The organism is Chryseobacterium viscerum (genome assembly GCF_025949665.1).
Lineage (GTDB): Bacteria > Bacteroidota > Bacteroidia > Flavobacteriales > Weeksellaceae > Chryseobacterium > Chryseobacterium viscerum_A.
The window spans coordinates 288,357-346,027 of sequence record NZ_JAPDFT010000003.1 but is presented as its reverse complement, the minus strand read 5'-3'; the positions used below and the strand labels follow the sequence as shown (position 1 = coordinate 346,027).

The 57,671-nt window shown below is 36.2% G+C and carries 58 protein-coding genes and 1 tRNA gene (2 of these 59 cut by a window edge); 21 read left to right on the top strand and 38 right to left on the bottom strand.

Features of this window, described 5'->3' with window-relative positions; genetic code table 11:
- From OL225_RS18485 to murI, 4 genes are all read left to right on the top strand, one after another.
- Positions 1–458: the final stretch of an RluA family pseudouridine synthase gene (locus OL225_RS18485; protein ID WP_047377724.1), read on the top strand. 616 nt of this gene lie to the left of the window's left edge; the window shows 458 of its 1,074 coding nt (coding positions 617–1,074); the start codon falls outside the window, past its left edge; its stop codon occupies positions 456–458.
- A 51-nt stretch (positions 459–509) separates the two neighbouring features.
- The gene (locus tag OL225_RS18480) at positions 510–1,460 is read left to right on the top strand and encodes a PorP/SprF family type IX secretion system membrane protein (protein ID WP_047377725.1); all 951 of its coding nucleotides are present in this window, start codon (positions 510–512) and stop codon (positions 1,458–1,460) included.
- Between the two features lie 51 nt (positions 1,461–1,511).
- A complete protein-coding gene (gene hemW, locus OL225_RS18475; protein ID WP_264519181.1) occupies positions 1,512–2,636 on the top strand; it encodes a radical SAM family heme chaperone HemW in 1,125 nt (374 codons plus the stop codon).
- A 61-nt stretch (positions 2,637–2,697) separates the two neighbouring features.
- Positions 2,698–3,528, top strand: coding sequence for a glutamate racemase (gene murI, locus OL225_RS18470; RefSeq protein ID WP_047377727.1), 831 nt, complete (start codon positions 2,698–2,700; stop codon positions 3,526–3,528).
- 266 nt (positions 3,529–3,794) lie between these two features.
- Here the strand turns inward: murI and OL225_RS18465 are convergent, their stop codons facing one another.
- Positions 3,795–4,394: a nitroreductase family protein gene (locus tag OL225_RS18465; protein WP_264519180.1), complete on the bottom strand. Its 600-nt coding sequence runs from the start codon at positions 4,392–4,394 to the stop codon at positions 3,795–3,797.
- Between the two features lie 84 nt (positions 4,395–4,478).
- Between OL225_RS18465 and OL225_RS18460 the strand changes: the two genes are divergently transcribed.
- Positions 4,479–4,826, top strand: coding sequence for a winged helix-turn-helix transcriptional regulator (locus OL225_RS18460; protein WP_264519179.1), 348 nt, complete (start codon positions 4,479–4,481; stop codon positions 4,824–4,826).
- Here OL225_RS18460 and rsmD read toward each other — a convergent pair.
- The 6 genes from rsmD to OL225_RS18430 form a co-directional block, all read right to left on the bottom strand.
- Entirely contained in the window at positions 4,823–5,395 is a 573-nt protein-coding gene (rsmD, locus tag OL225_RS18455) for a 16S rRNA (guanine(966)-N(2))-methyltransferase RsmD (protein ID WP_047377730.1), read from the bottom strand. The two genes, OL225_RS18460 and rsmD, sit on opposite strands and share 4 nt — an antisense overlap.
- Positions 5,396–5,480: 85 nt before the next feature.
- Positions 5,481–6,197 carry a DUF3822 family protein gene (locus tag OL225_RS18450; RefSeq protein WP_047377732.1) on the bottom strand — a complete coding sequence of 239 codons (717 nt, stop codon included), beginning with the start codon at positions 6,195–6,197 and terminating at the stop codon, positions 5,481–5,483.
- Positions 6,198–6,215: 18 nt separating this feature from the next.
- Positions 6,216–6,710, bottom strand: a complete 495-nt coding sequence (locus tag OL225_RS18445) for a Smr/MutS family protein (protein ID WP_047377733.1) — start codon at positions 6,708–6,710, stop codon at positions 6,216–6,218.
- A 120-nt stretch (positions 6,711–6,830) separates the two neighbouring features.
- Complete coding sequence (locus OL225_RS18440; RefSeq protein ID WP_264519178.1) at positions 6,831–7,328, bottom strand: metallophosphoesterase family protein; 498 nt, start codon at positions 7,326–7,328, stop codon at positions 6,831–6,833.
- Positions 7,328–7,777: a hypothetical protein gene (locus tag OL225_RS18435; RefSeq protein WP_047377735.1), complete on the bottom strand. Its 450-nt coding sequence runs from the start codon at positions 7,775–7,777 to the stop codon at positions 7,328–7,330. Before OL225_RS18435 ends, OL225_RS18440 begins: the two co-directional genes overlap by 1 nt.
- A gap of 83 nt (positions 7,778–7,860) precedes the next feature.
- The gene (locus OL225_RS18430) at positions 7,861–8,325 is read right to left on the bottom strand and encodes a hypothetical protein (protein ID WP_264519177.1); all 465 of its coding nucleotides are present in this window, start codon (positions 8,323–8,325) and stop codon (positions 7,861–7,863) included.
- 88 nt (positions 8,326–8,413) lie between these two features.
- On the opposite strand from OL225_RS18430, the gene OL225_RS18425 reads away from it, so the two are divergent.
- On the top strand, positions 8,414–9,958 hold the full coding sequence (locus tag OL225_RS18425) for a serine hydrolase (protein WP_264519176.1): 1,545 nt from the start codon (positions 8,414–8,416) through the stop codon (positions 9,956–9,958).
- A 260-nt stretch (positions 9,959–10,218) separates the two neighbouring features.
- Here OL225_RS18425 and OL225_RS18420 read toward each other — a convergent pair whose 3' ends face one another.
- Positions 10,219–10,695, bottom strand: a complete 477-nt coding sequence (locus OL225_RS18420) for a SixA phosphatase family protein (RefSeq protein ID WP_047377738.1) — start codon at positions 10,693–10,695, stop codon at positions 10,219–10,221.
- Positions 10,696–10,810: 115 nt separating this feature from the next.
- On the opposite strand from OL225_RS18420, the gene ruvX reads away from it, so the two are divergent.
- From ruvX to OL225_RS18395, 5 genes are all read left to right on the top strand, one after another.
- Positions 10,811–11,227 carry a Holliday junction resolvase RuvX gene (gene ruvX, locus OL225_RS18415; RefSeq protein WP_047377739.1) on the top strand — a complete coding sequence of 139 codons (417 nt, stop codon included), beginning with the start codon at positions 10,811–10,813 and terminating at the stop codon, positions 11,225–11,227.
- A complete protein-coding gene (gene def, locus OL225_RS18410; protein ID WP_149835105.1) occupies positions 11,224–11,796 on the top strand; it encodes a peptide deformylase in 573 nt (190 codons plus the stop codon). Before ruvX ends, def begins: the two co-directional genes overlap by 4 nt.
- 75 nt (positions 11,797–11,871) lie before the next feature.
- Entirely contained in the window at positions 11,872–12,426 is a 555-nt protein-coding gene (locus OL225_RS18405) for a DUF5606 domain-containing protein (protein ID WP_047377741.1), read from the top strand.
- Positions 12,427–12,689: 263 nt separating this feature from the next.
- The gene (gene mazG / locus OL225_RS18400; RefSeq protein ID WP_264519175.1) at positions 12,690–13,457 is read left to right on the top strand and encodes a nucleoside triphosphate pyrophosphohydrolase; all 768 of its coding nucleotides are present in this window, start codon (positions 12,690–12,692) and stop codon (positions 13,455–13,457) included.
- A 57-nt stretch (positions 13,458–13,514) separates the two neighbouring features.
- Positions 13,515–14,390, top strand: a complete 876-nt coding sequence (locus OL225_RS18395) for an SdiA-regulated domain-containing protein (protein ID WP_264519174.1) — start codon at positions 13,515–13,517, stop codon at positions 14,388–14,390.
- Positions 14,391–14,493: 103 nt separating this feature from the next.
- On the opposite strand, the gene OL225_RS18390 is transcribed toward OL225_RS18395, so the two are convergent.
- Together OL225_RS18390 and OL225_RS18385 are read right to left on the bottom strand one after the other, a co-directional pair.
- Entirely contained in the window at positions 14,494–15,216 is a 723-nt protein-coding gene (locus tag OL225_RS18390) for a hypothetical protein (RefSeq protein WP_264519173.1), read from the bottom strand.
- 275 nt (positions 15,217–15,491) lie between these two features.
- Positions 15,492–19,208, bottom strand: coding sequence for a metallophosphoesterase (locus OL225_RS18385; protein WP_264519172.1), 3,717 nt, complete (start codon positions 19,206–19,208; stop codon positions 15,492–15,494).
- Between the two features lie 26 nt (positions 19,209–19,234).
- Between OL225_RS18385 and OL225_RS18380 the strand changes: the two genes are divergently transcribed.
- Complete coding sequence (locus OL225_RS18380; protein ID WP_264519171.1) at positions 19,235–20,410, top strand: Pycsar system effector family protein; 1,176 nt, start codon at positions 19,235–19,237, stop codon at positions 20,408–20,410.
- A gap of 16 nt (positions 20,411–20,426) precedes the next feature.
- Positions 20,427–21,350, top strand: coding sequence for a bestrophin family protein (locus tag OL225_RS18375; RefSeq protein WP_264519170.1), 924 nt, complete (start codon positions 20,427–20,429; stop codon positions 21,348–21,350).
- 14 nt (positions 21,351–21,364) lie between these two features.
- On the opposite strand, the gene OL225_RS18370 is transcribed toward OL225_RS18375, so the two are convergent.
- From OL225_RS18370 to OL225_RS18285, 18 genes are all read right to left on the bottom strand, one after another.
- The gene (locus OL225_RS18370; RefSeq protein ID WP_264519169.1) at positions 21,365–23,677 is read right to left on the bottom strand and encodes a GAF domain-containing protein; all 2,313 of its coding nucleotides are present in this window, start codon (positions 23,675–23,677) and stop codon (positions 21,365–21,367) included.
- Positions 23,678–23,966: 289 nt separating this feature from the next.
- Positions 23,967–25,346 (bottom strand): NADH-quinone oxidoreductase subunit N, encoded by a 1,380-nt coding sequence (locus OL225_RS18365; protein ID WP_264519168.1) that lies wholly within the window; start codon positions 25,344–25,346, stop codon positions 23,967–23,969.
- 16 nt (positions 25,347–25,362) lie between these two features.
- Positions 25,363–26,856 (bottom strand): complex I subunit 4 family protein, encoded by a 1,494-nt coding sequence (locus tag OL225_RS18360; protein ID WP_047377751.1) that lies wholly within the window; start codon positions 26,854–26,856, stop codon positions 25,363–25,365.
- A 2-nt stretch (positions 26,857–26,858) separates the two neighbouring features.
- Complete coding sequence (gene nuoL, locus OL225_RS18355; protein ID WP_047377752.1) at positions 26,859–28,772, bottom strand: NADH-quinone oxidoreductase subunit L; 1,914 nt, start codon at positions 28,770–28,772, stop codon at positions 26,859–26,861.
- Between the two features lie 2 nt (positions 28,773–28,774).
- Positions 28,775–29,104: an NADH-quinone oxidoreductase subunit NuoK gene (gene nuoK, locus OL225_RS18350; RefSeq protein ID WP_002983557.1), complete on the bottom strand. Its 330-nt coding sequence runs from the start codon at positions 29,102–29,104 to the stop codon at positions 28,775–28,777.
- Between the two features lie 4 nt (positions 29,105–29,108).
- Positions 29,109–29,606 (bottom strand): NADH-quinone oxidoreductase subunit J, encoded by a 498-nt coding sequence (locus OL225_RS18345; RefSeq protein WP_264519167.1) that lies wholly within the window; start codon positions 29,604–29,606, stop codon positions 29,109–29,111.
- The gene (locus tag OL225_RS18340) at positions 29,606–30,163 is read right to left on the bottom strand and encodes a NuoI/complex I 23 kDa subunit family protein (protein WP_040996950.1); all 558 of its coding nucleotides are present in this window, start codon (positions 30,161–30,163) and stop codon (positions 29,606–29,608) included. The genes OL225_RS18345 and OL225_RS18340 overlap by 1 nt, the downstream gene beginning before the upstream one ends.
- A gap of 124 nt (positions 30,164–30,287) precedes the next feature.
- Positions 30,288–31,352 (bottom strand): NADH-quinone oxidoreductase subunit NuoH, encoded by a 1,065-nt coding sequence (gene nuoH, locus OL225_RS18335; protein ID WP_047377754.1) that lies wholly within the window; start codon positions 31,350–31,352, stop codon positions 30,288–30,290.
- Between the two features lie 74 nt (positions 31,353–31,426).
- Positions 31,427–32,431, bottom strand: coding sequence for a 2Fe-2S iron-sulfur cluster-binding protein (locus OL225_RS18330; RefSeq protein ID WP_047377755.1), 1,005 nt, complete (start codon positions 32,429–32,431; stop codon positions 31,427–31,429).
- 41 nt (positions 32,432–32,472) lie between these two features.
- On the bottom strand, positions 32,473–33,384 hold the full coding sequence (locus OL225_RS18325) for a hypothetical protein (protein ID WP_047377756.1): 912 nt from the start codon (positions 33,382–33,384) through the stop codon (positions 32,473–32,475).
- A 5-nt stretch (positions 33,385–33,389) separates the two neighbouring features.
- Positions 33,390–34,748: an NADH-quinone oxidoreductase subunit NuoF gene (gene nuoF / locus OL225_RS18320; protein ID WP_047377757.1), complete on the bottom strand. Its 1,359-nt coding sequence runs from the start codon at positions 34,746–34,748 to the stop codon at positions 33,390–33,392.
- A gap of 96 nt (positions 34,749–34,844) precedes the next feature.
- A complete protein-coding gene (gene nuoE / locus OL225_RS18315) occupies positions 34,845–35,354 on the bottom strand; it encodes a complex I 24 kDa subunit family protein (RefSeq protein WP_047377758.1) in 510 nt (169 codons plus the stop codon).
- Positions 35,355–35,457: 103 nt separating this feature from the next.
- Positions 35,458–36,681: an NADH dehydrogenase (quinone) subunit D gene (gene nuoD, locus OL225_RS18310; RefSeq protein WP_047377759.1), complete on the bottom strand. Its 1,224-nt coding sequence runs from the start codon at positions 36,679–36,681 to the stop codon at positions 35,458–35,460.
- 65 nt (positions 36,682–36,746) lie between these two features.
- Entirely contained in the window at positions 36,747–37,241 is a 495-nt protein-coding gene (locus OL225_RS18305; protein WP_047377760.1) for an NADH-quinone oxidoreductase subunit C, read from the bottom strand.
- Between the two features lie 6 nt (positions 37,242–37,247).
- A complete protein-coding gene (locus OL225_RS18300; RefSeq protein ID WP_047377761.1) occupies positions 37,248–37,808 on the bottom strand; it encodes an NADH-quinone oxidoreductase subunit B in 561 nt (186 codons plus the stop codon).
- A gap of 99 nt (positions 37,809–37,907) precedes the next feature.
- Complete coding sequence (locus tag OL225_RS18295) at positions 37,908–38,279, bottom strand: NADH-quinone oxidoreductase subunit A (RefSeq protein WP_047377762.1); 372 nt, start codon at positions 38,277–38,279, stop codon at positions 37,908–37,910.
- Between the two features lie 252 nt (positions 38,280–38,531).
- Positions 38,532–38,708 (bottom strand): hypothetical protein, encoded by a 177-nt coding sequence (locus tag OL225_RS18290; RefSeq protein ID WP_167510753.1) that lies wholly within the window; start codon positions 38,706–38,708, stop codon positions 38,532–38,534.
- A 220-nt stretch (positions 38,709–38,928) separates the two neighbouring features.
- Positions 38,929–40,059: a GNAT family N-acetyltransferase gene (locus OL225_RS18285; protein ID WP_047377763.1), complete on the bottom strand. Its 1,131-nt coding sequence runs from the start codon at positions 40,057–40,059 to the stop codon at positions 38,929–38,931.
- A gap of 104 nt (positions 40,060–40,163) precedes the next feature.
- Between OL225_RS18285 and OL225_RS18280 the strand changes: the two genes are divergently transcribed.
- The gene (locus tag OL225_RS18280) at positions 40,164–40,874 is read left to right on the top strand and encodes a zinc metallopeptidase (RefSeq protein ID WP_185097845.1); all 711 of its coding nucleotides are present in this window, start codon (positions 40,164–40,166) and stop codon (positions 40,872–40,874) included.
- Here OL225_RS18280 and OL225_RS18275 read toward each other — a convergent pair.
- From OL225_RS18275 to rbfA, 9 genes are all read right to left on the bottom strand, one after another.
- The gene (locus OL225_RS18275; RefSeq protein WP_413541860.1) at positions 40,871–41,476 is read right to left on the bottom strand and encodes an IMPACT family protein; all 606 of its coding nucleotides are present in this window, start codon (positions 41,474–41,476) and stop codon (positions 40,871–40,873) included. The genes OL225_RS18280 and OL225_RS18275 overlap by 4 nt on opposite strands.
- A gap of 121 nt (positions 41,477–41,597) precedes the next feature.
- A complete protein-coding gene (locus OL225_RS18270; protein WP_156118444.1) occupies positions 41,598–41,780 on the bottom strand; it encodes a bacteriocin-like protein in 183 nt (60 codons plus the stop codon).
- A 28-nt stretch (positions 41,781–41,808) separates the two neighbouring features.
- Positions 41,809–41,973, bottom strand: coding sequence for a bacteriocin-like protein (locus OL225_RS18265; RefSeq protein ID WP_185097846.1), 165 nt, complete (start codon positions 41,971–41,973; stop codon positions 41,809–41,811).
- Between the two features lie 62 nt (positions 41,974–42,035).
- On the bottom strand, positions 42,036–43,061 hold the full coding sequence (ribD, locus tag OL225_RS18260) for a bifunctional diaminohydroxyphosphoribosylaminopyrimidine deaminase/5-amino-6-(5-phosphoribosylamino)uracil reductase RibD (RefSeq protein WP_264519166.1): 1,026 nt from the start codon (positions 43,059–43,061) through the stop codon (positions 42,036–42,038).
- Positions 43,062–43,124: 63 nt separating this feature from the next.
- The gene (locus OL225_RS18255) at positions 43,125–44,927 is read right to left on the bottom strand and encodes a DUF349 domain-containing protein (RefSeq protein ID WP_047377765.1); all 1,803 of its coding nucleotides are present in this window, start codon (positions 44,925–44,927) and stop codon (positions 43,125–43,127) included.
- 74 nt (positions 44,928–45,001) lie between these two features.
- Positions 45,002–45,739, bottom strand: coding sequence for a shikimate dehydrogenase family protein (locus tag OL225_RS18250; RefSeq protein WP_264519165.1), 738 nt, complete (start codon positions 45,737–45,739; stop codon positions 45,002–45,004).
- Positions 45,740–45,800: 61 nt separating this feature from the next.
- The gene (locus OL225_RS18245) at positions 45,801–47,591 is read right to left on the bottom strand and encodes an endonuclease (protein ID WP_264519164.1); all 1,791 of its coding nucleotides are present in this window, start codon (positions 47,589–47,591) and stop codon (positions 45,801–45,803) included.
- 80 nt (positions 47,592–47,671) lie between these two features.
- Positions 47,672–48,877 (bottom strand): ABC transporter permease, encoded by a 1,206-nt coding sequence (locus tag OL225_RS18240; RefSeq protein ID WP_264519163.1) that lies wholly within the window; start codon positions 48,875–48,877, stop codon positions 47,672–47,674.
- Positions 48,878–48,880: 3 nt separating this feature from the next.
- Entirely contained in the window at positions 48,881–49,240 is a 360-nt protein-coding gene (gene rbfA, locus OL225_RS18235) for a 30S ribosome-binding factor RbfA (protein ID WP_047377769.1), read from the bottom strand.
- A gap of 93 nt (positions 49,241–49,333) precedes the next feature.
- Between rbfA and mce the strand changes: the two genes are divergently transcribed.
- The 3 genes from mce to OL225_RS18220 all read left to right on the top strand — a co-directional run bounded on the left by mce (position 49,334) and on the right by OL225_RS18220 (position 51,669).
- Positions 49,334–49,732 (top strand): methylmalonyl-CoA epimerase, encoded by a 399-nt coding sequence (mce, locus tag OL225_RS18230; protein ID WP_047377770.1) that lies wholly within the window; start codon positions 49,334–49,336, stop codon positions 49,730–49,732.
- Positions 49,733–49,794: 62 nt separating this feature from the next.
- Positions 49,795–49,868 (top strand) — tRNA-Ile (locus OL225_RS18225).
- An 88-nt stretch (positions 49,869–49,956) separates the two neighbouring features.
- Positions 49,957–51,669: a helix-turn-helix domain-containing protein gene (locus OL225_RS18220; RefSeq protein ID WP_264519162.1), complete on the top strand. Its 1,713-nt coding sequence runs from the start codon at positions 49,957–49,959 to the stop codon at positions 51,667–51,669.
- A gap of 72 nt (positions 51,670–51,741) precedes the next feature.
- Here OL225_RS18220 and OL225_RS18215 read toward each other — a convergent pair whose 3' ends face one another.
- On the bottom strand, positions 51,742–52,185 hold the full coding sequence (locus OL225_RS18215) for a hypothetical protein (RefSeq protein WP_264519161.1): 444 nt from the start codon (positions 52,183–52,185) through the stop codon (positions 51,742–51,744).
- 285 nt (positions 52,186–52,470) lie between these two features.
- Here OL225_RS18215 and OL225_RS18210 point away from each other — a divergent pair, with 285 nt between their 5' ends.
- From OL225_RS18210 to OL225_RS18195, 4 genes are all read left to right on the top strand, one after another.
- Positions 52,471–54,222 carry an alkaline phosphatase D family protein gene (locus OL225_RS18210; RefSeq protein WP_264519160.1) on the top strand — a complete coding sequence of 584 codons (1,752 nt, stop codon included), beginning with the start codon at positions 52,471–52,473 and terminating at the stop codon, positions 54,220–54,222.
- A 99-nt stretch (positions 54,223–54,321) separates the two neighbouring features.
- Positions 54,322–55,038: a hypothetical protein gene (locus tag OL225_RS18205; RefSeq protein WP_264519159.1), complete on the top strand. Its 717-nt coding sequence runs from the start codon at positions 54,322–54,324 to the stop codon at positions 55,036–55,038.
- 134 nt (positions 55,039–55,172) lie between these two features.
- Positions 55,173–56,753: a Na+/H+ antiporter gene (locus tag OL225_RS18200; protein WP_264519158.1), complete on the top strand. Its 1,581-nt coding sequence runs from the start codon at positions 55,173–55,175 to the stop codon at positions 56,751–56,753.
- Positions 56,754–56,765: 12 nt separating this feature from the next.
- Positions 56,766–57,671 carry the 5' portion of an MBL fold metallo-hydrolase gene (locus tag OL225_RS18195; protein ID WP_264519157.1) on the top strand. 144 nt of this gene lie beyond the right edge of the window, so only the first 906 of its 1,050 coding nucleotides appear in the window; it begins with the start codon at positions 56,766–56,768; the stop codon falls past the right edge of the window.

The window sequence follows — 57,671 nt, the reverse complement described above, 5'->3', positions numbered from 1 at the left end:
TATGGGGAAACCCTCAGGATGAAGAAGGTACAATCAGAGGCCATATCGGAAGACATCCTAAAAACAGAATGCAGATGTCTGTTTATGAAGATGGCAGCCAGGGGAAACACGCTGTAACCCATTATAAAGTCCTTGAAAGATTCAAATACATGACATGGGTAGAATGTAAACTTGAAACGGGAAGAACCCATCAGATCAGGGCGCATTTCAGACATATTGGTCATACTTTGTTTAATGATGAAAGATATGAAGGACACACTCCTTTAAGAGGGGTAAATCTTCCTAAATACAAACAATTTATTAAAAATGTTTTTGAAATTTTACCAAGACATGCCCTTCATGCCCATACCCTCGGATTTATACACCCAACGACTAAAAAGGAATTATATTTTGAGAGCCCAATGCCCAAAGATATGGCGGATGCTGTAAAAAAATGGAGAAATTATTTGGAAAACTAAAAATATATTGAGAATTTTTTTATATTTGTTGAATTGAAATCAAGATTTGTTATGAGAAAACTATATGCTATCGTATGTTTAGCTCTTTTGTCAAATGCATACAAAGCACAAGAATCACTACCATACTATCAGCAATATCTTTTGGATGGTGAGTTCCTGTTCAACCCAGCTCAATACGGAAAAACAGATTACGTACAGCTCAACGCCAATTATCAACAACAATTTTCAAAGTTCAACAATTCTCCGAATGTACAGTCAATCGGGATTAATGCGAATATCTTTGATAGAGTAGGTGCTGGTATTTCCGTATTCAGAGATAGTAATGGACCTATTTCTGCAGGGGGAATCACAGCTGGTGCTTCATATTTTATTCCTCTAAGTAGTGAAGGAGATAGAAAAGACCAGTTCTCTTTCGGTACAAGTGTTAACTTCTATAACATGAACTTTGATTATTCTAAAATTAATACTGAAGAAGGCGGCGACCCATTGTTGAGAGGTGAAGAAAGTAATATCTTCATGGTGTATGCAAACTTCGGTTTGGCTGCTACCTACAGAGGATTATTCGGGGGTGTTTCCGTAAATGATATCGCATTAAGTAATGATGCTTCTATCGTAAACAACTACGAGCCTTCTCCAATTAAATTCTTCTTAAACTTAGGATACAACTGGAACATTGCTGATAATATTACAATTGCACCTTCAGCATTGATCAACCTTAATACAAACTCAACGAGAATGATAGACTGGAACCTTATGGCTACATTCTCTAACGATATCAATGCATTCTCTTTCGGGGTAAGCTACAGAACGGTTCAGAACAGATTTGATAATCAGAACCTGAGTATCTCTCCAATTGTAAAAGTGAGATTCAACAAATTTATGATCGGAGCAACTTATAACCTTGGAATATCTGATATCCAGAGCTATGGTGGAAACAGCTTCATGATTGGTCTTGGTTATAACTTTGACAACTTTATTAATGCTAGAGGATTTAGATACTAATTAATTTAATTTAAATAAATTTGAGCTCTGAAAAATTTCAGAGCTTTTTTTATGATATATATTCACATTCCGTTCTGTAAACAAAAGTGCAGTTATTGCAATTTCCACTTTTCAACATCCCTGAATTTCAAGGATGATATGCTTAGTGCAATGAAAACCGAACTGATGCTTAGAAAAGATGAATTACAGAACAGAACTCTGAAATCCTTGTATTTTGGAGGGGGAACACCTTCTATTCTTTCCGTTGATGAAATCAATTCCTTAATTGATGAGGCGTTACGGTATTTCAGTTTTGAAAAAGATATTGAAATTACGCTGGAAGCCAATCCGGATGATTTAGATAAAAGTTTTTTAAAGCAGCTAGCTGGAACACCTGTGAACAGATTGTCTATTGGTACCCAAAGTTTTTTTGAAGAGGATCTAAAATTAATGAACAGAGCACACACTGCTTCCGAGGCAGAAGGCTCTATCAAACGGGCACAGGATTTTGGCTTTGAAAACCTGAGTATTGATTTGATCTACGGTTCACCAACCTCCAATCTTGAGATCTGGAAAGAAAATCTGAATAAAACAATTGCGTTGGAAGTTCCTCATATTTCGTCTTATGCTTTGACAGTTGAGCCTAAAACAGCTTTGGAAAACTGGATTTCAAAAGGAAAAGTGAAAAGTCCAAAAGAAGAAGAACAGAACAGAGAATTCTATTATTTATCTGACTTTTTAAAAGATAACGGCTTTGAGCACTATGAAGTTTCCAATTTCGCAAAACCGGGATTCTATTCCCGTCATAATTCTTCCTATTGGAAATACCAGGAATATCTGGGAATAGGACCTTCAGCACATTCTTATAACGGCTTCGATGTCAGAAGCTGGAATGTTGCCAATAACAAGCAATACATTAAAAAGCTTAATGATAAATTGTTAGCCAAAGAAGAAGAAATTCTCTCTAAGGAAGATCAGTTCAATGAAATGATCATGATTGGCCTACGTACTATCTGGGGGGTGGATCTTACGAGCTTAAAAAATAAATTTTCAGATCGATTGCTGGAACATTTTCAGAGAGAAATCAAAACAAAACTAGAAGAAGGTATTTTAATCGTTGAAAATGATCATTTGAAAATTCCTGAAAAACATTGGTTTATGGCAGATGGAATTGCCTCAGATTTGTTTATTGTATAATGTTTGTATGTATACAGATATGCCATAAAATTCACTATTTTTGTATAAAATTTCAGTTCATTTGAAAACTAAAAAACAAGATTATTCACATCTTTCACCAAGCCAGCCTATCGGAATTTTCGATAGCGGGGTGGGAGGCCTTACCGTTGCCAAAGAAATTAAAAGACTTCTGCCTAACGAAGATCTGATTTACTTTGGAGATACAAAGCACCTTCCTTACGGAGAAAAATCCAAGGAAGCCATTATTGAATATTCTACAAAGATTACCAATTTTCTGCTGGAGCAGAACTGTAAAGCCATTGTGATTGCCTGTAATACGGCAACAGCTAATGCTTTAAACGAAGTAATGCAGTCTGTTGCAGGGAAAGTTCCGGTCATAGACGTTATTAATCCTGTTGCCGAAAAAGTATCTTATGAAATCCATACTAATGTAGGAGTGATTGCTACCAAAGCAACTGTGAATTCAGGGCTTTATAAAAAAAGTATCCGAAAGCATAATAAGTGGATCAAAGTAGATGAATTGGCAACACCATTATTGGTTCCTGCTATTGAAGAAGGATTTAAAAACCATCCTATCACCCATGCTATTATTTATAATTATTTAAGCAACAGTAAATTAAAAAATATTGAAACACTCATCTTGGGTTGTACCCATTATCCTCTTCTCATTGATGAAATCAAGCAGTATTACGGAAACAGAGTTCGTGTTATTGACTCCCCGAATATTGTAGCCAATCATCTGAAGATTATTCTGGATAAATACAATCTTTTAAATGATAACAATCCCAAACCGAATTATCACTTCTACCTTTCCGATCTTACCAAGAATTTTGAAAAGATCTCTAAGAAATTCTTTGGGAAAACAATAGATTTAGAATTGAAAGTATTATAAACAGAAAGTCTGCCTCATAGCGAAGCAGACTTTTTTATTTGTTACATGCTGTCGTTACAAAATCATGTTTTTAAGGCACAAAGATTTATTTTCGATAAAGCTTTATGCTTCATTTAATTCCCACGGATTTCACAAATCCCACAGATGATAACGCTTTTAGAATTAAAGGGTACCTAGAAATCTGTGTCCTTTATGAAATTCGTAGGAAATAATATTCACTTTTATTTGTATTCTTTGTGAAATAATTGGTGAAATTCGTGTTTAAATTACGCTTCCACAATTACTTTTTCAGCTTTCAGTCTCGTCTTTGGGTTAAACTTTGGCTGATTCGTATCTGTCTCATCTTTCTGTCCGATAGCAACTGCAAATAAGGTCTCATATTTTTCATTATTCAGAACAGCATCATATCCTTCAGGTTCAATTCCTTCCATCGGTGTGGAGTCTATTCCCATAGCAGCACAGGCAGAAAGCAGTACTCCTAATGATAAATAAACCTGATGTCCAAGCCATGATTTTATCTCAGTTTCTCCTTTAGGTTTTACCATAGTCCGGTAATAGTTCACAGATCCTTCCGGAAGGTTTTCTTCAATTTGCTTCTCAAAGTTTTCTATGTTTTTGATCACCTGAAAGACAATGATATGGCTGCTGTCCAGAACTTTTGCTTTATTAAAATAAGACTTGTCACCCAATTGCTTTTTAAGTTCCGGATCATTAACGAAGATAAAGTTCCATGGCTGGCTGTTGATGGATGATGGGCTCAGATTCAGGATCTCTTTAAGTTCTTCAATCTGTTCTTCACTGATTTTTCCCTGTGGGTTATACTTTTTTACAGTATACCTGTTTTTCATTTTGTCTAAAAAGTTCATAATTTTATACTATCATTTTTATAGTTACAAAATTAATTTAAGTTTATTAATTTTGCAATAACGGTAAAAAAGGATAGTATAAAAATGTATACAATAGATGATAAAGCATACCCATGCTGTACCAGTGTTACCATGAGGTTTATAGGAGGAAAATGGAAGGCAGTTATTTTATATCATCTGATAGATGGTGCCAAAAGATATAATGAGCTAAGAAAAGTAATTCCTACCATTACGGAAAGAACGTTGAGCCTTCAGCTGAAGCAGCTTGAAGAAGATGATATTATTGACAGAAAAGTATTTACAGAAAAACCTCCGTTAATGGTAGAATATACCTTAACGGACTTTGGAAAAACTCTTCTTCCCGTATTGGAAGCGATTACAGATTGGGGAAAAACAGCTCCGGAAAAATCAAAAAAAATAATCAGGAATTAAAGCTCCTGATTATCTTCTTTATTCGGTTCAAAAAAACTGAAACTTACGTTCCCGTATTTTCGGGTATCTATTAGATTGGGATGCTCCAGTTTCATACGGCTTTGGTGTTCTACAATAAGAACTCCGTTTTCTTTCAGGTATTTATTGTTTAAAACCAGAGAAATCAGTTCATAATATTTTTTCTCTTCCATTTCAAAGGGAGCATCTGAGAAAACAATCTCAAATGACTTTTTATTTCTGAATTTTTTAAGCCAGTCAAATACATCACCTCTCTGCACATTGATCTGAAGTGCCATATCAAGCTCAGAAGCGGTAGTGTTGATAAATGCCGTATGCTTTGGATTCATTTCTACAGAAGTAACACTCTTGCATCCTCTGGAAGCAAATTCAAAGGTAATAGAGCCAATTCCTGCAAAAAGATCAAGAACGGAGATCGACTGCATATCGTATTTGTTTTCCAGAATGCTGAATAAAGCCTCCTTCGCAAAATCGGTGGTAGGCCTTACATCAAAATTTTTAGGAGCGGCAATTTTCTTGGCTTTCCATTTGCCTGATATTATTCTGAACATATTTTTTGTTAGGGTTTAGGTGATAGATTATAGACGGCAGGTGATTATTGGGGGATTCTAATCCCTGTTACCTACAGCCTGCAACCTAATTAAGTATAAAATTCTTGTTTGGAATATTGTCAAAAACAATTTTCAGATTTTTAACAAATTTCTGAAGCTCGGAGATGAATGTTTCATTTTCCGTAGTTTCTCCATAAGCATAAAAGTTTGTCTCGTTGATTCCAAAATTTATCTTGCTCAATGTAAACATAATGAAGTAAAGGAAATCTACTTCTGAGTTGACATCCAGGTTATTATAAAGAATAATTTTTTTATTGTCAATCGCAAAAAACTCACACTGATTATGGTAAAGATTAATGTGAATTTCTTTATTGGTTTTGTTATTGATTGAGCTTAGGAACTTTTCTCCTGAGAAATTAAAATGAACAGGTATGGCCAGCTCTTTTATTTTCTTATAGTAATTCTTCGGGAAAGTATAATAAAACTGAATGTTGAATTTTTTGTTGATAGAAAGCATTAGCTCTTCCTTTTCTCTGTCGGTAGGAGCGTTGAAGGCAATCAGATCAAATCCTGTCTCATGCTCAGAAAAACCTTCCGGCATCAGGGTAAAATGATTAAAAGCCGAAATCACCTGGATCTCGTCATAGCGCTGCTTAATAAGAACTTCATCCAGCTTTTGCTCAATAAGATTGGCTGGTGTCTCTTCAGTAACGAAATAAGACTTTTCCTCCAGAATGCTTTTGTTTTTAACAATCTGGCAGATCAATCCGTCTTTGGTAAAAAGTAAATTAAGTACGTTCATATTTCAATTGCTGCAAATTTAGTGAAATTCTACCATTACCGCACCCGATTGATGGTGAAGTATTTCCTTATTATAAAAATCAATATTAACCTGGCTTTCCAATACATCCCGAACCATCCTCTGCAGCGTTCCGTCACCAATGCCGTGAACAATCTCCAGTCTTTTCAGGTTGTTCTTTCTGCAAAATTCAATCACTTCAATCAGTTTTTCCTTTTGAATAAACAATCTTTCAAAACTGTCATAGTCATTGGGATTCTTCACCAAATTATGAAAATGCAGGTCTAAAACCAAATGATTTTTCTGGTGTTTCTTAGAAATGATCTTTTTAGGTTCTGCTTTTCTTACTACTCTGATATTTTCATAAAGATCCGAATCCTTGGGAACCAGTTTTTCTTTTGCATACTGGTGAGTGAAACCATATTCATCCTTAAAAACGACAATACTTCCCTTCACGGAAGTAATTACTCCGCTTAAATCTTCATCTACTACCGAAACCTTATCGCCGATCTTCATAATTTTTTAAGACTTGTCTGAACCCAATATTAGTGCAAAGGTAGAAAGTAAAATGTATTGAAGGCAAGCTCCTCTATCCTCAAACTCTAAAACCCTCCAACACTCGTATGCTTTCACTCATCAAACTCTTGGTCCTAATTCAATAATTTCCAGATCTTTGATTTCCTCACCGTCTACCACAAAGCGCATCATTGTTCTTACTTTATGCCAGCCCTGTTTTCCACAGGCACCGGGATTGAGGTGCAGCAGATTATTTTTCTCATCATACATGGCTTTCAAAATATGAGAGTGCCCTGAGATAAATAATTTCGGAGCTTTTTCTGCTATTTCTTTTTTAGTGAGTGGAGTATATTTTCCGGGATAACCTCCGATATGTATCATCAAAACTTCCAGCTTTTCACAAAAGAAACGGTTGACTTCCGGAAACTCAGCCTGAATTTTAGCATCATCAATGTTCCCGTACACTCCCTTCAGTGGTTTTATCTTTTCCAGCTGTTCAATGACATCCAGATTTCCAAAATCTCCGCAGTGCCATATTTCGTCGGCCTGAGAAGCATATTCCAGGATCCGGTCATCAATATAGGAATGGGAATCGGAAAGGAGAAGGATCTTTGTCATTATCTTAGGGTTCTTTCTGTAATATTTTCGTGGTATTTATCTTTGAATATCGCTAAACGGTCAGGATTCAGCTCTCCGTCATGATTGATCACTCTTTCTTTTAATAACCATTTTATCAGCTTTTCCATTCCTTTTTTGGAATTCATAAAATTGGCAATTTTAGCTATATCTGTAGATTCTACTTTTGTTTTTTCAGGCAGAAAATTCAGGATAAAATAATCATCACTTACATAGCTTGGAGTTTCATTATCCATATATCGGTAAAGAAGAATCTCTTCATCATCCTTCATAGAAAAAAATGAATACTGGGCAACGTTGATTTTTTCAGCCTTCAGAATCTGCTTTCCATCCAATAAAACTTTGTCATCTTTGATAGTGATGTCCTGAGAAAAATATAAATTACATCCTGCTATCAGTAAGAAGAAAGCCAATAATCTGTTGAATACCATTTTTACTATTTTTTAAGACTGCAAATATAAGAAGCTTTAATAAACTTCTCTGGTCTGATTGTTTTCAGAAGTAATTACTATTATCAGTCAGTAATATTTTTCGTTCTTCGGATAGAATCCAGTTTCTTTTCTATAGCTGCACTGAAAACCTTTTTTAGCTTCAGTTGATTCTCCGTAAGCTTTGAAATAACAAAAGTACCGGTCATATTCGTATTGGAAGGAAATACCAAAGTCACTGTAGAATCTGAGGCTTTTTTCCAGCTCCCGATATAACGGTCTGGTTTTTCATTTTTAGTAACAGGGGCTTCCAGAGTATCATATCTTAAGGTAGATTTAATCAGATTCCCTGTGATCTTTCCACTTTTCTGAAACCTGATTCCTTCTCTTCTTGCTTCAAAACCATCCTGCTTTTCGTAGGTATAAATATAAGTATCCATTTTACTGAGATTCCAGGTTTGTAAAAGTAAAGGATTGGAAGTTCTGTCCTGGGCTTTGATACCACTGATAGCGAAAAGAGAGAAAATACAGATACAAATAGGCTTTTTCATGAATACAACTGATTTATTGTAAAGTTTTAACACTGCTAAAATTAGCATCACTTAATATTTAGTAAATTTGGGAAAATTAAAATAAACAATGAAACAGAAACTTTCTTTTTTCATTTTTCTTTTGACCGTAGGATTGGCCAATGCACAGGTTGAAGAAAAAAAGCTGGATGAACTGATCCAAAATACACTGAAAACCTTTGATGTACCGGGAATGTCCGTAGGAATTGTAAAAGATGGAAAAATGATTTATTCCAAAGGCTTTGGAGTACGTTCTCTTACGACCAAACAGCCTATGGATGATAATACATTGGTGGGAATTGCTTCCAATTCCAAAGGTTTTACATGTACAGCATTAGCCATCTTAGCAGATGAAGGAAAACTGAACTGGGATGATAAAGTTTCAAAATATATTCCTGAATTTCAAATGTACGATCCATACGTTTCTCAAAATGTAACGATCAAAGACCTTATTACGCATAGAGCCGGATTAGGGCTAGGGCAGGGAGATCTTATGTTCTTTCCTGAAGGAGGAAGCTTAACTGTTAATGATATTGTTCATAATGTAAGATACCTGAAACCTGAAAATCCTTTCAGAACAAAATTAGATTATAACAATATCATGTTTATTGTAGCCGGAGAGGTAATTCACAGAGTTTCCGGATTAAGCTGGGCAGAATTTATTGAGCAAAGAATTATGAAGCCTGTAGGCATGACTTCAAGTTTCGGAAGCTACAACAGAGCAAAAGCTATTGCAAACAAAATTGATGCACACGCTCCTGTAGACGGAAAAGCTATTGCTGTTCCTCATGACTGGAATGAAACAGGAAATGCTGCAGGGGGAATAATGAGTAACATCAAAGATATGACGACTTGGGCAGAATGTCTGCTAAACAATTTTACTACTAAAGATGGGAAAAAATTAGTTTCAGATAAAAATGTTCAGCAGCTTTGGAGCCTGCAGATTCCAGATAGAGTTGCAGCAAAAAATCCATACGATACAAGCTTCTACGGATATGGTTTAGGATGGTTCCTGAGCGATGTTAAAGGCCACAAACAGATACAGCATACCGGAGGATTGATCGGAACGGTTACACAGTTTACTTTAATTCCGGATATGAAACTGGGAATTGTAGTCTTGACGAACCAACAGTCCGGAGCCGCTTTCAACACCATTACCAATACAGTGAAAGATTCTTATCTTGGTGTAGCAGACAGAAACTGGCTGAAAACGTATGGCGACAGAATGTCTAAGATGGAAGCAGATTTTAATAAACAAAAGAAAGACGCCTTTGCGAAATCAGAAGCTTTTAAAAAAGAAAAATCCCTTCAGCCAAAAGCGGAACAGTTCACAGGAACTTATAATGATGTCTGGTTTGGTGATGTAGAAATTTCACAGCAAGGAAATACTTACAGAATTTCATGCAAAAACTCTCCAAGATTAAAAGGAGAACTGCTTCCTTATTCCAACAATTCTTTCATTATCAAATGGGATGACAGAAGCTATGATGCAGATGCTTATATTATTTTCAGTTATGACGAAAACGGAAAGGCAGAATCTGCAAGATTGAAGGCAATTTCTGATGTGACAGATTTCAGTTTTGATTTTGATGATCTGGACTTAAAGAGAAAATAATAATATCAAAAAAATATTCAATAGGAACGGGCTTTAGCCCGTTTTTTTATGTTTACAACGATAATGGCTTTAGCTAAAACCTGCCACCCCTCCAGAGGAGGGAAATATGCAGTCGGTAAAAGAAATGTTGGTTTATTGTACAAGATTCGGAACTTGCTGTGAAAAGGGAAAGTTCTGCTTAAGATCAAAATAAATTTCTTCTGTTTCTGACATGAGAAAAGAAGGATAAGTATTGTGACATAAAAAATAATGAAATGAAGTTATATTTTCCCTGGTTCATAAAAGAACAGAAGTTTCTTTTTGGCACCATCAAATTCGGACCAGGATTCACAGTCTACTTCAAAACCAGCGACTCCGCAGGTAGGGAAATGAAAAATATCTTCAGAAATAGAATTGGCAAAATTGGAAATTCCATTATTGTGAGAGAAAAAAGCAACTGAATTCAGGGTGTCATCCAGATCATAAATTACAGATTCAAAACTTCTTTCCGAAGGATTATACAATTTTTCATCAGTAGAACAGTTAAGCTGATAAGCCTGATTGAAAATTTTACATGTATTCAGTGCACGTACCGCGGGGCTGGACACAAAGTGATCAATGGAAATGTTATTGTTTTTAAGGAATCTGGACATATGCATAGCGTCTGTCAAACCTTTGTCTGCCAAAGGTCTGTCAAAGTCCTCCGTTTCCTCCGGCCAGTCGCTTTTTGCATGTCTTACGAGGATGAGTTTCTTCATATAATTGTTTTTTGGAAGATTAAAATTATAAAAAAAATAATGGAATAAAACATGATTTATATAAAAAAACTGCGTTATGAATAAAATCAGTAAATTTTACTAAATTTGCAGACTTATGGGACAAATCCTTGCAATAGACTACGGAAAGGCTCGTTGTGGTATCGCTGCAACAGATGATATGCAGATTATAGCCAGTGGGCTGGAGACTGTAGAGAACCGTTTTTTAATGGAATTTTTAAAAAAATATTTCAGTGAAAATAAGGTAGATGAAGTAGTGGTTGGGCTTCCCATAGATTTGAAAGGAAACGTTTCGGAAGTAGAAACCGATATTTTAAGATTCATTGAAGAATTTAAAAAAGAATTTTCGGATATTGCAGTTCATCGTTTTGATGAAAGATTTACTTCCAAAATGGCTTCATTTTTTATTTCCCAAAGTGGAAAAAACAAAAAAAAGAGGCAGGAAAAAGGATTAATAGATAAAGTAAGTGCAACCATCATATTGCAGAATTTTTTAGAACAAAGATTAAGATGATATTACCGATAAGAGCTTTTGGGGATCCTGTTTTGAGAAAAGTGGGAAAAGATATAGATAAAGATTATCCCGAATTACAGGAACTGATAGATAACATGTTCGAAACGATGTACAGCGCAAATGGCATAGGTCTTGCAGCGCCTCAGATCGGTTTGGATATCCGTGTATTTATAATAGATGTGACACCTCTTGCCGAAGATGAGGATTACGAAGATATTAAAGATGAATTGGCAGAGTTCAAGAAAGTATTCATCAATGCCAGAATTCTTGAAGAATCAGGTGAAGAATGGAAGTTCAATGAAGGATGTCTTTCTATTCCGGATGTAAGAGAAGATGTAAAAAGAAAGGGTACAATCGTTATTGAATATTATGACGAAAATTTTGTGAAACATACAGAAACTTTTTCCGATATTAGAGCCCGCGTAATTCAGCATGAATATGACCACATTGAAGGGGTACTGTTTACTGACCACCTGAGTGCTCTGAAAAAGAAACTGGTAAAAGGTAAACTGACAAAAATCTCTCAGGGTGACGTAAACATTGGTTACAAAATGAGATTTCCAAAATAATTTAAACAAGGATAAAAGAAATAATATAAAGCAAAAAGCTTAGAGCTGATTGCAGAATTTACAAAAAATAAAATTATGCTGTTAGAAAAAATAATTTCAATTTCTGGAAAACCAGGACTTTACAAATTAGTTTCTCAATTAAGAAACGGATTCATCATTGAAGATGTTACCAGTAAGAAAAAAGTAAGTATTGGAAACTCAAGCCAGGTAAGTTTGTTGGATAATATTGCCATGTTTACATTTGAAAAAGAAGTTCCTTTGTTTGAAGTATTTGAAAATATTGCTAAAAACAACGACTATAAGGAAACTATTTCTCACAAATCTTCTGATGCAGATCTGAAAGATTTTATGTTGGCATCTCTTCCTAACTATGATACAGAAAGAGTATATTCTTCTGATATCAAGAAATTGGCTCAGTGGTACAATGTTCTTCACAAAGCAGGATATATTACTCCTGAAAGTTTTGTAAAGGCAGAACCTGAAACTTTGGATGGAGAGCCTGCAGAGGAACTAAACATTGAAAAAGAAGCTAAAAAAGCTCCAAAAGCTGAGAAACCAGCTGCTCCAAAAGTAAAAGCTACTTCAGCTGCAAAATCAGCTCCGAAAAGTACGCACAGAAAACAAGGATAATTCAGTTCTGAATTAAAAATACAAAGCCTTGTCGGGAATTTCCTGACAAGGCTTTTGGTTTTAGGTAGCAGGTAGCAGATGATGGGGATTAGGGAAATTTTCTGCTGAGTTCAAATTTCGTCTTTATCTTTAAACATTAAACGCGAATCTCGCGCCCCGTAACTCGTACCTCATATCTATAAACTCTCAACTTTCAACGCTAACTTCTACCACAGACCCAAAATATCCCTTACATTTGTATAAGATTGAATTTCCCAATACTTATGAATACGAAACAGGAGAAACTGGAAGCCTTTGGAAGATTACTGGATATCATGGATGATCTTCGTGAAAAATGTCCGTGGGACCAGAAACAGACTTTAGAGTCGCTTCGCCATCTTACCCTTGAAGAAACTTATGAGCTTTCCGATGCTATTTTACAGAATGATCTGCAGGAGATAAAAAAAGAGCTGGGTGACGTTTTACTTCACTTGGTTTTTTATGCTAAAATTGGTTCAGAAAAAGAAAGTTTTGATATCGCAGATGTGATCAATTCCCTTAATGAAAAGCTGATCTTCCGTCATCCTCATATTTATGGAGATGTTGAAGTGAAAGATGAAGAAGAAGTGAAGCAAAACTGGGAAAAATTAAAATTAAAGGAAGGAAACAAATCTATTTTGGGAGGTGTACCGAAAAGCTTACCGAGCTTGGTAAAAGCCTACAGAATACAGGATAAGGTAAAAGGAATAGGTTTTGAATTCCATGATGCCGAAGATGCCTGGAAAAAAGTAGATGAAGAGATTCAGGAGTTTCATGCTGAAACCGATCTGGATAAGAAAGAACAGGAGCTGGGCGATGTGTTTTTCTCTTTGATTAATTATGCAAGGATTTCAGGGATTAATCCCGATTCGGCTTTAGAAAGAACCAACCTTAAGTTTATTTCAAGATTCCAAAAAATGGAAGGACTTGCTGAAGAACAGGATTTAAAATTGGCAGATATGTCTCTGGAAGAAATGGATGTTCTTTGGGAGAGAGCAAAAAAGCTTTCATAGCTCTTTATTGGAACAATTAATGCTTCTTACATTCAATTAAAAAAATAAAAAATAAATATGTTACGTTTTCTTATTTTACCTGCTTTGCTTTTATTGAGCTGCAATCCAAAAGCTCAGAATTCTCCGTCTAATGAGGATGAATTGAAAGTCCAGTTTTCACTACCTAAAAAGTTGAAGGAAGTTTCCGGAATTACTTTGTCAAAAGATAAGAAAACAATCTGGGTGATAGAAGACAGAGGAAATAAAAATGCAATATATGGTCTGAGTGATAAAGGTGATATGGTGGCAAAAATACCGGTAGAAAATGCTGAAAATACAGACTGGGAAGATATCATATCAGATTCTCAGGGCAATATTTATATCGGAGATTTTGGAAATAATGATAATAACAGACAGGATCTGGCTATCTTAAAAACAGATTTGAAAGACAGCAGACAAACCGTTACCCAGGTTGTTCAGACTACAAAATTCCATTATCAGGGTCAGACGGAATTTCCACCAAAAAAATCGAAGCTGTTCTACGATTGCGAAGCTTTTGTAGAAATGGATGGGAATTTTTATTTATTCACTAAAAACAGGAGCAAAGGTTTTGACGGGACTTTCCTTGTATTCCAAGTGCCTAATAAAGAAGGTGATTTTGAAGCAAAGCTAATAGGAACATTAAAACTTCAGGGCGGTTATAATGATGCGGCCATCACTTCAGCTACCATCAACAGTACGAAAGATAAAATTGTATTGCTGACACATAAAAATGTTCACGTTCTTACAGGTTTTACTGCCAACGATTTCAGCTCTGCTAAAATTCAGAAAATTCCATTGAATCATAACTCACAGAAGGAAGCTATTGTTTTTCTTGATGATAAAACAGTAATGATTGCTGATGAGAAAGGGAAGGATGAAGGTGGAAATGTATATACTTTTTCTTTAAACTAAACTTTTATCCAATACATAAATGTTAAATAAAACCCCACAGATTTTTCTGTGGGGTTTTTGAATATATGAATGTTATTGAAGTGATTGACGTTTGTTTTACTGTTTATGGAGTAAGGTAAGAAATATGAATATTACCGCTTGACAATCTGAAATCCTGAGTATAACGGCAGCGTATCCTGAAGGTTTCTCCCGTATTAAAAAAATTAATGGATGAAAGATTATGATTCAATCCTGTAGTACGTTCTCCGTGTCCGGTGGATATTCCTGCAAGTGTTGTAAGGGTAGGCGATACTTTTTGGATATAAGAATTAGCTGTTCCTGCAGTTTGTCCTGACGGATTTAAATTAAGATCATAGGTTGCATAAGGAACAATATTATAAAACCCGGGTTTTACTACTGTAAAAAGTCCTGTTGTTGAATTATAGGTCAGATAAGCTGTATCAATCTTATTACTCACGTTAAAAACATAGGTTTGTGAATAACTTTCATGAGTGTTGACCGGAGTAGAGTGTGTTCCTGTATAGCTGCCACTGGATGGGCTGATATCTGTTTTATTTCCCACATACACTACTTTTAAGAAGTTTTCAGATTCAATTGTTTTCCAAACCGGAGTATTTCCGGCTCCGTTTGACATGAGTACCTCACCTTTGTTTCCTGAGTTTCCTTTTGTTCTGTCATCGCCACCTACATTCAGGTCTTTAACAACCTGTAGAGAACCGTTGACGTGTAATGTATGTTGTGGTGTTGGTGTTTTAATACCTACCTGTGCATTTATATGAATAAACATAACAAATAATGCCATATACAATAGCTTTTTTTTCATCATCTGTTGATTTTTTTGTTGCAGCAAATATAAAATGTTTTTAAAATGTCCTTTTTTTAAAGAATTGATAAACATATAGAGCTATGGGTAACGTTGACCTATATTGCTGAAAATATGGCTTTTATTTAAAAGCCATATTTGTTTTATTAATGAAAAATGTAAGCTGAAAATTAGAATTATTAAATTTAATTAAAATTGAAATTTTTTAGATATTCAATAATGATTAATTATAATATGTTGTTAAACAGTGTTTTGTGCTTTTCTCAAAATTATAATGCTTAAAACTTCATTCCTATCCCTGCAGAAAGTCTTCCACCATCTGAGCCATAGAAATAATTCAGTCTTGCAGACATCATTTCTACAATGCTTAACCAAACACCCGCTCCGGCAGATTGGTGCCATTTTCTGGAATTTTCATTGTCATTCCATACACGGCCAATATCATATCCGATAAGGATTCCCATATTTGCAGGAATAATATTGTTTCTTACTCTCCCAAAATCCCATCGTATTTCTGAGTTATTGGTAAAATAAGATCTTCCTGAGAATCTCTCATTTCTGAAAGCTCTCATACCATTATTCCCTCCAATAGCCGCTGCCTGATAGAATTCAAAATTGTTATTATTAATCCACATTACGTTACTGGAATTGGCAAAAACAAATTTTCCTTTCTTATCAATTCTGTGATCAATGGCAAGCTTTCCTTTTACAGTCAGGAAGTTTCTGTTAAAGTCAGAAAGAGTTGCTTTCCAATCAGCATTAAGCATAAATTCCAGCCCAAGAGTAGGGAAAGCTGTATTATCAGCATTTTTATAGCCAAATGTATAATTGGCTCCTACAAACTGCTGACTGTCAAATACGCCTGGTCTTACGTCCGGTGACTGGTTGATGAAACGGTCAGCTTTTCGCTGGACTTTATTATCTTCAAAAGTTAATTGAAACTGATGACTCAGATTCATCCAGCTCTTCTGAGAGATAGAAGGCGCAAAGTTGAATTTTGAAATTCTGGCTCTGTTGTATTCTCTTTCTGTAGTTTCTTCGTCATATTCACTTTCATTGGACAATCCAAAGAAATTTTGAGAAAATCTTGGAGTAGTATAAAATGCATCCAGATTGAAATCCCAACCTGAGATTGCCTTTTTAAATATTCCTTTATATGTAAGGCTAAATCCTGCAGTAGCAGTATAAAAATTGGCTTTTAAGCTGTGTCTTTGGGTATAAGGATCACGGATAAAATTATTAACTGTATAATTGGCCAGAACACCTACAATGACACCATCATCCGGGTTGTAGTCCAAATTTGGATATCCTGCAAAAGAATTGTATTTCGGGTGTTTATAATTATAGCTGTTAATGTCATAATCATCCGTGATGTTTTTGGTTGCATTGCCGGCATTATAAGTGTTCTTCTGAGATTTAAAATCATAAATCTTCACTTTCCTTCCATCTGCAACATTATAAGTATCATGATTATATCCACCAATCAGCCGGATGTTCATCTTTGGATTTCCCGTTCCTGTTACTTCGTAGACGTCATCATCTTCAAGTCCGTATATCCATAGTTCTTTTGTTTTTGAATCATGATAGTTTTTTTCAAAAACTAGCTCATTCTTATCTTTATCCTTACCCAGTTTATATTGCTGTACCAGAACAGAATGTCCGTTTTTGGTGATGACAAACTTATCAGGATTTACAGTTCCTGCCAGAGATACTTTTTTCTGTAATACATCATAGTATTGAGCGGCGTAGCTCTGAAGTTTTGTTTTTCTTACTTTCAGTTTTCTCTGAATTTCAGCAATGGTATCATCCTGTACCTCTTTTGGAAGATTATGGAAAGCATCATCAATATCTGCATCAGTAAGGTGTTCCTGAATATATTTTGCCTGTGTTTCCCATTCTGTCTGATCTGACCCTTTTAAAAAGACCAGATCCATTGGATAGGGTTCCATAGCAAGCCACTTGACACTGCTGATGTCTTCTGTAAAGGTTTTCATATGGCGGATTGCCGGAACATTCATAATAAGCTTAAATGCAGCTCCGTCATATTTGCTGAATGCCTGATCTCTGTCTTTAGGGATAGGTTTGTAGACTACCTTATCACCCATTTCATATTCTGCCCATTTCCACTGATCCGAGTGTCTGTCCCAGTCTCCGATAAGCATATCAAATAATCTTGCTCTGATGTAGGATTCTCTGTCAACAGAATATTTATTGCTTTTGCTGAGGTTCTTCAATACATCATCAGTAGAAACGATATCTTTTGCATTGCCGAGATAAGCCAGTGTTTTAGGGTCAGAAGAAAAACGTTCTTCAATCATATACATTTCATCTCCGTAATTCTCGTTATATCTTCCCAAAGCCTGCTGCTTAGGAATGTAATACAGTTTTGGATTACTGTGGAAAATACCCAGTTTTTCTGACATATTTCCAATCGTAAACGGAGTAAACGGATGATTGGTGGTATAAAAATCCAATAGGAATTTCTCGGGAAAAGTATCTGTGAGTTCTTCACCCAATGTACTTTTTGTAAAAGCCATATTGTTAAGAAAACGGATAGCGCTTTTTTTCACTCCACGCATCACAAATTCCTGTCCATCTGTAGATTTCAAACGTAAACTGTTAGATTGGTTTCCTCCACCTTCTCTGAAAGGGATATATCCGCCGTTTAATTCAGAAAGATTGGCGGTCGGAGCTTCAATCGGAATTCCGTAATAGTTTCTGTAATGATCTCCCCAAAGCCAGCGGTAAAATTTTCTTTTTTGAGTAAGCTGTACCGGGTAGATGGTGGAAGAGAATGTCTGTGGAAAAGAATTTGGAAAATTATTCACAAATACATCCGGTTTAGAAATTACTGAAATATGGGTCAGTTTTTGAAGCTGTGCATCTTTTGTAGAAAAATACTCAACATCTGTACTTTCGTCTTTTCTGAAATTTAAAATAGCAAAACCGCTTCCTCCGTAAGAAAAATCTGTTTTTTCTATAATGGTAGACGGGTCTGTTTTGGAACCTGCACCACTGATGATCTGTCTTAAGTTTCCATCTTCGTGATATTGAAGATTATGATCATGTCCGGAAACGAAAATAATGTTTTCCTTATCCTGAACAATGCTTTTCAGTCTGTTGGCCAGATCTGCATAATGCTGGTTATTGATGTCTTCAGGACTGGCTCCGGAAGAACTCCTTAATATATTGATTAAACTTGCAACACCGGGAACAGGAATCTTACTTTTTAAAGGAAAAAGATGTGATTTTGCAGAATTAAAGCCTGCATGGGTTCCGCTGCTGATAATAGGGTGGTGTAAAGCAACAATGATTTTTTTACCCTGATTTTTAATGATAAGATCTTTAAACTCTGTGAAAAAATCCTCACGGGTTTTGATATTACAGTTTTTATTGATTCCGGGGTAATTGTCCCAGTTTGCAATAATCCATTCCGTATCTACAGCAATAAGCTTAATGTCTTTAGAAACGTTGATATCATCAATTGGACATCCATTTTTAGGCAGAAAGGCTTTTTTGTCGTCAAGGTATTTTTTTACCAGCCCTTCCTGGGTGTTCAATCCTTCCAGTCCGTTGTACCAGTCATGATTTCCGGGAATTACCAATGTTTTTCCCTTGAAATTCTTGGTTATGGCAAGTTGATTTTCCAGTTTGTCTTTAGCTGAGGCATATTCTTTATCTGTTTCTTTGGGCATACCATTTGGGTAGATATTGTCTCCCAAAAAGATCAGCATAGAGTTGCTGTCTGCAGAATCCAGTTTGCTTTTCAGTAAACTCAGTGTTTTTTGAGCCTGAGGTTCATCTGCGTTTCCTGCATCTCCAATGAGAAAAAGTTTAAAATCGTTTTCAGATTTTATCTCAGAATCTTTTACTTCAAATAAGTTTTTGCCCTTTTGTACGTTATAGGTAGCACAGGAATAAAGGACTCCTGCAGACATTACGGTTCGAAGAACAATAGAAGTATTTTTTAGATGAGTTTTAAAGGATAAATTCATAAATTTACATTAACAAAAATTCAGGAATGAGCATTCTACAAAAAGCTAAAAATTATGTTGAAATCTTATTCAAAGATAAGTTATCTTCGGTATATTTTTACCATAATTTTATCCATACTGCCTATACGGTCAATAAGGCTGAGGAAATCATGAAAAATACTCCTATCTCAGAAGAGGATCAGGAGAAAGTACTCGTAGCATTATGGTTTCATGATACCGGGTATATAGAGTGTGCCCTGAACCATGAAGAGAGGAGTGTGGAGGTGATGAAAGCCTTTCTACAGCAGGAAAATTATCCCGAAAATTATATCGCGGATGTTGAAAAACTGATTCTGGCGACGAAAATACATTATGAACCTCAGAATTTGCTTGAAAAGATTGTAAAAGATGCTGATTTCAGTCATTTTGCAGGTCACGATTATAGCGATATTTCCGATGCTTTGAGAAAAGAATGGGAACTTACCAATGTAAAATGTTTTTCTAATGAAGAATGGAATGCCGGAAATCTGGATATGCTGAAAAACAAGCATACTTTTTATACGGATTATGCTAAAGAAAACTGGGAACCTCTGAAAAAGAAAAACATTAAAAAGATAGAAAAGAAGCTGGAGAAAGAAGAAGAAAAAAAAGAGAATAAAAAGGAAAACTCAGAAGGCAAAAAGGAAAAAGAAAAATCGGACAGAAGTGTAGATACTTTGTTCAGAGTAACACTTAACAACCATACCAGACTGAGTGATATTGCAGACAGTAAGGCCAATATCCTTTTATCTGTAAATGCAATCATTATTTCCGTTTGTCTTTCTGTATTGGTTCCGAAGTTAGATGCTCCTAAAAATTCACATCTGATTCTTCCGAGTTTCATATTGCTGTTATCAAGTGTATTTACCATTATATTTGCTATTTTGTCCACAAAACCCAATGTAACCAAAACAACATTTACAGCTCAGGATATTGTGAACAGAAAAGTAAACCTGCTGTTCTTCGGAAACTTTCAGCAGATGTTGTTTGATGACTATCACAATGCGATGAAAGACCTTATCAAAGACAGAGACTATATTTATGATTCTATGGTAAAAGACCTGTATTATCTTGGGAAAGTTCTGGACAGGAAGTACAAGCTTTTATCCATCACTTATAAGATCTTTATGGCAGGGATTATTATTTCCGTTTTATCTTTTGGGTATGCATTTCTTAGTCTTTAATTAAAAATATACACAAATGATAGTCAGACAGCGAACGAATTGGCTGAAAATGTTATTTATATGGAGAGGTTCTGTATTAAAGAAAATTGTTGTTCAGCTTAGTATCATTACGCTGTTTTCCCTGGCTATCTATATTTTCAAAGGGAGAATCTTTGATTATAAAGTGCATCTGAATCCTACGATTTTTACATTGATAGGATTGGCTCTTGCTATATTTATGGGGTTCTGTAATTCTGCGAGCTACGACCGTTTCTGGGAAGGGCGGAAGCTTTGGGGATTACTTGTCATTGAAACCAGATCTTTGACGAGACAGATTTTATCCTTAGTGAATGATTCTTCTCCCGGAGCTCAGGAAGAAAAACAGAAAATCATTAAGCTTATCTCTGCATTTTCCTGGTCGTTGAACTTTCAGCTAAGAGATAAATCCGGAACAGAACACCTTGAGAGACTTCTTTCTCCTGAACAATTGGGACAGGTGAAGAATAAAAAATTTATTCCCAGTATTATTCTTGGATTTATTGCAGACTGGCTGAACGAACAGAATAAAAAAGGAAATATTGATACCATTGTAATGACCTCTATGGATCATCAGCTGAACCAGTTTTCTAATATTTCCGGAGGATGCGAGAGAATTTATAACACTCCGTTACCATTTGCTTACAGCGTCCTTCTGCATCGTACTGTATATCTTTACTGCTTCTGGCTTCCTTTCGGATTAGTAGATTCTTTGGGGTGGATGATGCCTTTAATTGTTTTGTTGATCAGTTATACCTTTATCGCTCTGGATGCCATTATTCAGGAGATTGGTGAACCTTTTGGTGAAGAAGAAAATGACCTTGCCCTGAACAGTATTTGCCGCACAATTGAGTTTTCTATTTTTGAACAGGCAGGAATTCCTCAAGGAGAGCTGAAGAAGCCGGATACTTATTTTGTGGATTAGAAATTGTTTTTATTCTATTCCTCAGGAAGTGTAAAAGAAACCCTCAGCGCCAGCAATCCGGTAATTCCCTGGAGATCCTCTACTTTCAAAAATTCTATATCATACTGTAATACTCCTTTCTTCTGAAGTTTTGAAATGTAGTCGAGGTATTCTTTCTGATTTTCCATTCCGAAATATACAATGGTGATTTTTCCGGGAGCAGTGATGCGTTCTGAAGAGTCTTTCACATGTGCTTTATCCAGACGTTTTTTGATAATCTCGTAATAGGAATTGTAAGCTCCATCTACATCAAAGCGTTTTTCATCCATTCGGAAACGGATGTCTATTTTTTCATTATACACAAAGATCAATGAAGCAATATCCAGCTGTACAGGAAGATTTCTTTTGAACGACTGGAACTCAAGTTCCATTTTACAGATGGTTTTCAGCTGCCAGTATCTCAGTTTGTGGACAACTTTTGAGGTATAATGCAGTTCAGGAGCAATAGTATGACCAATGTACAGATTATGCTCCACACCATCAGACTTAAATCTCTCATAATAGTGCGGGAAAATTTCCTGCGCTTTTATCTGGCTTTCATCCAGTAAATCTGCCAGTTTTCGGTTGACCAGAGTGATAGAATCATCCAGGTTTTTTCTGTGATGATAAAACAGATCTGTAGGGGCAAAGATGTGTGAAAAATAATCTTTGATCTTTGCTTTTATTTCTCTGGAGGTTCTTACTTCCAGTTTCCCCTGTAAAAAAGGATGAATTTCTTCCCTTAATAATCTTTGAAAACGCTGTTCCGTATCCGCTTTGATTTCATTGTTTAATTCATTCTCAAAAATATCCAGTGCCAGTAAGAATTTTTCTGAATCGGAATTGGTGAGTAGAAAAATCTCATTCAGCCATTCAATCTGCTGATTAAGATCCTGCAGCATCAGATTAAAACGCTTCTCTGAAGAAGAACGGATATCAGAAACCCCGAATAGCGGAGTAAGATTTTTAAAAGCAATCTGTTTTAAAGTATATATTTTTTTCCCCAGTGATGCAGTGAAGTATTTTTCAGCTTCATTCCTGAACTTCCACACCACACTGTCGTGAATGGTAGTATATTCACGCTGGATAATAGCTTCTATCTGATAATTTTTCTCAAAGTAGAATCTGCTTAAAGAAAAAAGAACCATATCGGTAAAAAACTCTAATTTTTTGAGCTTTAAACCATTGAAACTGCCGGCAATAGGAGAGGTGAATTCCATGATCGCAAGGAGCTCGCCATCTTTCATGATAGGAATTACCATGAAGCTGTTGACATTATTGTCCTTCAAAATACTGAAGGAAGGAAGCAGTTTGACATTTTCGTCCAGGTTATTTACATTTGAAACAACTACTGGTTTTGAATTATGATTTAAATTATTAAAAGTGTTCTTACGGGTTTCTTCATCAAAAGCATTGATCCAGAAATCGAGGATATGATTGGTCAGAAGACTGTCGTAAATTGGAAGTTTATCCAGTTTCTGTTCTTTTTTGTTGAAAGTCATCAGTCCGAAGCTGAGTTCCGGAACATCAAAATAGGATTTGAAAATTTCAGTCAGATTTTCATTGGGATTCAAATCTTCGGGATCAATCTCAATCATGCTTGATTTCAGGTCAGAAAGGGCTACTTCAGACGTACAGTCTACCAGTGAAATAATGGTAAATCCTTTTAGTATCCAGGATTGCGATGGGAAATGTTTTTTCCAGAGTTTAAAATCATCCAGGTTTTCCAACAGCATATCCAGAACATCATCAGATGGGATTTTAGCATCTTCTGTAGGGGCAATTTCCGTAAAATCTGAATTGACTGTAATCTTATAATGTTTCATAATCCCCTGCTTGTTGGGGATATCATAATAGAAAGGAATTGTACTTTTAATATCTTTTTTGAAATAGCTCTGGAGAATAAGACAGCAGCAAAATACATAAAACTCATTATCTGAAATATTTCTGAGTTCTATTTCGAAGTCTTTTCCTGCATCTTTGAGAATATCTTTAAACCTTTCGGTGTAATTGAAAGTGATATTTGAAAGAGGAATACTTGCCGCTTTTATCTCATTTTTGGTAAGCCCGGTTGGGAAAAGATCTGCAAGAAGCACCCTGATGAGGTCTTCATGTTTTTCAAGAAGGGCAGTATCCTGAAACCCTTCTCTGAGCTCTTTAAAATTTCTGATGCTTTCGATCAAAGATTCTGCATAGTTGACTCTATATTCCAGTCTGTCGTTATGTCGGATATGCTCCAGAACATCCAAATATTTTTTGAATGAAATATAAACCTGAAAAGGAGAGTCTTTTTTATAGAGATTAGCCAAAGCTGAAATTTAAAGTAAAGTTATGAAAAAAGGAGAATATCGGCAGGGTGAAAATTTTATTTTATTGTATATAATTTACTTGTGCCTTCGGAAATTTTGCAATGTATTTTATAATTTATTGATATTTTTTGGTAAGACAGATTATTGGATTACTAATTAATAAATTTTATCATCAGTATGATGAATCAAATCAATTTTCCTGTTTTGTTTTTATTTGAATATGAAAAGTATTAACCATAAAAAAGCACAACTGAAAAGTTGTGCTTTTTTATATCTTAAAATTCAGATTTTACAATCCGAACATTCTTGCAAACAGATCCGGGAAAACCCCAAGGATGATAATCAGAGCAATTATTATTACTGCAATGATGTTGTAAGTCAATGTTACTTTTTCTGATGATTTGAATGTAGATTCTTTAAAGAAGAACATTGCGATAATCAGTCTTAAATAGTAAGCGATAGACAGGGCAGACCCTAATACAGCCACCAATACTAAGAAAGCTGCACCGTTCATAGCCTGGGAGAATAAAGCAAATTTCCCCATGAAACCCGCTGTTAGCGGAACTCCTGCCATTGAAAGCATAGAGATTGCTGCTGCTGTTGCTAATAAAGGTTCAGTTTTTGCCAATCCTTTGAATGCTCCGAAAGATGTTTCTCTCTTTAACTTTTCTACCCAGATCAGGCACATGAAAACACCTACTGTAGATGAAGAATAAGCAAATAAATAGAATGCAAGGTTATAAGTAGAAAGGCTTGTCATTCCGAAGAATACCAATCCGATATATCCTGCATGAGAAACTGAAGAGTAAGCCAACATTCTTTTTGCATTCGTCTGAGCAAGACCCATAACGTTTGCCAAAAGTAAAGTAATGATTAAGAATACACCTAAAACATTGATCCACTCGTGAGTTACCCCAGCGAAGCCAAGCGTCATCAATCTGAATAGCGCAAAGAATCCTGAGATCTTTACTACACTCGCCATGAAAGCTGTGATTAATGAAGGAGAACCTGCATATACATCAGGACTCCACATGTGGAAAGGTGCTAAAGCAACTTTGAATGCCAATGCACAAAGAATCAGTAATACTCCTAAAATGAACATTACATTCCCTGAATTAGCTACTCCAAAATCATGAATCTTGTATAGATCAAAACTTCCTGCACTTCCATAGATAAACGCAATCCCGAACAGTAAGAAACCTGTTGCAAACGCACCCATAAGGAAATATTTAATAGAAGCTTCGTTGGATCTCAGATCAGTTTTGTTAGCTCCAGCCATTACATATAATGGAATAGAAAGGATTTCAACTCCCAAGAACATCGTCACCAGGTTCTGGTATCCGAAAAGGATGATCCCTCCACACAATGCGAATAGCATCAATGCGTATAATTCTGACTGGTGGCTTCTGTGATTGCTGAAAGCAAAACCTCCCAGGAAAAATAACAATAAAGTTGTTACGATTGATATTTTAGTGAATAATGCGGTATTGTCACTGTATTCATACATATGCTTGTAATGATCGAAGAACGAACATTCCGGCATAAAACTTACATACAATGCAATGATTAATCCCAAAATCCCAATGTATCTTGCGAATTTTCCTTGTTCAAAAACTCCTGAAAATAACGCAATAACTGCCGTTAGGAAAACAATAATTAAAACACTCATTTCTTAAAATATCAAATTAACTTACCATTGATTGGTAGATAAACTTCACCGAACTACTCACCATGTCGATTACCGGTTGTGGGAAAATACCTAGTAAAATCACAAAAACCGCTAAACTTGCCAATACAGAAAATTCTACTCCTGACAAATCTTTTGCTGTACTTAAAACTGCCTGATCTCCTTCTCCAAACATTGCTTTTCCATAGAATCTCAATAAATATACAGCACAAAGAATTACCGTAAGACCAGCAATTACTGCTGCTGTTCCGTTAAAATCATAAACAGATTTCAACAAAATAAATTCCCCGATGAATCCATTGGTTAATGGAACTCCCATTGAACCTAATATAATGATCAAGAACAACACAGCAAACTTAGGAGCTACTTTAGCTAAACCACCCATTTGTCTGATGTCTCTTGATTTAAATCTTTTGTATAAAATATCACAGCAGTAGAATAGTCCTACTACGTTGATACCGTGAGCGAAAGTCTGTACCAAAGCTCCTTCAGCACCTTCTACATTGAAAGTTCCTCTAAGAGTAACTACTGCAGAAGCAAAAATCCCTGCTACCATCAATCCTACGTGAGAGAAAGATGAATAGGCAATGATTCTCTTCATATCCGTCTGGATAATAGCGATCAATGCACCGTGAACAATTCCTACAATGGCAAGAATAATTACGATCTGTCCTGAAATTCCTGCTATCGGAAGGGGAGTAATTGGAAGCAAATAACGCATTACACCATACACTGCCATCTTCAGCATGATCCCTGATAATAACATGGATCCCTGAGTAGGAGAGTAGGTATAAGTGTCAGGCTGCCATGTATGGAAAGGGAATACTGGTAATTTCACTGCAAATGCAAAGAAAATAAACCAGAATACCACAGTCTGCTGTACTTCATTCAGCTGAGCATTATATAAATCTGTTAAAGCGAATGATGCAGAGTGGTTGTACACATAGATCAATCCGGCTAACATAAATAATGATCCAACGAATGTATATACGAAGAATTTCGTAGTAAACTCGAACCTTTTATTCTCTTGTCCCCAAAGTCCGGCAATGAACCAAATTGGAATCAAAGTTACTTCCCAGAAAATGTAGAATAACAATCCGTCTAAAGAAGTGAACACTCCTACAAGACCAAACTGCATCAACAGAATCAGTCCGTAGAACGTATTTCTGTAGTTTACACTTTCATTGAAAGATGATAAAATAATGATTGGAGCCAGAATGTTGGTCAATAATAAAAGAAGCATACTCATCCCATCGATACCGAAGTGAAGAGAGCTCTTCATAAATTGTGACCATGGATAATTGATCTCATGCTGCAATACGCTGTCTACTGTCGGAGTAAAATCAAAATCCGAAAGTATATAAAACGTAAGGAGCATTTGTACCAATGCGATTCCAAGCGCCAAATATTTGCTGGAATTACTCTTCCACGCAAAAACTAATCCCGAACCTACTAGAGGTAATAGTAATAATGTTAATAATAAACAAGACATTATTATTGTAATAAAAAGTTAACAATTAATATAATTCCCACAGCTAAAGACATGATAAGGATATATGTCTCTACATTTCCGTTCTGTACACGCTTCATAGCTTTTCCGCTGTCTTCAGCACCATCACCTACAAAGTTTACAAAACGGTCTAAGATACCCTTATCAAACATTTTTCCTCCGCGTCCTAATCCTTCAACAGTTTTTACAATCAATGCGTTGTAAAGTTCGTCAACGTATAATTTCTTAGCAGAAAGCTTTTCCCATCCGGTATAGTTTTCCTCTGCAACAGCCATCTTTTTCTTACTTACATAAGTATTTCTAACGATGAACCATACAGTGAAGAACATAAGTACTGTAGCTGCTAATAAGATCATTTCAGTATTGAAAGGTACTCCTGAAAGAGTAGCTTCCATCTGGCTGTAGCTTTGTTCTGTAAGAACTGGCTTTAACCATTCCATCAGTTTAGCATAGTGGCCGTGACCGATGAAGTGTGGCAGGTTGATAAAACCTCCGATTACAGAAAGGATAGCCAATACGATCAATGGTAATGTCATATTAGACGGGCTTTCGTGTAAATGGTGTTTCTGTTCTTCAGTACCTCTGAATTCTCCGTGGAATGTCAGGTAATACAGTCTGAACATATACGTTGCAGTCATTGCCGCTAAAACAAATAAGATTACCCAGTAGATTGGATTTTTAGCGAAAGCTGCTACTAAAATTTCATCTTTAGAAATCATCCCTGATAATAAAGGGAAACCTGAGATTGCCAGTGTTCCGATAAGGAATGTAGCGTGCGTAAGAGGAATGTATTTTTTAAGACCTCCCATGAAACGCATATCCTGTTCGTTACTCATAGCGTGGATTACAGAACCTGCACCTAAGAATAATAAAGCTTTAAAGAATGCATGTGTCATTACGTGGAACATAGCCGTTGTATAAGCTCCAAGACCTAAAGCAATGAACATAAATCCAAGCTGTGAAACGGTAGAGTATGCCAATACTTTTTTGATGTCGTTCTGACGTAGTGCATAGAATCCTGCCAAAGCAGCCGTTAAGAACCCGATGAATAAAATTCCTCCCTGTACTGTAGGTGCTAAAGTAAATAAGAAGTTGGATCTTACTACCAAATAGATCCCTGCAGTTACCATCGTTGCTGCGTGGATCAACGCTGATACAGGAGTAGGTCCGGCCATCGCATCCGGTAACCATGTATATAAAGGAACCTGAGCAGATTTACCGGTAGCACCGATGAATAAACTCGCTGTGATAAAGATAATCACTGTTCCATCTAATTCAAATTTTGAAGCGTTTTCTGCTACAGAAAGATAATCTACAGCATTGGTCTGAGAAGCAATCATGAAGATACCGATCAATAACGCAAGGTCACCAATTCTGTTCATGATGAAAGCTTTTCTTGCTGCTTTACCGTATTCTTCGTTGGTATACCAGAATCCGATCAACAGGTAAGAACAAAGACCTACACCTTCCCATCCGATGAATAAGATAAGGTAGTTGCTTCCCATTACTAAAAGTAACATAGAGAAGATGAAAAGATTCAGGTAAGTAAAGAACTTATAGAACCCTTTATCATGACTCATATATCCGATAGAGTATAAGTGGATCAGTGAACCGATACCCGTGATGATCATTACCATCATTAAAGAAAGCTGATCAATCTGGAATCCAAAATTGATTTGAACCCCATTTACTCTAAACCATTCAAAAGCTTTTACGATTACAGGCTGGCTTTCAGAATTGAAATTCATGAAAAGACTTACAGCGATACAGAATGATCCGAAAACCATTGCCGTAGCCAAAGATCCAACCAATATTTTTGGAAGATTTTTTCCGAATAAACCGTTAATAAGAAACCCTAAAAGTGGTAAAAGTACTATTGCATATACTAGATTCTCCATTCTTATCCTCTTAATTTATTAAATATACTCACATCTACAGAACGGGTATTTCTATACAGCATAGCAATAATTGCCAAACCTACTGCTACTTCTGCAGCAGCCACTACCATAATGAAGAAAACTAAAAGCTGTCCGTCGCCGTTGCCTTTATACGCTGAAAAAGCTGCCAATAAAAGGTTTACAGAATTCAGCATAAGCTCTACACAGCCCAGAATCACAATAGCATTTTTTCTAAGCAATACTCCCATTACTCCCAAACAGAACAATACTGATGAAAGAATGATGAAGTAGTCCAAAGGGATGCTTTGTATAAATGTATTTACTTCTCCCATAATTTTATAAATCTTTTTTACCGATTAATACCGCGCCTACAATACCTGCCAAAATTAGGATGGAAGCAAGCTCAAACGGTAAAACATATTCATTAAACAAAAGTCTACCCAGATTTTTCGTAAGACCAATACCTCTGTCTACATTTTCAACAACAATGTGGTTGTCCTGTACTCCTCTGAAAACTCCAAGCACACCTACTAAAAGAAGTCCAGCTGTAAAAACTCCAACAAACTTTAAAGTATTGTTCTTCTTACTTTCGTCTCCTTTATTAAGGTTAAGCATCATTAAGATGTAAAGGAAAAGTACCATGATAGCACCTGCGTACACTATAATCTGGATAATTGCAAGGAACTGTGCATTTAAAAGAATGTACATACCTGCAATTGAAAACATCGTAACAATCAATGACAAAATAGCATAGAGAGGATTCCTGGCAAATACAAAGTAAACTGCACTTGCTACTGCTAAAAACGCCACCAAGAAAAATAAAAACTGATCCATTATTTTACCGCATTTTTTTGTTTCTCGGATTGTCTTGTCGTGATATCAATCCTTTCATTTATTTTTTCAACTAATTTATCTTTTCCGTAAATGAAAGAACCTCTGTTGGTTTCCACGTCTACCAGTCTGTCAGTAAGGTAGATTGCAGATTTAGGACAAGCTTCTTCACACATACCACAGAAAATACATCTTAGCATATTGATTTCATATACTGAAGCGTACTTCTCTTCTCTGTAAAGACCTTTTTCCTCTTTAGTTCTTTCAGCAGCAGTCATCGTAATGGCTTCTGCAGGACAAGCTACCGCACAAAGTCCACAAGCTGTACATCTTTCTCTGCCTTCCTCATCTCTTTTCAAAACGTGCTGGCCTCTCCAGATGGTGGTTCTTGGTTTCTGTACTTCCGGATACGAATATACTGCGGGAGCACCCTTTATCACGGTTCTTACAGCATGCTTAAATGTAATCCCCATCCCTGTAAAGATTGCAGGAAGGTAGATTTTTTCAGCAAGGGTCATTTCTTTATTGGAAACAACTTTTGATCTGTTTGTAAGTTTCATTTAATTATAGATATTAGATGTTAGACACCAGATTTTAGACTAATCTTGTCTGTTATCTTAATTTTTAATATTCAATATTCACACAAACCTAACAGGTTTTTAAAACCTGTTAGGTTTAGATAATTTAATTTCCAAACGCTAAAATTACAGCTCCTGTAATTAATAGGTTTACCAATGCCATTGGGATTAAAGTTTTCCATCCTAAGTGCATTAACTGGTCATATCTGAATCTTGGAAGTGTCCATCTAATCCACATGAAGATCAGAATTCCGATTACAGTTTTTGTTAAGAATGCTACTATACTCAAGATTCCTGCAGTGTTCTCACCCCAGTTTTGAGTTACCCATTCAATACCAGGATAATTGTATCCTCCGAAGAAAAGAACTACCATGAATGCATTAGAAATAAACATGTTCACATATTCTCCGAACATATATAAACCTAATTTCATAGAAGAGTATTCTGTAGAATATCCTGTTACCAATTCAGATTCACACTCAGGTAAATCGAATGGGTGTCTGTTGGTTTCTGCTAATGCTGCTACAAAGAAAACAAGGAAAGCGATTGGTTGGTAGAAAATATTCCAGTTCAACCCTGAAACCCAAGGAATAACTCCCCATAATTTCCCGGTAGTCTGGCTTTCAGTGATTTCTTTTAAGTCTAAACTTCCTGTCATCATAATGATAGAAAGAAGCGCTAATCCCATTGCCAATTCGTAAGAAATCATCTGAGAAGAAGCACGGATAGCACCTAGTAATGAATATTTGTTATTCGAAGCCCAACCTCCGATCATAATTCCGTAAACCCCGATTGAAGCCATTCCGATGATGAAAAGTACACCAACATCAATGTTAGCAACCTGAAGATCAAAAGAAGTACCTGCAATATTTAAACTTTTACCCCAAGGAATAACAGCTCCCGTAATCAATGAAATAAACATTACCAAAGCAGGTCCTAATACGAAAAGGAATTTTTCTGCATTGGCCGGTGTAAAGTCTTCTTTGAAGAAAAACTTTCCACCATCAGCAAGAGGCTGCAACAATCCGAAAGGTCCGGCTCTGTTGGGACCAATTCTATCCTGCATGATAGAGGCTACTTTTCTTTCTGCCCAGGTAGAGTAGGCTGCAATCGTAAGCGATAGCAGGAAAAGTGCTAGTACAAGTATAAGTTTAAATGTAAGTAAATCCATCCTGAATTTTAGATTTTAGATTTTAAATTATAGATTTTGCATTCATTTAAAATCTATAATTTAAAATTTATAATTTATGATAATTTTTCGTCTTTTTCACTGATTTCTTTAGCCATAGGATTGTCTAAAACTCTTAGCTCATCCTTAGGCTTTTCGTAGTGGTTCAATGAAATGACAGAGTGTCTGTCGATATGTCTAGGACCTTCGATGTTCCAGTCTGATAATGCTTTTCTTTCGAAACGACATGTATCACAGATGAATTCTTCCACTTCACCCCATTGGTCTTTTCTTGCAGTTACTCTTACAACTTCGTCACCTTTCATCCATACTACAGTCTTTCCGGAGCACTTATCACATTTACAAGAAGCGTTCATTGGTTTTGTAAACCATACTCTGCTTGCAAAACGAGCTGTTCTGTCTGTTAATGCTCCTACCGGACAAACGTCGATAACGTTTCCGATGAAGTCATTGTCTAAAGCTTTATTTAGATAGGTTGAAATTTCAGCGTGATCTCCTCTGAAAAGAATACCGTGTTCTCTTGTTTCTGTAAGCTGGTTGGCTGTCAATACACATCTTGCGCAAAGAATACAACGGTTCATGTTCAATTTGATGTTCGGTCCAAGATCATCAGCTTCGTAAGTATTTCTTTCAAATTCTGTTCTTGTACTGTCTACACCATGCTCATATCCTAAGTCCTGAAGATGACATTCTCCTGCCTGGTCACAGATAGGGCAGTCCAGCGGGTGGTTTACCAGTAAGAACTCGGTAACCGCTTTTCTTCCTTCCTGAGCTTTCTCAGAAGTAAGGTTTTTTACTTCCATCCCATCCATTACATTCGTTCTGCAGCTTGCTACCAATTTCGGCATAGGACGCGGATCTGCTTCAGATCCTTTAGAAACTTCTACCAGACATGTTCTACATCTTCCTCCACTGGTTTCCAACTTGCTGTAGTAGCACATAGCGGGAGGTACAGATTTTCCACCGATTTGTCTTGCAGCTTCCAGAATGGAAGTACCAGGCATCACTTCAGTAGTCTGTCCGTCTATAGTTATTTTGAATTTTTTAACTTCTTCGCTCATATGATATGCTTTAAGCTTTATGCGTTAAGCAATAGGCTTTGTTATTTATATTTCTTTGTATTAAATGTATATCCAATTCCTCCCAGAACCTGTCCGAAAACAAAGTCCTGACGTGCTTTGTCCGGTTTATTATTCAATGTGGTTTTGATATCCCACATATTGATGTATCCTGCTTTTCCTTCTAATCTCAGCATCCAGTTTTTCCAGAAAACCAAGTTAAGACTGGATCTGATATCGGTTCCCATACCTGCAACGTGAAAACGGTCACTTCTTTCATTACCAAAAAGCTTTACATTACTTTTTGGAAACATAAATCCGATTCCGGCTCCATAAGACCATACTAAATCTATATTTTTCTTGTGAACAAGATTTTTGTATTTCTCAAGACCTAAGTTTTCATAATTAAGTCCATCTGTATGTTCAAAAGTAAGGAACTTCTCATCTGCAAGATTCACTTGCCCGTTCTGAACCATTGCTGCATATTCAGGATCTGAAATATGTCCTTTGAAACCTACAGTCTGGTTCTGATCCATTACATATTTCATATGGTCTATCCCAAGTACCAGTGCTAAATTGTCTTTAATGAAATATCCTATTCTGAAATTATACTGTGTTACAGTAAACCAGCTTGGATCAAAATAGACAATTCCAAATTTTGTAGGTCTGTCTTGTGCAGTTACATTATTCAATTGAAAATCGTACCCGTTTCCGGTAAAATGGATATCAGAATTACTATAAGCAGCTCTGTTCCATCCATAAAATACGAAAACCTGACCTTTTTTGCTTAATGGTAAAGGCTTTTCCTTTTTTTCAGCTTTAATCTGTTGTTTCTCACTTGCTACATATGACAAATCCTCTTCAACGGATCTGTTATAAGTTGCTGTATCACTCTTCTTGTTCTGTGCAAATACAAGATTCGACATCATTAAGCCGACAACCAATAATTTTTTCATCTTACCTACGCATTCTTTTCAACAGCCGGGATAGGATCTGCATAATGTGCCAATCCATAGTTTTGTGTCTGAGACAATTCCGGGTTTTTCACGTGCCACTCAAATTCATCTCTGAAGTGACGAATCGCTGCTGCAACCGGCCAAGCTGCTGCATCACCCAATGGACAAATCGTATTTCCTTCGATTTTTCTCTGGATATCCCAAAGTAGATCGATATCTTCCATTTTTCCTTCTCCTTTCTCGATTTTCTTTAAAATCTTGTACATCCATCCTGTTCCTTCACGGCAAGGAGTACATTGTCCACAGCTTTCGTGATTGTAGAATCTTGCCAACGTCATGGTATGATCTACAATACACTGATCTTCATCCAATACGATGAAACCTCCTGAACCCATCATTGTTCCGGTAGCAAAACCACCATCAGCTAATGATTCATAGTTCATATATCTTGGCTCTCCATTCACTGTTCTTAACAATAAATTAGCTGGAACAATCGGAACAGAACTTCCTCCAGGAATACAAGCCTTTAATCTTTTACCGTCTTTAATACCACCGCAATATTCATCAGAGTAGATGAATTCTTCTACAGTGATCGTCATATCAATTTCGTATACACCCGGTTTGTTGATGTTTCCACAAGCAGAAATCAATTTTGTTCCTGTAGATCTTCCTACACCTATTTTAGCGTATTCAGCACCTGTAATATCAATGATCGGAACTATTGCAGCAATAGATTCAACATTATTTACTACCGTTGGTCTTTCCCAAAGTCCTTTTACAGCCGGGAATGGTGGTTTTAATCTTGGGTTACCTCTTTTTCCTTCAAGGGATTCAAGCAATGCAGTTTCTTCACCGCAGATGTATGCTCCACCACCTCTCTGAACATAAATTTCACAATCGAAACCTGTTCCCAGGATGTTTTTACCTAAAAACCCTGCTGCTTTAGCTTCTTCAATAGCTTCTTCAAGGATATCCGGAATCCATGAATATTCTCCACGGATGTAGATATAAGAAGTATTGGAACCTAAACAGTAAGAAGAAATCAGCATTCCCTCAATCAATAAATGAGGAAGGAACTCCATCAGATATCTGTCCTTGAATGTTCCAGGCTCAGATTCATCCGCATTGACAACAAGGTGTCTTGGAACACCTTCCGGCTTTGCCAAAAAGCTCCATTTCATTCCTGTTGGGAATCCGGCTCCACCACGTCCTCTTAATCCTGAAGCTTTTACTTCTTCAAGAATTTCGTCAGGAGTCATTTTCAAGGCTTTTTCAGCTGCTGTATAACCTCCCTGTTTACGGTAAGTTTCAAAGTAGCGAATACCTTCTATATGTGCGTCTTTAAGTAAAAGTTTTTTACTCATTGTTTATTATGCTTTTAGCTATTGGTTGGTCGCCGTTAGCTTTTTATAATTATTTTAAAAATTAACTGATTTTAAATCCGGGATTCAAAATCTTTATTAGTCTAAAGCAAGTTGTCCCTGTCTGCAAAGTTCAAGGATTTCGTCTACTTTCTCTATTGTTAAATTTTCATGAAAGAATTTTCCTAACTGCAGCATTGGTGCATATCCGCATGCTCCAAGACATTCAGCAGGCTTTAATGTAAACATGCCGTCTTCAGTAGTTTCTCCATCCTTAATATTCAGTTTGGTTCTGATATGGTCAAGGATTTTTTCGCTTCCACAAACCATACAAGGTCCTGTTCTGCAAACTTCCAAAACATATTTACCTACCGGCTTCATATTAAACATGGTATAGAAAGTAGCCACCTCATATACTTCAATGGGTTGGATACTTAATAGTTCGGCAACATAATCCATCACAGGAACATCTAACCATCCTCCGAATTCTTTCTGTGCTAAGTGAAGTACAGGAAGAAGAGCAGATTTCTGTCTTCCTTCAGGATATCTTGCGATAATTTTATGTACCTGTGCTAAACTTTCCGGTTTAAAAGCTATTGTTTCGCTCATTTTTTTTAATGTATTATTGTACAATGTACAATGTACTAATGACTTATTTATTTGATCATTGTAAAATCATGAATACATTTTACAATGGTACTTTTTACAATTATTATGCGTCTAATTCTCCCGCAATAATATTCATACTACACATCGTTACAATGGCATCTGAAATTACAGAGCCTGTAATCATTTCAGGATATGCCTGATAGTAGATGAAACATGGTCTTCTGAAGTGAAGTCTGTAAGGGCTTCTTCCTCCATCGCTCACAAGATAGAATCCTAATTCTCCGTTTCCACCTTCTACAGCGTGGTACACTTCTCCTTTCGGTACATCAGTTTCTCCCATTACAATTTTGAAATGGTAGATCAATGCTTCCATTTTCTGATATACATCTGCCTTTTCAGGAAGATAGAAGTCTGGAACATCCGCATGGAATGGTCCTTCCGGAAGATTTTCGTATGCTTGTTTGATGATTTTTATTGATTCCCAGATTTCCTGCTGACGAACCATGAAACGGTCGTAAGTATCTCCTGAAGTTCCTACAGGAATAATAAAGTCGAAATCTTCATAGGAAGAGTAAGGCTGTGCAACTCTTACATCATAATCTACTCCTGCTGCACGTAAGTTTGGACCTGTGAAACCGTAGCTTAATGCTCTTTCGGCAGAAATTGCTCCAGTACCGATGGTTCTGTCCATGAAAATTCTGTTTCTTTCCAATAGGGTACAGAATTCTTTGAATCTTGGTGGGAACGTTTTTAAGAAGTCTTTTAATAACTCATGAAACTTAGGTGTGAAATCTCTTTCAAAACCTCCGATTCTTCCCATATTGGTTGTCATCCTTGCTCCACAGATCTGCTCATACATATCATAGATACGTTCTCTTTCGATGAACATATAAGTAAGACCTGTAATAGCTCCTGAGTCCATTCCGGTTACCCCGTTACAAATCAGGTGGTCACCGATTCTTGCCAGTTCCATTAAGATAACACGCATATAGTCTACACGCTTTGGAACTTTAATACCAATCAGTTTTTCTACTGTCATATGCCAACCTAAGTTGTTGATTGGTGCAGAACAGTAATTCATACGGTCAGTAAGGGTAGTGATCTGAGAGTAGTTTCTTCTTTCAGAAATTTTCTCAAATGCTCTGTGGATATATCCTACCGTTTGCTCTGCGTGAAGAATTCTCTCTCCGTCCATCGTTAAGATATTCTGGAAAATCCCGTGAGTAGCAGGGTGGGTAGGCCCTAAATTGAGGGTATATAATTGTCCGTCAATCTGTTCCTTACTTTCGTATTGGTTTAGTATATTAGATAATGAGTTATCTTTCATAATATATAATTAATTGATAAACGACAATTGATTATGAACCAATCATCAGTAATCATTTATATTTTTTATCTTCCGAACATATTATCGTCCTTATCGGTTCTGGTACCGTCTTCAAGGCGATATTCTTTCAACATGGGGTGGTATCCAAGATCTTCCATATTCAAAATAGGTCTGAGATCCGGGTGTCCTTTAAATTTAATCCCATAGAAGTCATACGTTTCTCTTTCCATCCAGTTAGCTCCGGCATAGAGTTCAGTAAGAGAATCTACTTCGATATTTTCTCTGGACATGAATATTTTCAGGCGTAATCTGAAATTGGCCATCATATTATGCAAATGGTATACAACGCCTATTTCCTTTTCAGGGAATTCAGGGTAATGAATACCACAGATATCCGTAAGGAAATTAAATTCCAATGATGAATCTTTAAGATAGTGAATGATTTTCTTAATATCTTCTTTCTTCACCTCAATTGTCAGCATTTCGTAAGGTTCTGAGCTTGAAATGACAGATTCCGGAAATTCTCTTGTGATTGCTTCTAATACAAATTCGTTTGTCATTTCCGTTTAGTTGCTTATGTTGTAAGAATCTAATAACTTCTGATATTCAGGCATGTCTCTTCTTCTGATGCTTTCGCTTTCTGCAAGAGCCTGTACCTGCATTACCCCTTCAATGATCTGTTCAGGTCTTGGAGGACATCCAGGAACATAAACGTCTACCGGAATAATTTTATCAATTCCCTGAAGCACAGAATATGAATCGAAAATACCACCGCTGGAAGCACAAGCTCCAACTGCTACTACCCATTTCGGCTCTGCCATTTGAGTATAAACTTCTTTCAGGACTGGTCCTAATTTCTTTGATATAGTTCCGCAAACCATCAGCATATCTGCTTGTCTTGGAGAGAAAGAGTTTCTTTCCATACCAAATCTTGAAGCATCATACGTTGGGTTTAGGGTAGCCATAAACTCAATACCACAACAAGAGGTAGCAAATGGTAACGGCCAAAGTGAAAACTTTCTTGCCATCCCGATTACACTGCTCAGTTTTGTTGCGAAAAACCCTTCTCCTTCATATCCTTCGGGAGCAGGTGCATCTGTTCTTATTACTGGTTTTTTATCTGACATTTTTAGTAAATATTTAAAGATTAAAATATTTAAAGATTAAAACAAGACCTTTACAATCTTTAAATTACTTAAATAAATTCAATCTTTTAATGTTAAAATTTATTTATCCCAATCCAGCGCACCGCGTTTCCAAACATAGAAAAACGCTACGAAGAAGATTGCAACGAACGTAAGTACAGCAAGAAATCCTTCCATGCCGAATTCTCTAAAGTTTACTGCGTAAGGATAAAAGAATACGATTTCAATATCGAATAGTACGAACAATACCGCAGTCAGGAAGTACTTGATAGAAAACGGTGTTCTAGCATTTCCTTCTACAGGAATCCCGCATTCCCAGCTTTGGTTTTTTACAGAGTTTCCTTTTTTCTGCTGTGGCCCCAAGAAATGTGCCCCAAGCAAAGAAACAGCTACAAATCCTACTGCTACACCAGCCTGGATAAGGATTGGAATATAACTTTCAGGTAAATTCATTTTTGCATTATTATCTCAATTTGCAAATTTAGCGAATAAACAAGAAAGCATGAAATTTATCAGCTTAAAAGTCGGATGAAAATGAGCTAAATCGGTAATTTAGAATCAATAAAAATTAGACCTTAATGATTGTTTTTTTTGATGTGTTTTTCTCCTTTTTTTGTCCCTGCATCACAAAAATAGATCTCATCGTATGTATTGGAGATATTTTAACTGAATGATATGCAGATTTAATAAAAATTGGTTTTGTATTTATTTTTTCATTTTCCTTAGAACAGAATATGCCATAAAAGAGATGTATCCGAAAAGAATACTGGCAAAAAGGATGTTGATGACGGTATTCGTTCTATCATCCTGTGACTGAAAAAAGAAGTTATAACTGATAAATCCAGCGATTAAAATAGCGAAAATGATAAGCTGCGGTTTCATTATGTAAAGATAGGGATTTATAGGTTTTAGGTAACAGGTTATAGGAGGCAGGTAGCAAGTAAATGGAGTTGTGAATTTGGTTTAAAGGTACGAGAGTAAAGACTGAGAGTTTAAAAATTCAATGTTTAAAGTTCCAAGTCAATAACTGATAACTGGCATTCGGTTATTCGTTTTTTTCTCCTGTGTCTGGATTCGGTTATTACTTATACAAAATACAATATCACTTATTTACTTCCATAGAATAGGTTCTTCTTCTCTTATGATTTACCGGATTATAATCCTGCCATAAGAGCTGAACACTTTTATTTTCTTCAAGTTCAGGGTTGGTTTCTGCGAAATTAATTCCCATGCTGGTAAACCGTACAAAAATTTCTTTGAAAATAATAGCCGTTACGCCGCGTCTTTGATATTCGGGATGAATCCCGATAAGGTAAAAATTGGCTCTGTCATTCTTTTTGCCGGCTTGTAAGAAATGCCACCATCCGAAAGGAAATAATTTTCCTTTTGATTTTTGCAGGGCTTTAGAATAAGAAGGCATTGTAATTGCGAAAGAAACCAGCTGTTGATTTTCATCCACAACACAAATCACATAATTTTTATCGATGAATGGGAAATATTTCTCTTTGTATGTTTTGATCTGTTCATCAGAAATTGGAGTATAAGTAGAAAGATGCTTATAGGTCTCATCCAATAACTTGAACATTGGTTCTACATAAGGGAGAATTTCTTCCTTTGATTTAAATTTAAGAACGCTGAGCTTATATTTTTGAGCGATCAGGCCACTGAATTTTTCTACTTTTTCAGGAAGAACTTTCGGGAAGTTCATCTCATATTCTACCCATTCTTTTTCTTTGGCTAGTCCAAGATTTTCAAGATGTTTAGGGTAGTAAGCATGATTGTAAATTCCAATCATTGTTGCCAGCTTGTCAAAACCCATTGTCAGCATTCCTGCCTTGTCAAGATTTGTGAATCCCATGGGTCCTTCAATTTTATTGATATTATGTTCTTTAGCATAATCAATGGCAGTCTGAATCAACGCTTTGGAAACCTCAGTGTCATCGATGAAGTCTATCCAGCCAAAACGTACTTTTTTGATGTCTAATTCTTTCTCTTCCTTATGGTTAATAATTACGGCAATTCTTCCTACTACTTTACTGTCTTTTACGGCCAGAAACTGCTTGGATTCGGAATAGTGGAACGCCGGATTTTCATTTGCATCCCAGATTTTCATTTCGTCTTTGATAAAGGATGGAACATAGTACGGATTATTTTTGTACAGATCCATCGGAAATTTTACGAATTGCTTGAGTTGACCGGCTGTTTTTACTTCAATAATTGAAACCTTAGACATAATTTTTGATGGTAATTTAAGGACAAATATAAATAATAATATCTTATACTTTGGCACAGTTTTTATATCATTATGGGTAAAATTAAACACAAAATTTATATAAAATGGTGGGTTATTATATCATTATTGGTATTTCAATGTTGGTGAGCTGGTGGGTTTCGTCCAGATTGAAATCGAAATTTGAATATTATTCCAATGTACACCTTCGAAATGGCCTTTCGGGGAAAGAAGTAGCGGAAAAGATGTTGAGAGATAACGGGATAAATGATGTTCAGGTAATATCAGTACCAGGGCAGTTGACGGACCACTATAATCCGGCAGATAAAACAGTAAACCTTTCTGAAGGAGTTTATATGCAGAGAAATGCAGCGGCAGCGGCAGTAGCAGCTCATGAATGCGGACATGCAGTACAACATGCGGTAGGATATTCTATGCTGAATTTACGTTCAAAGCTGGTTCCTATTGTTAATATAAGTTCCAATCTGATGCAATTTGTCCTTATTGCGGGTATCGCGGTAATGGCTGCATCAAGAACGATAGAAAACCCTAATGGAAATACAACTGTTCTTGCTATTGGAGTTGCAATGTTTGCGGTGACAACACTCTTTGCCTTTGTAACGCTTCCTGTGGAATATGATGCAAGTAATAGAGCGATGAAATGGCTTAAAGATACAGGAACTGTAACTGCAGAAGAATTTGTAGGAGTACAGGACAGCCTGAAATGGGCAGCAAGAACTTACGTGGTAGCAGCCTTAGGGTCCCTGGCACAGCTTCTTTACTGGGGATCATTGCTTCTTGGTGGAAGAAGAGATTAATCATTAAATTCAAATGAAACATATTGCATCTCGGAGAGTTTTTCCGAGATGTTTTCTTTTTGTGCAAGCTTCAGGGAGGCGGTAAGGATGCAGTTTTCGTTAGCATCGAAATTCAAAACTTTAGCATCAAATTTTGAAAGCAGGGTGAATATAGTATTCTGCTGGTTAAAATTAAACTGAATCTCTATCTCTGTTTCCAGTTCACGGGTAATGATCTGGGCTTCTTCCAATGTGATCTTTGCAGATTCCTTATAAGTTTTTACCAATCCCGAAACCCCAAGTTTGGTTCCTCCATAATAACGGACTACAATCACAAGAATATTGGTGACCTCGTTTGCTAACAGCTGATTATAAATAGGTAATCCGGCACTTCCGGAAGGTTCACCATCATCATTGGCACGATAGTTTTCACCATTTAATCCCATTCTGAAAGCATAACAGTGGTGAGTAGCTTTCGGATGTTCTTCTCTTATTTTTTCCAGTGCGCCTTTTAGTTCTTTTTCATTGGTTACCGGGAATGCAAATCCTATAAACTTGCTTCCTTTTTCCTTTAAAAGGGTGTTTTCTATGGGTTTTTCTATGGTTTTATATTCAAACGTCATTGTATATTCCGGCTTTAATGATGCAAAAATATTAAATGCTTTAGTAATCTGCATCATGATCATAAATTAAGCCGTCAGAATTTGACGGCTTATCTATTTTTTGGGATGTAAAATAATGTTCTTACATCACATCTCCGCACAGATCCATTGGGATCAGGCACATATAACTTGTTGGGCCGCAAAAATCCTGAGGGCATTTATCTCTGCATCTTGTAGGCTGTCCATTAGGTAGTATGCATGTTACAAAAACACCTCCTTTAATGGTTTTCATGCTGGCTCTGGAAACTTTTTTCAAATTTTTCATGATATTAGCTTTTGTTTTACATTAAAATCTAACAAGAGAATGTTCCATCTGCCCAAGGCGGTGGACAGCTCATGCTGGATGGTGTTGCACAGCAGTGCTGTAATGATGGTGGATAGAATGAACAGCATTCAGGAGCATTTCCTCCATTTACTTTCTTTAAGTTCTGTCTTGAAACTTTCTTTAAATTTTTCATAGTAATTTTTTTTGTGTACCTAATGTAAAGAAATTATTTCATTTGCTGGTGATAAAATGCTTTTATTTTAGTCTGAAGAAAGAAACTGTATTGTCTCTAAAGTTTTCAATGGTATCTGCTGTATGATTAAATTCCGGCGCTTTTGTTCCGTTTTCCAGCTTTAGATTTTCATTTCTAATGACAATGGCTTCATCCCAAAGATCAGCATTGATAAACTGCTGTAGTGTAAAACGCCCCCCTTCAATAATGACAGACTGTATCTGCTCTTTATACAGTGCTTCCATAAGCTCAGGCAGGAAATTATTTCTGTTGGTTTTAATAAATTGAACAGATCCTTCGGTGCCTTCTTTTACAGCATTTAAAACCAATGTCCTTGCTTCATTATTGTAAATGTTGAAATTGGACGGGACTTTTAAATCAAAATCGATCAGGATTCTGACGGGGTTTGTTCCTTCTGCATTTCTTACAGTAAGACTTGGATTGTCATTTAAAGCAGTTTGGGTTCCTACTAAAATGGCATGTTCGTCAGCTCTTAACTGATGGACAAACTGATTCACCAATGTGTTGGAAACAGCAGTCGGTTTAAAATCCTTATCCAGGAAGCCATCACCAGATTCTGCCCATTTTAGAATAATATAAGGTCTTTTCTTTTCATGATAGGTGAAAAACCTTTTGTTAAGTTCAATACATTCTTGTTCAAGAATTCCTGAAACAGCTTCAATTCCTGCATCCTGAATGATTTTCTTTCCTTTACCATTCACTTTGTCATGGGAATCCATAGCGCCAATAACCACTTTTTTAAATCCTAATTCTTTAATCTTTAAAGCACAAGGAGGTGTTTTTCCAAAGTGAGCACAAGGTTCCAGGGATACGTAGATGGTGGATTCCGGAATAAGATCTTTATTTTTAACGGAATTGATGGCATTGATTTCGGCATGGTTTTCCCCGGCTTTATGATGATATCCTTCACCAATGATCTCTCCGTTGTGTACAATCACACTTCCTACAAGAGGGTTGGGATAGGTTTTGCCAAGGGCTTTCTTAGCCAGCTCAATACATCTTTTGATATACAGTTCGTCGTTGTTCATATTGATAAAAAGAAAAAGCGAAGACAAATTGCTTTGCTCCGCCTTTATTTAATTTGTTATCTGTTAATCTCCGCTGATAATGCTGTGAAGATTTTGCTTTAATGTTTCCAGATGAGCTTTTTTCTCATCAATGGTGTTGTAAGTATCTCTTAAAAGAGGATTCTCCCTTGATGGTTTGTTGAAGAAAGAAAGGTTGTTTTCCAGTTTTACAATTTCAGCTTCAAGATCAGAGATTTGGTTTTTGATCTTTCTTGCTTTGTCAGTAAGCTGGTTTTCAGACAGACCTTCTTCTTTCAGTTCAAGTTCGTTGATTTTGTTTATTTTCAATTTTTCTCTTAATGTCTTGTTGAATTCAGAGTTGATTGAAATTTTATCTCTCGGAACTTTTCCAATGTTGTTCCATGAAGTTTTGATCTGTTCAATTCTTTCGATGCTTCCTTCTTCATTGGAAACCAGTTTCAATTCATCAAGAAGCGCTTTTTTGTTTTTATAATTTTCTTTCCAGTTATCGGTAGAAGTATTGCTTTTCTCTCTGTAGTTGTTGAAGAATGCGTTACATGCATCACGGAATTCATCCCAGATTTTATTGGTCATGCTCTTTGGAACGTGGCCTATTTTCTTCCAGTCTTCCTGCAGCTTTTTGAATAACGGAACTGCGATATCCCATTCTTCATTGTTCATATTGTCCTGTGCTGTCTGGATCAGTTTTAATTTCTCTTCAAGATTTGCTTGCTGTGAACCTTTCAACGATTTGTAATAGTTGTTTTTCGTCGTATTAAAACCTCTCAGTGTTGTTTTGAAATCATTCCAGTTTTGGTTGGATAATTTTCTTGGAACGCTTCCGGTTTTTAAGAAATCAGAACGCAGATCTTCAACTCTTTTGATGGCATTTTGCCAGTAGTTGTGATTAGGAGTTTCTGATGGCTCAGAAAGTTTCTTGATTTCAGCAATGATCTCGTTTTTCTTTTCAAGATTTACAGTCTGTTCTTTTTCAATAGATGCGGAAAGCTCAGATTTTCTCTCGTGAATTTTGTTGGAAATTTCTTTGAATTCTTCCCATGTTTTTTCACGGAATTCCTCTGCAACAGGCTCAGCTTCTTCCTTCCAAAGTTTATGAAGATACTGAAGCTCGTTTAAAGCCTTTTGAATTACCGGTTCATTCTCCAGTTCTTTAGCACGGGCAATGATATGCTCTCTCTTTTCCAGATTGTGGCTGTATTCCTGCTCCAGAAATTCTTTATTCAGATCCAGCATCTGATAAAACTGGTTCAGGTGGTGGAAGTAGTTGTTGTTAAGAATTTTGAATTCAGATTTTGCAACCTGTCCGGCTTTTGACCACTCTTCTTTAATTTCACGGATGGATTTGAAAAGATTGATTCCCGGTTCAGAACTTGTATATAGATTTTTAAGTCTTTCAATAATACTTTGACGGTGTTCAAGGTTTTTCTTCTGCTCTTCTTCCTGTCCTTTCTGGAAGCTGTCATGTTTCTCCTTGAAAATATTAATCAATGCTGAATATTTAGTCTGGGAAGGATGTTCATAACTAAAGTTTTCAGCAGGATTTCCGGCTTCTACATATTCATGTTTTTTATCCTCCACTTCATCATGGATATAGTGACTTGCTTTTTCCTTCAACAGGTTGAATCTTTTGAAATTCTCACCGGCGTTGGGAGTGTTGATGATTTTTTCCATTTCCTTTAAAGCATCGGCAAGGGAAATTTCTACCTCTTCATGTTCTTCCAGGTGCTCTGCATCATCTTCATGTGGGTTTGCATCATGAGAAACTGTGTTTTCTGATGTGTCCTGAGATACTTCGTTAGGATTGTTCTTTTCTTCGTTTTCAGAAAGATTGTTTTCTGTAGTCATAGCAAATCTTTTATGTGAGTGGCGTTTATATCCTTTAAATATAGCTTTAAGGCCAATTAAAGCACTAATTTATGTTATTTTTTTTGAAAATTCCAAATTTCCCAAGCTTTTTCTGCTTGCTGTTCAAGCATATAATATCCGTTCACTGTTTTTGCTCCTTTTTCTGAAGCATTGATGATGAATTGGGTATAGTTAGGGTTGTAAATCAGGTCGATGACCAGGTGCCCGGAAGAAAGCCCGTCAAAAGGAAAATTCAGACAGTCTGTAACATTCGGGAAAGTCCCTACCGGTGTACACTGAATGATTATTCTGTGCTCAGCAACGGTTTCTTTATCAAGGTTTTCAAAATTGATTTCCGTACTTCGGGCAATAGTTATAGAAGGGATGTTATGTTTATCTAAAGCATATTTTACGGCTTTTGCCGCGCCGCCGTTTCCTAAGATCAATGCTTTGTCCTGTGAAGGGATTTTGTGTAAAAGAAGGGTCTTTTCAAATCCGTAAGCATCCGTATTGTAGCCTGTTTTTTTGCCATCCTGAATAAGAACACAGTTTACGGCACCTATTTTCTCTGCCTCATCACTTAATTCATCAAGATAATTAATGATTTTTTCTTTGTAGGGAATGGTAACATTGAATCCTAAAAGGTCCGGAGAAGCAAAAAGGTTTTCCACTTCATTGATTTCGTTCAGATCAAAAATATCATAGGAGAAGTTCTTCAGCATGAGCTTTTGGAACTTATTTTCGAAGAATTTTTTAGAAAAAGAATAGGAAATGTTTCTTCCTATCAATCCTAATTTTTTATTGGAATCCATATATCAAAAGTAAAAAAAAGACCGGATAAATCCGGCCTTGGTTTGAAATATTTTTTAATAATTAATCTACAATAAATTTAGTAGAGAAATTATCTGCTTTCAGGATGTAAGTCCCCTTTACCACACCTTTAAGGTTGATCTTGTTTGAATGTTTGAAAGGATTAACAATAGTCTCGATCAATTTTCCGGAAAGATCATAGATGTCAGCTTTTGAAATTTTGCTCAGATTTTCTCCTTTTATAAATAATTCATTGTTTTTTACCGGGTTAGGGTAGATAGTGAATTCTGATTTACCTTTTTTGGTTTCTGCAGTTCCTAATGTGCCGAAACATGCCCAGCTAAGGTCATCCAGAGCAACTCTGTTGGTAGTAGAAGAGTTTGTCAGTTTAATAACAACATTTCCACTTACATTGATATTATTAATGGTAGTTGTAGTAGCAACAGTACTGTAAGGAATAGTTCCTACATTCACATCATTTACAAGAACATTGAAGTATCCTGCGCTTCCAGAGAATTTTAGCTGTGTTGTTAACGTTAAATTCTGGATTCCGCTTGATAGTGTTGAACTTGTTAAAGAACCATTTCTGATGGTAATGGCTTTATTGTTGATGGTCTGATCAACTCTTGCGTCTGTAGCAGTCCATGAAATTCCGTTGTTCGTCCAGGTTGCTGTCAGATAAGTATTTGCTGCACCGGTGATCATTTCAAAATCTTCTGTTCCACAGCTTCCACCTCCGGCAGGTACGTCAAGAGTAGTTTCTGTAGCCGTTGTGCTTTGTGGAGAAGAGTTTCCGAACGCATCTTTAGCAATTACATAGAATGTGTATTGAGTAAGTGGAGCTAATCCGGATACAATAGTAGATGTTGTGGTACCGGAAACATTAGCTTTTAAAGCTCCGTTAGCATAAACCTGGTAAGAAGTTACTCCTACGTTATCTGTAGCAGCAGTCCAGCTTACAGCAATAGAATTTGAAGTTGGGTTGTTGGCAACAATGTTGGTTGCTGCTGTAGGTGCCTGGTTGTCAATTACCGGAGATCCCCAGATTTGAGTAACATATTCAGGGTGGTCAATGAAAGGGTTTCTGTTCCCCTGATACGTATAAGAAGCATTGTTTCTTGCAATTTCTTCTGCAGATACAGGGTCCATTGCATTCCATGCTAAATATTGATTCAATGCCCAAGGCTGTAGTCCAGGGAAAGCTGTGTTTCCAAGCATATCACCGGAAGAGAAATTAGAAAGCTGGCCTTCATATCTTGTTACAAAATAAAAGAACATTCTGGCAATATCACCTTTAAAAGCATCAATGGGCTCAAATACAGTACCTGAATATCCTGCTGATACGGACGTACCTAATTTTGATCCGTTTTTAGAGATGAAAGAAGTAGCACCCACAACTCCGAAAGGATAGTTGGATCTCATTCCGTTTACTTTTCCATCGGTAGCACGAATAAAGTGAATATCAGCTACCATAGGAGAAGCACTGTTGAATAAACTCTGAGGAATCACGTGCTCTCTGTTGTAGCAGTCACCTTCATTAGAATAGCCGTTAGATCCACATTGATTGGTTCCCAGGATGAAATTATACTGATCCGGTCCATTTGGATTTTCAGAATAAATATCCAGAATAGTTCCGTCATTTTCATAAAAATAATCACGGTCAGTAGTAGCATAACCTGTCCATAAACCACCATAGCCATGATCTATATGTCCATTGCTGATAATGTTCTTAAGAGCTGTTTTAAGAGCTGCACCTGTAAGCCCTGCTGCCGGAGTATAATAACCTGCGGGAGCCTGTGCAAAACCGCCGATAAATGCCATACTTAACAGCAAAAAAGATAAAATTTGTTTCATTTATTTAAAATTGGGGCGTAAAGGTACGAAAAAATGAAACCGAAGTATATTAACTTAATGTAATATATAAACTTAGAATATTAGTTCTTAGTAATATATTCCTTGCTGATTTTTGAAAAGAACCATGAAATAGTAATTCCAAACAAAGAAGCTGTAAGGGCTACAATAAGATAATTTTTTCCTACAATTTTTACCGGGAACGGCAGTACTTCATTGGCTCTGAAGAATCCTGTGTAGAACTGGAAGTAACACAGTGCTGTTCCAAGAATCAATCCGGTAATCACTCCGGAAACAACAATCAGGAGGCCGGTGTAGAAATAGGTCATCCTCAAATGGCTTAAAGGAAAGCCGAGTGATATCAATGATTTTGCCTGTTCCTTTTTATCAAGCTGAAGGATAATGATTGCTCCGGCAAGGTTAAAGGTAGTAATAAAGATAACCAGTGCAAAAATCAGGTAAATAAAAAGTTTTTCAGTGTTGATCATTTTCCAGAAAGCAGCATTTTCTTCTTCCTTGGTTTTGATCTCAATATTTTTTCCGAGAGAAGAAAGTAGACTTTGTTTTACAGCATCTGCATTTTCCGGATTTTTTAGTTTAATAACAATCTGATAAGCTGACTTTTTGGGAAGGTTAAGTAATTCTTCCGCAAGCTCTATAGGAGAGATAATATAATTGTCCAGTTGATCTTTTCCAGGGAAAACACCAGTTACCGAAATATCTCTTTTATTATAAATGTCTTCTTCTTTATTGATAATCCCTGTTCCCGGTTTGGGCATAAAGACTGTCGCATAATGGTTGGAAGAATCTACAGGAATTGAAAGCCTGTTGTCCAGACTATTTTCCATCAATACTTCATTGGAATATTTGAAGCTTGGATAAGTTCCGTAGAAAACATCTTTATTGATAGGGTTTACTTTGGTGTAAGCAGAATCAACACCTCTTAAATAGGCAATATCTCCTTTTCCGTTGAAACTAATGTATACTTTTTCTTCAATAACACGGGAGAAACTGGTAACTTCTTTATGGGTACCCAATACTTTATTGACGATATCCAGATTTTTAATGGTTTTTCCGGAAGTGCTTTTTAAAGTAAGGTCTGCATGAAGATTAGAAATAAGGTCTTTATTCAGGTCCTCAAGGCCTGAAAAAACAGAAATAATGACGAACATTGCAGTCACAGCAACCGTCATGGCACCCACAGACAGCCACGTAATGAACGTAACCGCGGTGCTGCCTTTTTTAGCCAAAAGGTATCTGGATGCTATGTAAAATGCAATATTCTTCAAGATTTATAAAACAGGATTGTCGCCTTCGCCTCTTAATTCTCTTTCCAGTTTTTCAACATCATCCAGAGCAGTGTCAAGGTAAAAGTTAAGCTGTGGAATGATACGTACCTGTTTTGACATTTTCTGCCCGATGAAGTTTCTGTACTGAGGTTTGTTTTCTTCTATCTCCTTCATCACAGCGGTACGGAATTCCTGTGGGAAAATGCTTAAATAGATCTTGGCAATTCCTAAGTCAGCAGTTACTTTCACATCTGAAACAGATACTAAAATACTCTGTTTGCTTTCTGCAGCCTGTTTGCGGAAAAGCTCTGCGAAGTCTTCCTGAATAATCTGTGCTACTTTTCTTTGTCTGTTACTTTCCATAATTTCTGCAAATTTAGTACTTTTGTTTGAATTGATACTTTGAAATTCAACTGTAGTATCAAATTTACGATTTAATTATATTTATTAGTATTTATGAAGCTAGAACATATTGGTATTGCCGTAAAGTCTTTAGGTGTTTCTGATGAGCTTTTTGCCAAGCTATTAGGAAAAGAATCCTATAAAAAAGAATCTGTGGAAAGGGAAGGGGTGGTAACTTCTTTTTATGAAACAGGAGAAAGTAAAATTGAGCTGCTGGAAGCCAGTAATCCTGAAAGTCCGATCTCAAAATTCATTGATAAAAAGGGGGAAGGCATCCATCATCTGGCATTTGGTGTTGAAAATATCGTGGAAGAAGTGAAAAGACTGAAAAAAGAAGGATTTCAGTTTATCTCCGAAGAACCGAAAGAAGGTGCTGATAATAAATTAGTTGTATTCCTGCATCCAAAGTCTACAAACGGCGTGCTGGTAGAACTTTGCCAAGAAAAGCAATAAAAAATTTTGTAGTGAAAGAAATTTTACTATTTTTGCAAACACAAAATTTAACCAAGTTTTGAGGTCCTATAGCTCAGTTGGTTAGAGCACCTGACTCATAATCAGGTGGTCCCTGGTTCGAGCCCAGGTGGGACCACAATAAATCAAGCACTTACAGAAATGTAGGTGCTTTTTTATTTTCTTTTAAAGGTAAATGAATATTTTTGTAGAGTATAGAAAAATTAATGAAACAGATATTTTTACTTTTATTTACCTTCCTTTACAGTCTATTTTTTACTCAAAACAAAATTGATAGTTTAAGACTATGGAATTATGAAAAGTTAAAAAATAAATTTACCATTTATGATGAAGATAATAAGAGATTAGAAGCTAGAGCTGTTTCTCAATATTATCTAACAAAAGCAAAAAAGGAAAAAAATATCCTTGAAATTGCAGAAGGTTATAATCTTATGCATTTAACTGAAGATTTCCCATTGGCGTTAAAGTATATCGATAGTCTGGCCATGATTACAAAAAATGTAAAAGGAGATATATACCCTGCCAGAACATTTATCATAAAAGGAAACCTATATTATAAGTATGGTAACTTAAAAGCTGCCCTTGATAATTATATTTTAGGTTTAGAGTATTCAAAAAAGCAAAAAAATGTAAAGCAGATAGCCTATGCAAATATGAATATTGCCTATTTGAATAGTTATATGGGAAGAAATAAAGAAGCTGTAAAAACTTTTAGATATCATTTATTGAACTCCCAAAATATAACAGATGAATATCAGCATGATCAAATGCGGGTAAGTCTTGTCTACTGCTATATTAAAATAAATAAAATTGATTCTGCCGGTTTTTTCATTCAGGAAGGGCTCAATTCTCCTTTTGTGCGAAAGAATAAATATAATACGAATCAATATTTATATTTATCCGGTCAGCTCAATCTTGCAACTAAAAATTATCAGACCGCTATTGCTGAGCTTAAAAAGGCATATGCTTATTTTTCAGGTATTAATGATAACAATCAAAATTATGTATTATATAGCCTTGGAAAATGTTATGATGAATTAAATAATAAACAGGAGGCGATAAAATATTTCACTGAAATAGATTCCAATATCAAAAAAACGGAGATTACCTTTCCGGAATTAGCAGATGTATATACTTTTCTAATAGATTATTATAGGGAAAGTGGTGATAAAGAAAAACAGCTCTATTATATTGACCGTTTTCTAAAAGTTGACAAAAAACTCGATGAACAATTTCGGTACTTATCAACAGAGTTGCACCAAAAATATGATACCCCAAATCTTCTGCAGGAAAAAGAAGATATAATAAAGGAATTGAAAAATAAAAAAACATTTTTGTATGTTTCTGTCAGTATCTTAACACTAATATTATTCTTTCTTACCTATTTTTATTATAAATCTAAAAAAGGTGAGAGAAAACATCAAAAAATTGCTCAGGATTTAATTCATTTAATTGAAAAAAGAAGTCCAGAAACCATTCAACATCAAAACGGAAAACAAATAGAAATATATCAGCCGGTAAAAGTTGAAAGCAGCAAAACAAATAAAACTCTTCCCGAAGAGGTTGTTCAATCTATTTTAAAGGATTTGGATACTTTTGAAAACAAGCTTCATTTTTTAAAAAATGGTATTACATTAACAAGTCTGGCAAAAAATATAAAAACCAATACTGGCTATCTGTCAGAAATCATTAACAATCATAAAGGTAAAAATTTCACAACCTATCTTAATGATTTACGCATTGATTATGCATTAGATCAACTTGTAAAAGATAAAAAATTCCGTTCATATAAATTACCTGTTATTGCTGAAGAAATAGGTTATAATAACGTACAGGCATTTTCGATTGCGTTTAAGAAAAAGACAGGAACTACTCCGTCTATCTATATTAAAGAGATTGAGAAATCAATTTCACATTAAAATAAAATACATATAGTTTTAGTATAGAACGTATTTTTTACAGAATTCAAATAATTTTTATTTATCAAAGATTTACTTAAGAATCAAAACCGGGAGATTATATCTGTCAAACTGACTTATAATAGTAAGCAAATGATTATTATCCACAGGTGTTGTCCAGCCTGTAGTTTTGTTTTGAAGTCCTAAACTATTGGTATCAAGAGAAATTTCACTTTCAAAAACTAATACATTGTCGGAATATACATACATTTTACTTTGTATTGTTGAGGTATCTGAGTTGTTATATCTGAAATTACAATTAAGCAAATCGTGTATCAAAGCTGTATTGTCAGACTTTAAAATTTTCCATTTAGGAATTATGGGGCTGAGATTTTTTTGGTCGCCCTGAGTTAAAGTAATATATACAGCCATATTTTGAGAACTTTTCAGTTCAGGAATATCTTTTAATTTAAATACCTGATCAGGTTTAAAGTGAATAGATTCAGGATCTTTCACAGCTGTTAAGGCTATGATCATGGGATTATAGAAAAAATATCCGGTTATTAAGAGAAATAGCGAAAGAATGATTTTTTTAGTCATATCATTAATCATAATTATTAGCCTGGTGAATGTAATAAAAAGCAGAACAACTTTTAAAAATATTTACATAGATTCCTATTCTTATTTTCTTAAAAAGAGACATTTTAATTCTTCAAATTTCCTATGCATAACATTAAACATTTGTTTAAAAAACCATAAAATACATTTAAAATTCAGTTAACAGCCTTCTTCCACAGATACCGTTGCTTTGCAAAAAAAGTAATGATGGAAAACAACAACCAATTCAACAGAAGAAGATTTCTTAAAAATTCATTATTGGCAGCCGGAGGGATTTTCATTGCTCCCTTAATCGAAAGCTGCAGCGATGATTTCACTGAAAACGGAAATGCTCCTGACGATCTTAAAAACGGAGGATTTGAATCCGGCGTGGCGAGTTTTGATCCAAGTGCAGCAGGAATCATTATCTGGACAAGATATTCCAAAGGAACTGATGCAGAAATTACATGGGAGATCAGTAAAAACAGCAACTTTTCAGAAGTCGTAAGAAGAGGACAGGTTAATGCAACGGCAGTGAATGATTTCACGGTAGCGGTAGATGTACAGAATATCTCTTCCAACACAAAGTATTACTACAGATTCTATAACAGCAAAACCAAGGAAGTGAGTGTGACAGGAGAAACCCTTACTTTACCTTCAAAATCAGATGCTGTAAACGAAGTAAAGATGGCGGTGGTATCCTGTTCCAACTTTCCAGCAGGACTTTTTAATGTCTATGGAGCGATTGCAAAATCTGAAGCTGACGTAGTAGTACACCTTGGGGATTATATTTATGAATATGCTCCGGGGCAATATGGAACAAATCCTTATACCAATCAATTGGGAAGAGCCCATCTGCCGGCTAAGGAAATTCTTAATCTCAGCGATTACAGAGAACGTTACAGACAGTACAGAGGTGATAAAAACCTTCAGCTTCTTCATCAGAAAAAACCATTCATCTGTGTTTGGGATGATCATGAGTTTGCCAATGATACCTATAAAACCGGAGCCGAAAATCATCAGCCCAATGAAGGTGATTTCCAGGTAAGAAAAATGGCCGCCTTCCAGGCATACAGCGAGTATATTCCTCTTAAAACAGGGAAGGATATGAGAATTTACAGAAGCTTCAGCTTCGGAAATATACTTTCCCTTTATATGATGGATACAAGGGTGATTGCAAGAGATAAACAAATGGAATACTCCGATTATCTTGATAGTACAGGAAACTTCAATCAGGTACAGTTTAAAACAGACTTCCTGAGTACCAGCAGAAAACTGATCGGAAGCGAGCAGTTGTCATGGCTGAGTTCTCAGATCAACGGGGATACGGCAAAATGGAAAGTACTTGGACAGCAGATTTTAATGACCAAAATGATGGTTCCTGCAGAACTTCTGATGCTGTTGAACCAGATTTTAGTAGAAATAAAACAGCACGGAAGTGCACAGCCAGCCACCATGCAGGCACTTCAGAATACCATCACACAACTGATTATTCTTAAGACAAGATACCAACAGCAGGATCCTACATTAACGCCGCAGGAAATTGCCAGAATCACAACTACTTTACCTTATAATTTAGATGCCTGGGATGGATATTTCATGGAAAGAGAGCAGCTGTATTCTGTTCTTGCAGGGAAAAACGTAGTCGTATTGGCAGGAGATACCCACAATGCATGGTTAGGAAAACTGACAGATGCCCAAGGAAAATTTATCGGAACCGAACTGGCGTGCAGCTCCGTTTCTTCCCCGGGATTGGAAGGCTACCTGGGAATCACGTCTGATCCTGCAAAAGCCATAGAGCTGGCTCAGGCATTTTCATTACTGATTGATGACCTTGATTATGCCAATCTCTATAAAAGAGGTTATCTGCATGTGAAATTTACTACCGGAAGTTCTGTAGCAGAATGGAGATTTGTAGACAATGTTATCTCCGATACATATAATACAACAACAGAAAAAACCTATACGATTTCATAGTTTCAATTTAATTATATCTTATTTTCAATTTGGTAAAAAGAGTCATGGTGTGCCACTATGGCTCTTTTATAGTATTAGCTTTTTTCGTATCTTGAACAGATGCAAGAGGATGTAAGAAAAGATTTTTTGCCATTAGTTTCTAAGTCATGGGGGTTCATGACCTGGCTGACCAGAACATTGGCAGTACTTTTATTATTGGTGATGTTTTTGGTGCTGTTGGCACTACCTGTTATCATTTGTAAAAATATTGTGGTGCTTGTTATAGTCGCCATATTGTATTATCCGGCTCTCGTTTTTGGTTTATACCGTTTTGTTCTTTATCAGAAGACGGTAAGAAAAAGAGAAATTAAAAGGATTGTCGTGGATGATAAGGGAGTTCACTATGAAAGAAAAAATGGAACAATAGACAGTATTCTTTACGATGATCTGGAAAAATATCACCTTGAAAATGAATATGATGTAAGCCTTAGCCCCAGAAATAAAATCTATGTATTGAAGGTAAAATACAATGACTCTGTAACGGACGTAGATTTTGATGGAGTTGATGGCGGTTACAACAGTTACATTGTAAATCTCAAAGCTTTACAGAGAAGATATATTCAGGGAATTGTATATTTCAGGCCGGATTTGCGTATAAACCCTTCCGTTTATACTACATATAATATCAATCCTGTAGATTTTACTTTCGATAAAAAGAAGTATTGGACAGAGTTGGCAAAGACTTTAGCTGTATTTATTCTATTATGTTCAATATTGGGACTTATTATGTTGGGACTGGTAACATGGCTTTCTAAGGATCAGATTTACTTGCATTAACAATCATTGGTTAAAAATTTTACAGCTGATCAAATTTATTTTCACATCTCAAAATCTTATGCTTATATTTAATTTTCTTTTAAATTTTGTGATCCAAAAAACAGAGACTTGATTTAAAATTAATTGAAAAAGCAATGGTGGAAAATTTTATTTATTATCTGGGACTGGTCCTTGTCATTATCGGGGCCATTATGCTGGCTAACCGCTTGAAAGTAGCCTATCCTATCATACTGGTTGTTGCAGGACTTCTTATCAGTTTTATTCCCGGATTGCCGGTGTTAAAAATTGACCCTGAACTGATCTTTATTATTTTCCTGCCTCCGCTTTTATATGAAGCTGCTTTTGCCGTTTCATGGAAGGAAATATGGAAAATGAGAAGGATCATTACCAGCTTCGCTTTCATTGTGGTTTTTCTTACTGCAATATCAGTAGCGGTGGTAGCTAATTCATATATTCCCGGATTTTCACTGGCGTTAGGTTTTGTGTTGGGAGGAATAGTGTCACCGCCGGATGCGGTAAGTGCAGGGGCTATTTTAAAATTTGTAAAAGTTCCTAAAAATCTGTCTACCGTTCTGGAAGGGGAAAGCTTATTCAATGATGCCTCCTCGCTGATCATTTTCAGATTTGCAATGGTGGCAGTGGCTACAGGACAGTTTATATGGCAGGATGCAGCCTCTAGTTTTGGATGGATGGTTTTTGGAGGCCTGGGAATTGGAGTTGTACTGGCTTTTGTATTCCTTAAAATTGAAAAAATATTTCCTACTGATGTCAATATGGATGCCATCCTTAGCCTGGTTGCTCCTTATGTGATGTATATTGCAGCAGAAGAAGTTCATGCTTCGGGAGTATTGGCTGTGGTGAGCGGAGGGTTGTTCCTTTCCGTAAGAAGACATGAGATTTTCAGAACTTCACAATCAAGATTAAGAGGTTCCAATGTCTGGGAAAGTTTTGTATTTCTGATCAATGGAATTGTGTTCTTACTCATCGGATTGGATCTGCCGGAAATTATGGTAGGTTTAAACAAAGAAGGAATAAGTCTATCCGATGCTGTTGGTTACGGAGTATTGATTACAGCAGTACTGATTCTCGTGCGTTTTCTGTCATCTTTTGGTGCAGTTTTTGTGACTCTGATTATGCGGAATTTTATTAATGTGGCAGACAGAAATCCGGGAATGAAAGCTCCAATACTGATGGGCTGGACGGGAATGCGCGGGGTTGTTTCTCTTGCGGCAGCGTTATCTATTCCTGTAGTGATGGAAAACGGGCAGCCTTTCCCACATCGTGATCTCATACTTTTCATTACCTTCATTGTGATTCTTGCTACTTTAATTATTCAGGGGCTTACATTACCTGCTCTGATCAAAAAACTCAATGTATCTGACGTAGGAGGTGGATATATGTCCGAAGAAGAATCTGAACATTTTCTGAGAAGAGAAATGCGGCGGGTAGCTTTCAGACATCTGGATGAAAATTATAAAGAAAGAAGAAGCGAAAATGAATATTTTAGCAAACTGATGGACCGCTGGGAACAGGAAGATAAAGAAGACTCTATTCATAAGCTGTCTGATGAAGCGAAAGCAATCTATTTTGAAACCATCGAGCAGCAAAGAATCTGGCTTCGGGAAGAAAACAGACGCAACCCGAATATTGACGAAGAATATATAAGACATTATTTAACAAGGCTGGATCTGGAAGAAGAAAGGCTCAGAATGTAAAAAATTAAGGGAATGAAAAATTTAAAAAAACAGCTCGGGCAGTTTCCCGACGAAAAAAGAAAAGAATATTTCAATACACTTCCCAATTATCTCAATGGGAGATTTCAGAATATATTGACAACACCTGCTTTACTGGAAGGGGAAAGTATGACCAAGGTTCTTTTCCACACCTTATGCAAAGTAGAAAATACTTCACCAAAAACAGCACTTCCATTTATCGTAACAGATCTGAAGAACCTTCAGCCCGAAGAAAATGTTTTGGTATGGTTCGGGCACAGTTCCTATTTTATACAGGTAGATGGTAAAAAATTTCTGATAGATCCCGTTTTCAGCGGAAATGCTTCTCCGATGCCGGGTTCCATCAAAGCTTTTCAGGGCGCCGATTATTATAAACCGGAACATATGCCGGAAATAGACTTTCTGCTCATCTCGCATGACCACTGGGATCATCTCGATTATAAAACCGTTCAGGAATTAAAAGATAAAGTAGGAAAAGTCATTTGTGGTTTGGGTACAGGCCAGCATTTTGAATACTGGGGCTGGAACTTTGACAAAATCATCGAAAAAAACTGGTGGGAAAGCATAGACATTGCAGAAGGTTTCAGAATCACACTTACTCCTGCAAGACACTTTTCAGGAAGATTGCTGAACCGTAATATCTCACTATGGACTTCATTTGTTTTAAAAACACCTACGAAAAAACTATTTCTGGGTGGTGACAGCGGTTATGGAAATCATTTCACAGAAATTGGAGATCAATACGGACCGTTTGATCTGGCCATCATGGAAAACGGACAGTATAACGAAAAGTGGCCATATATTCACACTTTGCCGGATCAGCTTATCACAGAAATTAAAGAATTGAAAGCCAAAAATTTTATCCCCGTACATAATTCTAAATTCAAGCTGGCACAGCAT

What these genes read in the sequence shown, in the direction of transcription:
- OL225_RS18200 (WP_264519158.1), top strand. Translation starts at nt 55,173, where the DNA reads ATGGTGGAAAATTTTATTTATTATCTGGGACTGGTCCTTGTCATTATC.
- mazG (WP_264519175.1), top strand. Translation starts at nt 12,690, where the DNA reads ATGAATACGAAACAGGAGAAACTGGAAGCCTTTGGAAGATTACTGGAT.
- OL225_RS18330 (WP_047377755.1), bottom strand. Translation starts at nt 32,431, where the DNA reads ATGAGCGAAGAAGTTAAAAAATTCAAAATAACTATAGACGGACAGACT.
- OL225_RS18340 (WP_040996950.1), bottom strand. Translation starts at nt 30,163, where the DNA reads ATGAAACTTACAAACAGATCAAAAGTTGTTTCCAATAAAGAAATGACC.
- OL225_RS18380 (WP_264519171.1), top strand. Translation starts at nt 19,235, where the DNA reads ATGAGCATTCTACAAAAAGCTAAAAATTATGTTGAAATCTTATTCAAA.
- OL225_RS18465 (WP_264519180.1), bottom strand. Translation starts at nt 4,394, where the DNA reads ATGAACTTTTTAGACAAAATGAAAAACAGGTATACTGTAAAAAAGTAT.
- ribD (WP_264519166.1), bottom strand. Translation starts at nt 43,061, where the DNA reads ATGAACAACGACGAACTGTATATCAAAAGATGTATTGAGCTGGCTAAG.
- OL225_RS18405 (WP_047377741.1), top strand. Translation starts at nt 11,872, where the DNA reads ATGCTGTTAGAAAAAATAATTTCAATTTCTGGAAAACCAGGACTTTAC.
- nuoD (WP_047377759.1), bottom strand. Translation starts at nt 36,681, where the DNA reads ATGAAAGATAACTCATTATCTAATATACTAAACCAATACGAAAGTAAG.
- OL225_RS18395 (WP_264519174.1), top strand. Translation starts at nt 13,515, where the DNA reads ATGTTACGTTTTCTTATTTTACCTGCTTTGCTTTTATTGAGCTGCAAT.
- OL225_RS18245 (WP_264519164.1), bottom strand. Translation starts at nt 47,591, where the DNA reads ATGAAACAAATTTTATCTTTTTTGCTGTTAAGTATGGCATTTATCGGC.
- OL225_RS18215 (WP_264519161.1), bottom strand. Translation starts at nt 52,185, where the DNA reads ATGATCATAGCCTTAACAGCTGTGAAAGATCCTGAATCTATTCACTTT.
- OL225_RS18460 (WP_264519179.1), top strand. Translation starts at nt 4,479, where the DNA reads ATGTATACAATAGATGATAAAGCATACCCATGCTGTACCAGTGTTACC.
- OL225_RS18360 (WP_047377751.1), bottom strand. Translation starts at nt 26,856, where the DNA reads ATGTCTTGTTTATTATTAACATTATTACTATTACCTCTAGTAGGTTCG.
- OL225_RS18425 (WP_264519176.1), top strand. Translation starts at nt 8,414, where the DNA reads ATGAAACAGAAACTTTCTTTTTTCATTTTTCTTTTGACCGTAGGATTG.
- nuoH (WP_047377754.1), bottom strand. Translation starts at nt 31,352, where the DNA reads ATGGATTTACTTACATTTAAACTTATACTTGTACTAGCACTTTTCCTG.
- OL225_RS18445 (WP_047377733.1), bottom strand. Translation starts at nt 6,710, where the DNA reads ATGAAGATCGGCGATAAGGTTTCGGTAGTAGATGAAGATTTAAGCGGA.
- OL225_RS18255 (WP_047377765.1), bottom strand. Translation starts at nt 44,927, where the DNA reads ATGACTACAGAAAACAATCTTTCTGAAAACGAAGAAAAGAACAATCCT.
- OL225_RS18345 (WP_264519167.1), bottom strand. Translation starts at nt 29,606, where the DNA reads ATGGATCAGTTTTTATTTTTCTTGGTGGCGTTTTTAGCAGTAGCAAGT.
- OL225_RS18220 (WP_264519162.1), top strand. Translation starts at nt 49,957, where the DNA reads ATGAAACAGATATTTTTACTTTTATTTACCTTCCTTTACAGTCTATTT.
- OL225_RS18325 (WP_047377756.1), bottom strand. Translation starts at nt 33,384, where the DNA reads ATGAAAAAATTATTGGTTGTCGGCTTAATGATGTCGAATCTTGTATTT.
- OL225_RS18390 (WP_264519173.1), bottom strand. Translation starts at nt 15,216, where the DNA reads ATGATGAAAAAAAAGCTATTGTATATGGCATTATTTGTTATGTTTATT.
- OL225_RS18300 (WP_047377761.1), bottom strand. Translation starts at nt 37,808, where the DNA reads ATGTCAGATAAAAAACCAGTAATAAGAACAGATGCACCTGCTCCCGAA.
- OL225_RS18420 (WP_047377738.1), bottom strand. Translation starts at nt 10,695, where the DNA reads ATGAAGAAACTCATCCTCGTAAGACATGCAAAAAGCGACTGGCCGGAG.
- OL225_RS18375 (WP_264519170.1), top strand. Translation starts at nt 20,427, where the DNA reads ATGATAGTCAGACAGCGAACGAATTGGCTGAAAATGTTATTTATATGG.
- nuoE (WP_047377758.1), bottom strand. Translation starts at nt 35,354, where the DNA reads ATGAGCGAAACAATAGCTTTTAAACCGGAAAGTTTAGCACAGGTACAT.
- OL225_RS18265 (WP_185097846.1), bottom strand. Translation starts at nt 41,973, where the DNA reads ATGAAAAATTTAAAGAAAGTTTCAAGACAGAACTTAAAGAAAGTAAAT.
- OL225_RS18450 (WP_047377732.1), bottom strand. Translation starts at nt 6,197, where the DNA reads ATGAACGTACTTAATTTACTTTTTACCAAAGACGGATTGATCTGCCAG.
- ruvX (WP_047377739.1), top strand. Translation starts at nt 10,811, where the DNA reads ATGGGACAAATCCTTGCAATAGACTACGGAAAGGCTCGTTGTGGTATC.
- OL225_RS18435 (WP_047377735.1), bottom strand. Translation starts at nt 7,777, where the DNA reads ATGGTATTCAACAGATTATTGGCTTTCTTCTTACTGATAGCAGGATGT.
- OL225_RS18270 (WP_156118444.1), bottom strand. Translation starts at nt 41,780, where the DNA reads ATGAAAAATTTGAAAAAAGTTTCCAGAGCCAGCATGAAAACCATTAAA.
- OL225_RS18440 (WP_264519178.1), bottom strand. Translation starts at nt 7,328, where the DNA reads ATGACAAAGATCCTTCTCCTTTCCGATTCCCATTCCTATATTGATGAC.
- OL225_RS18290 (WP_167510753.1), bottom strand. Translation starts at nt 38,708, where the DNA reads ATGAAACCGCAGCTTATCATTTTCGCTATTTTAATCGCTGGATTTATC.
- OL225_RS18285 (WP_047377763.1), bottom strand. Translation starts at nt 40,059, where the DNA reads ATGTCTAAGGTTTCAATTATTGAAGTAAAAACAGCCGGTCAACTCAAG.
- OL225_RS18210 (WP_264519160.1), top strand. Translation starts at nt 52,471, where the DNA reads ATGATGGAAAACAACAACCAATTCAACAGAAGAAGATTTCTTAAAAAT.
- OL225_RS18365 (WP_264519168.1), bottom strand. Translation starts at nt 25,346, where the DNA reads ATGAGTGTTTTAATTATTGTTTTCCTAACGGCAGTTATTGCGTTATTT.
- OL225_RS18275 (WP_413541860.1), bottom strand. Translation starts at nt 41,476, where the DNA reads ATGACGTTTGAATATAAAACCATAGAAAAACCCATAGAAAACACCCTT.
- rbfA (WP_047377769.1), bottom strand. Translation starts at nt 49,240, where the DNA reads ATGGAAAGTAACAGACAAAGAAAAGTAGCACAGATTATTCAGGAAGAC.
- OL225_RS18250 (WP_264519165.1), bottom strand. Translation starts at nt 45,739, where the DNA reads ATGGATTCCAATAAAAAATTAGGATTGATAGGAAGAAACATTTCCTAT.
- OL225_RS18305 (WP_047377760.1), bottom strand. Translation starts at nt 37,241, where the DNA reads ATGACAAACGAATTTGTATTAGAAGCAATCACAAGAGAATTTCCGGAA.
- nuoL (WP_047377752.1), bottom strand. Translation starts at nt 28,772, where the DNA reads ATGGAGAATCTAGTATATGCAATAGTACTTTTACCACTTTTAGGGTTT.
- nuoK (WP_002983557.1), bottom strand. Translation starts at nt 29,104, where the DNA reads ATGGGAGAAGTAAATACATTTATACAAAGCATCCCTTTGGACTACTTC.
- OL225_RS18385 (WP_264519172.1), bottom strand. Translation starts at nt 19,208, where the DNA reads ATGAATTTATCCTTTAAAACTCATCTAAAAAATACTTCTATTGTTCTT.
- OL225_RS18295 (WP_047377762.1), bottom strand. Translation starts at nt 38,279, where the DNA reads ATGAATTTACCTGAAAGTTATATTCCAATCCTTATCCAGGCTGGTGTA.
- rsmD (WP_047377730.1), bottom strand. Translation starts at nt 5,395, where the DNA reads ATGTTCAGAATAATATCAGGCAAATGGAAAGCCAAGAAAATTGCCGCT.
- def (WP_149835105.1), top strand. Translation starts at nt 11,224, where the DNA reads ATGATATTACCGATAAGAGCTTTTGGGGATCCTGTTTTGAGAAAAGTG.
- nuoF (WP_047377757.1), bottom strand. Translation starts at nt 34,748, where the DNA reads ATGAGTAAAAAACTTTTACTTAAAGACGCACATATAGAAGGTATTCGC.
- OL225_RS18480 (WP_047377725.1), top strand. Translation starts at nt 510, where the DNA reads ATGAGAAAACTATATGCTATCGTATGTTTAGCTCTTTTGTCAAATGCA.
- mce (WP_047377770.1), top strand. Translation starts at nt 49,334, where the DNA reads ATGAAGCTAGAACATATTGGTATTGCCGTAAAGTCTTTAGGTGTTTCT.
- OL225_RS18430 (WP_264519177.1), bottom strand. Translation starts at nt 8,325, where the DNA reads ATGAAAAAGCCTATTTGTATCTGTATTTTCTCTCTTTTCGCTATCAGT.
- OL225_RS18280 (WP_185097845.1), top strand. Translation starts at nt 40,164, where the DNA reads ATGGTGGGTTATTATATCATTATTGGTATTTCAATGTTGGTGAGCTGG.
- hemW (WP_264519181.1), top strand. Translation starts at nt 1,512, where the DNA reads ATGATATATATTCACATTCCGTTCTGTAAACAAAAGTGCAGTTATTGC.
- OL225_RS18205 (WP_264519159.1), top strand. Translation starts at nt 54,322, where the DNA reads ATGCAAGAGGATGTAAGAAAAGATTTTTTGCCATTAGTTTCTAAGTCA.